At 65.9% G+C, this 57,064-nt stretch carries 57 protein-coding genes, 1 other RNA gene and 1 pseudogene (1 of these 59 cut by a window edge); 38 read left to right on the top strand and 21 right to left on the bottom strand.

Features of this window, described 5'->3' with window-relative positions; translation table 11 throughout:
- Positions 1–429 carry the beginning of a CaiB/BaiF CoA transferase family protein gene (locus AC5Y4T_RS00295; protein ID WP_499919902.1) on the bottom strand. Its footprint begins 807 nt before the window's first position, so only the first 429 of its 1,236 coding nucleotides appear in the window; its start codon is at positions 427–429; the stop codon falls past the left edge of the window.
- A 107-nt stretch (positions 430–536) separates the two neighbouring features.
- Between AC5Y4T_RS00295 and AC5Y4T_RS00290 the strand changes: the two genes are divergently transcribed.
- Positions 537–1,742 carry a cytochrome P450 gene (locus AC5Y4T_RS00290; protein ID WP_499951502.1) on the top strand — a complete coding sequence of 402 codons (1,206 nt, stop codon included), beginning with the start codon at positions 537–539 and terminating at the stop codon, positions 1,740–1,742.
- On the top strand, positions 1,739–2,959 hold the full coding sequence (locus AC5Y4T_RS00285) for a CaiB/BaiF CoA transferase family protein (RefSeq protein WP_499951500.1): 1,221 nt from the start codon (positions 1,739–1,741) through the stop codon (positions 2,957–2,959). The genes AC5Y4T_RS00290 and AC5Y4T_RS00285 overlap by 4 nt, the downstream gene beginning before the upstream one ends.
- A gap of 18 nt (positions 2,960–2,977) precedes the next feature.
- Here AC5Y4T_RS00285 and AC5Y4T_RS00280 read toward each other — a convergent pair whose 3' ends face one another.
- The 8 genes from AC5Y4T_RS00280 to AC5Y4T_RS00245 are packed head-to-tail and all read right to left on the bottom strand — an operon-like array spanning position 2,978 to position 11,722.
- Entirely contained in the window at positions 2,978–4,192 is a 1,215-nt protein-coding gene (locus tag AC5Y4T_RS00280; RefSeq protein ID WP_499951497.1) for a cytochrome P450, read from the bottom strand.
- Between the two features lie 4 nt (positions 4,193–4,196).
- Positions 4,197–5,315 (bottom strand): thiolase family protein, encoded by a 1,119-nt coding sequence (locus AC5Y4T_RS00275; RefSeq protein WP_499951495.1) that lies wholly within the window; start codon positions 5,313–5,315, stop codon positions 4,197–4,199.
- Positions 5,312–5,542 (bottom strand): hypothetical protein, encoded by a 231-nt coding sequence (locus tag AC5Y4T_RS00270; RefSeq protein ID WP_499951493.1) that lies wholly within the window; start codon positions 5,540–5,542, stop codon positions 5,312–5,314. Before AC5Y4T_RS00270 ends, AC5Y4T_RS00275 begins: the two co-directional genes overlap by 4 nt.
- Positions 5,532–7,673: a CoA transferase gene (locus AC5Y4T_RS00265; protein WP_499951492.1), complete on the bottom strand. Its 2,142-nt coding sequence runs from the start codon at positions 7,671–7,673 to the stop codon at positions 5,532–5,534. The genes AC5Y4T_RS00270 and AC5Y4T_RS00265 overlap by 11 nt, the downstream gene beginning before the upstream one ends.
- Positions 7,670–8,758, bottom strand: a complete 1,089-nt coding sequence (locus AC5Y4T_RS00260; RefSeq protein WP_499951491.1) for an acyl-CoA dehydrogenase family protein — start codon at positions 8,756–8,758, stop codon at positions 7,670–7,672. Before AC5Y4T_RS00260 ends, AC5Y4T_RS00265 begins: the two co-directional genes overlap by 4 nt.
- Positions 8,748–9,941, bottom strand: a complete 1,194-nt coding sequence (locus AC5Y4T_RS00255) for an acyl-CoA dehydrogenase family protein (protein WP_499951490.1) — start codon at positions 9,939–9,941, stop codon at positions 8,748–8,750. The genes AC5Y4T_RS00260 and AC5Y4T_RS00255 overlap by 11 nt, the downstream gene beginning before the upstream one ends.
- Positions 9,938–11,257 (bottom strand): amidohydrolase family protein, encoded by a 1,320-nt coding sequence (locus AC5Y4T_RS00250; RefSeq protein ID WP_499951489.1) that lies wholly within the window; start codon positions 11,255–11,257, stop codon positions 9,938–9,940. The genes AC5Y4T_RS00255 and AC5Y4T_RS00250 overlap by 4 nt, the downstream gene beginning before the upstream one ends.
- A gap of 33 nt (positions 11,258–11,290) precedes the next feature.
- Positions 11,291–11,722: an SRPBCC family protein gene (locus AC5Y4T_RS00245; RefSeq protein ID WP_499951487.1), complete on the bottom strand. Its 432-nt coding sequence runs from the start codon at positions 11,720–11,722 to the stop codon at positions 11,291–11,293.
- Between the two features lie 74 nt (positions 11,723–11,796).
- Between AC5Y4T_RS00245 and AC5Y4T_RS00240 the strand changes: the two genes are divergently transcribed.
- The 3 genes from AC5Y4T_RS00240 (at position 11,797) to AC5Y4T_RS00230 (ending at position 15,084) form a co-directional block, all read left to right on the top strand.
- On the top strand, positions 11,797–12,693 hold the full coding sequence (locus tag AC5Y4T_RS00240) for an enoyl-CoA hydratase/isomerase family protein (RefSeq protein WP_499951485.1): 897 nt from the start codon (positions 11,797–11,799) through the stop codon (positions 12,691–12,693).
- A 74-nt stretch (positions 12,694–12,767) separates the two neighbouring features.
- A complete protein-coding gene (locus AC5Y4T_RS00235) occupies positions 12,768–13,679 on the top strand; it encodes an SDR family NAD(P)-dependent oxidoreductase (RefSeq protein ID WP_499951483.1) in 912 nt (303 codons plus the stop codon).
- Between the two features lie 16 nt (positions 13,680–13,695).
- On the top strand, positions 13,696–15,084 hold the full coding sequence (locus AC5Y4T_RS00230) for an aromatic ring-hydroxylating oxygenase subunit alpha (protein WP_499951481.1): 1,389 nt from the start codon (positions 13,696–13,698) through the stop codon (positions 15,082–15,084).
- Between the two features lie 108 nt (positions 15,085–15,192).
- Here AC5Y4T_RS00230 and ssrA read toward each other — a convergent pair.
- The 9 genes from ssrA to prfB form a co-directional block, all read right to left on the bottom strand.
- Positions 15,193–15,560, bottom strand: a transfer-messenger RNA (tmRNA) gene (gene ssrA, locus AC5Y4T_RS00225).
- Positions 15,561–15,648: 88 nt separating this feature from the next.
- Entirely contained in the window at positions 15,649–16,494 is an 846-nt protein-coding gene (locus tag AC5Y4T_RS00220; protein ID WP_499951478.1) for a maleylpyruvate isomerase family mycothiol-dependent enzyme, read from the bottom strand.
- Between the two features lie 39 nt (positions 16,495–16,533).
- Positions 16,534–17,376: an EamA family transporter gene (locus AC5Y4T_RS00215; protein WP_499948838.1), complete on the bottom strand. Its 843-nt coding sequence runs from the start codon at positions 17,374–17,376 to the stop codon at positions 16,534–16,536.
- Positions 17,373–17,882 (bottom strand): SsrA-binding protein SmpB, encoded by a 510-nt coding sequence (smpB, locus tag AC5Y4T_RS00210; RefSeq protein WP_499951475.1) that lies wholly within the window; start codon positions 17,880–17,882, stop codon positions 17,373–17,375. Before smpB ends, AC5Y4T_RS00215 begins: the two co-directional genes overlap by 4 nt.
- A 2-nt stretch (positions 17,883–17,884) precedes the next feature.
- A complete protein-coding gene (gene ftsX, locus AC5Y4T_RS00205) occupies positions 17,885–18,778 on the bottom strand; it encodes a permease-like cell division protein FtsX (RefSeq protein WP_499948705.1) in 894 nt (297 codons plus the stop codon).
- Positions 18,779–19,468, bottom strand: a complete 690-nt coding sequence (gene ftsE / locus AC5Y4T_RS00200; protein WP_067938740.1) for a cell division ATP-binding protein FtsE — start codon at positions 19,466–19,468, stop codon at positions 18,779–18,781. It abuts the gene before it with no gap.
- Between the two features lie 43 nt (positions 19,469–19,511).
- Positions 19,512–20,003, bottom strand: a complete 492-nt coding sequence (locus AC5Y4T_RS00195; protein WP_499951472.1) for an Rv3103c family proline-rich protein — start codon at positions 20,001–20,003, stop codon at positions 19,512–19,514.
- Positions 20,000–20,992, bottom strand: coding sequence for a mechanosensitive ion channel family protein (locus AC5Y4T_RS00190; protein WP_499951469.1), 993 nt, complete (start codon positions 20,990–20,992; stop codon positions 20,000–20,002). Before AC5Y4T_RS00190 ends, AC5Y4T_RS00195 begins: the two co-directional genes overlap by 4 nt.
- Positions 20,982–22,094: a peptide chain release factor 2 gene (gene prfB / locus AC5Y4T_RS00185; RefSeq protein ID WP_499948707.1), complete on the bottom strand. Its 1,113-nt coding sequence runs from the start codon at positions 22,092–22,094 to the stop codon at positions 20,982–20,984. The genes AC5Y4T_RS00190 and prfB overlap by 11 nt, the downstream gene beginning before the upstream one ends.
- 161 nt (positions 22,095–22,255) lie before the next feature.
- Here prfB and AC5Y4T_RS00180 point away from each other — a divergent pair, with 161 nt between their 5' ends.
- Together AC5Y4T_RS00180 and AC5Y4T_RS00175 are read left to right on the top strand one after the other, a co-directional pair.
- Positions 22,256–23,617, top strand: coding sequence for an FAD-dependent oxidoreductase (locus tag AC5Y4T_RS00180; RefSeq protein ID WP_499951466.1), 1,362 nt, complete (start codon positions 22,256–22,258; stop codon positions 23,615–23,617).
- Between the two features lie 62 nt (positions 23,618–23,679).
- Positions 23,680–24,111 carry a pyridoxamine 5'-phosphate oxidase family protein gene (locus AC5Y4T_RS00175; protein WP_499951462.1) on the top strand — a complete coding sequence of 144 codons (432 nt, stop codon included), beginning with the start codon at positions 23,680–23,682 and terminating at the stop codon, positions 24,109–24,111.
- Here the strand turns inward: AC5Y4T_RS00175 and AC5Y4T_RS00170 are convergent.
- Both AC5Y4T_RS00170 and AC5Y4T_RS00165 read right to left on the bottom strand, forming a co-directional pair.
- Entirely contained in the window at positions 24,053–24,526 is a 474-nt protein-coding gene (locus tag AC5Y4T_RS00170; RefSeq protein WP_499951460.1) for a group III truncated hemoglobin, read from the bottom strand. The two genes, AC5Y4T_RS00175 and AC5Y4T_RS00170, sit on opposite strands and share 59 nt — an antisense overlap.
- A 97-nt stretch (positions 24,527–24,623) precedes the next feature.
- Positions 24,624–25,421 carry a universal stress protein gene (locus tag AC5Y4T_RS00165; protein ID WP_499951459.1) on the bottom strand — a complete coding sequence of 266 codons (798 nt, stop codon included), beginning with the start codon at positions 25,419–25,421 and terminating at the stop codon, positions 24,624–24,626.
- A gap of 733 nt (positions 25,422–26,154) precedes the next feature.
- On the opposite strand from AC5Y4T_RS00165, the gene AC5Y4T_RS00160 reads away from it, so the two are divergent.
- On the top strand, positions 26,155–27,309 hold the full coding sequence (locus AC5Y4T_RS00160) for a PPE family protein (protein ID WP_499951458.1): 1,155 nt from the start codon (positions 26,155–26,157) through the stop codon (positions 27,307–27,309).
- 92 nt (positions 27,310–27,401) lie between these two features.
- The gene (locus AC5Y4T_RS00155) at positions 27,402–28,493 is read left to right on the top strand and encodes a PPE family protein (protein WP_499951457.1); all 1,092 of its coding nucleotides are present in this window, start codon (positions 27,402–27,404) and stop codon (positions 28,491–28,493) included.
- 3 nt (positions 28,494–28,496) lie between these two features.
- Here AC5Y4T_RS00155 and AC5Y4T_RS00150 read toward each other — a convergent pair whose 3' ends face one another.
- Positions 28,497–28,841: a hypothetical protein gene (locus tag AC5Y4T_RS00150; RefSeq protein WP_499920202.1), complete on the bottom strand. Its 345-nt coding sequence runs from the start codon at positions 28,839–28,841 to the stop codon at positions 28,497–28,499.
- A gap of 116 nt (positions 28,842–28,957) precedes the next feature.
- Between AC5Y4T_RS00150 and hisN the strand changes: the two genes are divergently transcribed.
- The 29 genes and pseudogenes from hisN to AC5Y4T_RS00005 form a co-directional block, all read left to right on the top strand.
- Positions 28,958–29,740: a histidinol-phosphatase gene (hisN, locus tag AC5Y4T_RS00145; RefSeq protein ID WP_499948839.1), complete on the top strand. Its 783-nt coding sequence runs from the start codon at positions 28,958–28,960 to the stop codon at positions 29,738–29,740.
- A gap of 80 nt (positions 29,741–29,820) precedes the next feature.
- A complete protein-coding gene (locus AC5Y4T_RS00140) occupies positions 29,821–31,218 on the top strand; it encodes an acyl-CoA dehydrogenase family protein (protein WP_499951456.1) in 1,398 nt (465 codons plus the stop codon).
- Between the two features lie 32 nt (positions 31,219–31,250).
- Positions 31,251–32,456, top strand: a complete 1,206-nt coding sequence (locus AC5Y4T_RS00135) for an acyl-CoA dehydrogenase family protein (protein ID WP_499919870.1) — start codon at positions 31,251–31,253, stop codon at positions 32,454–32,456.
- 130 nt (positions 32,457–32,586) lie between these two features.
- Complete coding sequence (locus tag AC5Y4T_RS00130; protein ID WP_499951455.1) at positions 32,587–33,585, top strand: acrylyl-CoA reductase family protein; 999 nt, start codon at positions 32,587–32,589, stop codon at positions 33,583–33,585.
- 22 nt (positions 33,586–33,607) lie between these two features.
- Positions 33,608–34,579: an NADPH:quinone oxidoreductase family protein gene (locus tag AC5Y4T_RS00125; protein ID WP_499951454.1), complete on the top strand. Its 972-nt coding sequence runs from the start codon at positions 33,608–33,610 to the stop codon at positions 34,577–34,579.
- A 300-nt stretch (positions 34,580–34,879) separates the two neighbouring features.
- On the top strand, positions 34,880–35,968 hold the full coding sequence (locus AC5Y4T_RS00120; RefSeq protein ID WP_499951453.1) for a homogentisate 1,2-dioxygenase: 1,089 nt from the start codon (positions 34,880–34,882) through the stop codon (positions 35,966–35,968).
- Positions 35,968–37,143: an alpha/beta hydrolase family protein gene (locus AC5Y4T_RS00115; RefSeq protein WP_499951452.1), complete on the top strand. Its 1,176-nt coding sequence runs from the start codon at positions 35,968–35,970 to the stop codon at positions 37,141–37,143. Before AC5Y4T_RS00120 ends, AC5Y4T_RS00115 begins: the two co-directional genes overlap by 1 nt.
- A 71-nt stretch (positions 37,144–37,214) precedes the next feature.
- Positions 37,215–38,420: a CaiB/BaiF CoA transferase family protein gene (locus tag AC5Y4T_RS00110; protein WP_499920199.1), complete on the top strand. Its 1,206-nt coding sequence runs from the start codon at positions 37,215–37,217 to the stop codon at positions 38,418–38,420.
- A gap of 5 nt (positions 38,421–38,425) precedes the next feature.
- Complete coding sequence (locus AC5Y4T_RS00105) at positions 38,426–39,310, top strand: hydroxymethylglutaryl-CoA lyase (RefSeq protein WP_499951950.1); 885 nt, start codon at positions 38,426–38,428, stop codon at positions 39,308–39,310.
- Positions 39,310–39,933 carry a TetR/AcrR family transcriptional regulator gene (locus tag AC5Y4T_RS00100; RefSeq protein WP_499951451.1) on the top strand — a complete coding sequence of 208 codons (624 nt, stop codon included), beginning with the start codon at positions 39,310–39,312 and terminating at the stop codon, positions 39,931–39,933. The genes AC5Y4T_RS00105 and AC5Y4T_RS00100 overlap by 1 nt, the downstream gene beginning before the upstream one ends.
- A 24-nt stretch (positions 39,934–39,957) precedes the next feature.
- A complete protein-coding gene (locus AC5Y4T_RS00095; RefSeq protein ID WP_499951450.1) occupies positions 39,958–41,196 on the top strand; it encodes an acyl-CoA dehydrogenase family protein in 1,239 nt (412 codons plus the stop codon).
- The gene (locus AC5Y4T_RS00090) at positions 41,196–42,185 is read left to right on the top strand and encodes a phosphotransferase family protein (RefSeq protein WP_499951948.1); all 990 of its coding nucleotides are present in this window, start codon (positions 41,196–41,198) and stop codon (positions 42,183–42,185) included. Before AC5Y4T_RS00095 ends, AC5Y4T_RS00090 begins: the two co-directional genes overlap by 1 nt.
- Entirely contained in the window at positions 42,182–42,520 is a 339-nt protein-coding gene (locus AC5Y4T_RS00085) for a DUF6285 domain-containing protein (RefSeq protein ID WP_499951449.1), read from the top strand. Before AC5Y4T_RS00090 ends, AC5Y4T_RS00085 begins: the two co-directional genes overlap by 4 nt.
- Positions 42,521–42,545: 25 nt before the next feature.
- A complete protein-coding gene (locus AC5Y4T_RS00080; protein ID WP_499948733.1) occupies positions 42,546–42,947 on the top strand; it encodes a nuclear transport factor 2 family protein in 402 nt (133 codons plus the stop codon).
- A 33-nt stretch (positions 42,948–42,980) separates the two neighbouring features.
- Positions 42,981–43,517: a YceI family protein gene (locus AC5Y4T_RS00075; protein WP_499951448.1), complete on the top strand. Its 537-nt coding sequence runs from the start codon at positions 42,981–42,983 to the stop codon at positions 43,515–43,517.
- 54 nt (positions 43,518–43,571) lie between these two features.
- On the top strand, positions 43,572–43,973 hold the full coding sequence (locus tag AC5Y4T_RS00070; protein ID WP_499919862.1) for an Rv3143 family two-component system response regulator: 402 nt from the start codon (positions 43,572–43,574) through the stop codon (positions 43,971–43,973).
- A 437-nt stretch (positions 43,974–44,410) separates the two neighbouring features.
- A complete protein-coding gene (locus tag AC5Y4T_RS00065; RefSeq protein WP_499951946.1) occupies positions 44,411–44,788 on the top strand; it encodes an NADH-quinone oxidoreductase subunit A in 378 nt (125 codons plus the stop codon).
- 8 nt (positions 44,789–44,796) lie between these two features.
- Complete coding sequence (locus AC5Y4T_RS00060) at positions 44,797–45,351, top strand: NuoB/complex I 20 kDa subunit family protein (RefSeq protein ID WP_067126301.1); 555 nt, start codon at positions 44,797–44,799, stop codon at positions 45,349–45,351.
- Entirely contained in the window at positions 45,348–46,055 is a 708-nt protein-coding gene (locus tag AC5Y4T_RS00055) for an NADH-quinone oxidoreductase subunit C (protein WP_499919861.1), read from the top strand. The genes AC5Y4T_RS00060 and AC5Y4T_RS00055 overlap by 4 nt, the downstream gene beginning before the upstream one ends.
- Positions 46,055–47,380: an NADH dehydrogenase (quinone) subunit D gene (gene nuoD / locus AC5Y4T_RS00050; protein WP_499919860.1), complete on the top strand. Its 1,326-nt coding sequence runs from the start codon at positions 46,055–46,057 to the stop codon at positions 47,378–47,380. The genes AC5Y4T_RS00055 and nuoD overlap by 1 nt, the downstream gene beginning before the upstream one ends.
- On the top strand, positions 47,377–48,132 hold the full coding sequence (nuoE, locus tag AC5Y4T_RS00045; protein WP_499948738.1) for an NADH-quinone oxidoreductase subunit NuoE: 756 nt from the start codon (positions 47,377–47,379) through the stop codon (positions 48,130–48,132). Before nuoD ends, nuoE begins: the two co-directional genes overlap by 4 nt.
- Complete coding sequence (nuoF, locus tag AC5Y4T_RS00040; RefSeq protein WP_499948740.1) at positions 48,132–49,478, top strand: NADH-quinone oxidoreductase subunit NuoF; 1,347 nt, start codon at positions 48,132–48,134, stop codon at positions 49,476–49,478. Before nuoE ends, nuoF begins: the two co-directional genes overlap by 1 nt.
- A gap of 6 nt (positions 49,479–49,484) precedes the next feature.
- A complete protein-coding gene (locus AC5Y4T_RS00035; protein WP_499951447.1) occupies positions 49,485–51,899 on the top strand; it encodes an NADH-quinone oxidoreductase subunit G in 2,415 nt (804 codons plus the stop codon).
- A 5-nt stretch (positions 51,900–51,904) separates the two neighbouring features.
- The gene (gene nuoH / locus AC5Y4T_RS00030) at positions 51,905–53,167 is read left to right on the top strand and encodes an NADH-quinone oxidoreductase subunit NuoH (RefSeq protein ID WP_499920196.1); all 1,263 of its coding nucleotides are present in this window, start codon (positions 51,905–51,907) and stop codon (positions 53,165–53,167) included.
- On the top strand, positions 53,160–53,705 hold the full coding sequence (gene nuoI, locus AC5Y4T_RS00025) for an NADH-quinone oxidoreductase subunit NuoI (RefSeq protein ID WP_499948745.1): 546 nt from the start codon (positions 53,160–53,162) through the stop codon (positions 53,703–53,705). The genes nuoH and nuoI overlap by 8 nt, the downstream gene beginning before the upstream one ends.
- A gap of 35 nt (positions 53,706–53,740) precedes the next feature.
- On the top strand, positions 53,741–54,529 hold the full coding sequence (locus tag AC5Y4T_RS00020; RefSeq protein WP_499951944.1) for an NADH-quinone oxidoreductase subunit J: 789 nt from the start codon (positions 53,741–53,743) through the stop codon (positions 54,527–54,529).
- Positions 54,526–54,825, top strand: a complete 300-nt coding sequence (nuoK, locus tag AC5Y4T_RS00015) for an NADH-quinone oxidoreductase subunit NuoK (RefSeq protein ID WP_007772892.1) — start codon at positions 54,526–54,528, stop codon at positions 54,823–54,825. Before AC5Y4T_RS00020 ends, nuoK begins: the two co-directional genes overlap by 4 nt.
- 10 nt (positions 54,826–54,835) lie before the next feature.
- A complete protein-coding gene (gene nuoL / locus AC5Y4T_RS00010; RefSeq protein ID WP_499951446.1) occupies positions 54,836–56,722 on the top strand; it encodes an NADH-quinone oxidoreductase subunit L in 1,887 nt (628 codons plus the stop codon).
- Between the two features lie 49 nt (positions 56,723–56,771).
- Positions 56,772–57,064: pseudogene (locus tag AC5Y4T_RS00005) on the top strand (NADH-quinone oxidoreductase subunit M); the annotation flags it as partial.

The raw sequence follows: 57,064 nt of genomic DNA, 5'->3' as shown, positions 1-57,064 counted from the left end.
GAAATCTCGATACGGACCGGTGTGGCCGAAGCCGCAATTCGACACGTAGACGATGTCCGGTTTGATTCGTCGCAGCTCGTCGTAGCCGAAGCCCATTCTGGTCAGCACGCCGGCCGCGAAATTCTCACACACGATGTCGGACACCGCGATCAGCTCGCGGAGCAGGTCCTTACCGGCGTCGACGCGCAGGTTGATGGTTACGCCGAGCTTGCCCACGTTGTGGTTGTTGAAACCTCCGCCCAGGTTGACCCCCCTGCGATCGTCGACAAACGGGCCCACGCCGCGCAGTGCGTCCCACATCCCGCGAGTAACCGGATCCTCGACCCGAATCACCTCGGCGCCGAAGGCCGCCAGAATTTTCGTCGCACCGGCCCCGGCCAGCTGGCCGCCCAGGTCGCACACGCGAAGATGGGATAAGGCGCTGGTCACTGTGTAACAATAAAACAGATTTTGTTCTTCTGCCAACAGGCGGGGTGCATGCGTGGTTAGGTGGCCGGTGCTCGCAGATTGACACTCAATGTTCTATTGTTCACTCTATGGTGACGATCGCAGCCGCCCGGTTCGACGAGCCGGCGTTCTACCTCGGCGACCCGAACGCGACATTTGCGCAGTTGCGCGAAGCCGACCCCGTGCACTGGTACGAGGAGGGCAAGTTTTGGGTTATTACCAAATACGAAGACATCAAGGGCATCTCGGCGCGTCCGGAGAAGTTCAAGTCCGAGCGTATCGGCATCATGATGGATCTGATCGCGCACCGGGAGGGCCGCGACCCACAGGGATACCAGGGCCGCGGCATCATGTTCATGGATCCTCCGGAACACCGCGAGCATCGCAAGGCCATCGGCGTCCGTTTCACGCCGGCGGCGGTCGCCAAGATGGAAGCGCGGGTACGCCAAGTCGTCAACGACGTCCTCGAGGGCCTGCCGGATGGTGAGTTCGATTGGATCCAGCGGATCGCCGAGCCCATTCCTGTCTATGTTTTCGCCTACCTGCTCGGAGTACCTGAGGAGGATTGGCCCAGGGTCGCGGGTTGGGCGACCACAATCGCGAACGTCGGCAGCGGAATGGCCAGTGACGATGACCTCGCGTTCATTTTCGAACACATCGGCCCGTACCTGCTAGGTCTGGTCGCCGAACGTAAGGACAATCCACAAGACGATCTGCTCACCCTGTTGTCGGAGGTGACGGTCAACGGAGAACCTTTCAACGAGACGCAGGTGATGATCTACGCGCTGACGCTGCTGGCGGCGGGCAGCGAAACTACGCAGAGCCTGATCGCGGGAATCGCAGACTGCCTCGACGGGCATCCCGACCAAGCGGAGAAGTTGTTCGCAGACCCAAGTCTGAGCGCCAACGCGGTCGAGGAGGTCCTACGGTACTGGACGCCGGTGATGAGCATGGCCCGCCAGGCCGCCAACGATGTGAACCTGCGCGGCGCGACCGTCAGGAAAGGCGACGGCGTGTTGCTGGCGTATGCATCGGCCAATCGCGACCAGGACCATTGGGGACCGACCGCCGAGCAGTTCGACATCACCCGCGACGACGCTGCAAGTCACCTTGGATTCGGCGTGGGTGAACATTTCTGCATGGGGGCCGCGCTCGCTCGGCGCGAGGCGCGCTTGCTGCTGGACGAAATCGCCAAGCGCGCCAAAGGCATTCACGTTGTCGGCGAACGCGTGCCGCGGGCCTCTGCGCTGGTCCACACCCACGACCACTTGCCGGTGGTGCTGAACTACCGATGAGCGGACCCATGGACGGCGTGCGCGTCCTGGAGGTCGCGCAGTGGACGTTCGTTCCTGCGGCGGGTGCTGTGCTGGCCGACTGGGGTGCCGATGTGTTGAAGGTTGAGCACCCTCGCACCGGCGACTCGCAGCGCGGCCTGCGTCAGCTGGGCAACATCACCGTGGAAGGCCGGCGCAATCCCGTGATGGAGCACGCCAACCGGGGCAAACGGTCGATAGCGCTCGATGTTTCGACGCCTGACGGGCACGAGCTGCTGATGGATATTGCACGGACCAGCGATGTATTTCTCACCAATTTTCTGCCCGACGCCCGCAAGAAGCTCAAGATCGACGTCGACGACGTCCGGGCGGTCAACCCGAAGATCATCTACGCCCGTGGCAGCGCCTACGGTCCGCTCGGTGATGATGGCGCCAAGGGCGGCTACGACATGACGGGGTTCTGGAGTCGCGCCGCCGGCGCCGCCAGCACGACGCCCAGTGACCTCAATGGAGTAATCGCGCAACCGGGCCCCGCGTACGGCGATTCACTTGGCGGCATGACGATCGCTGGTGGCATCGCCGCGGCGCTATTCGAGCGCGAACGGACGGGCGTGGCACGCACAGTGGACATCTCGCTGCTCGGTGTCGGTGTGTGGGCGATGGGCGTGGCCGTCAACGCCGCCCTGGTCAGCGGCGAGCCGTGGGTGGCCAATCCGGCCGGTGCCAATGTGGCGCCGCACAATCCACTCACCGGTTTCTACCGGACCAGCGACAACCGGTTCCTGGGATTGTCTATGCTGCAGGCGTTTCGGTACTTCGCCGACTTTTGCGAACGGGTCGGAGTTCCCGAGCTTGCCGCCGACGAGCGATTCGCCAGCCATGAGCTGCTGACCGAGAACGCCCACGAGGCAACCGACGTGCTGCGTGTCGCCATCGCGGCGCACCCCCTTGAACACTGGCGTAAAGTGCTCGCGGACTTCGAGGGCCAGTGGGCCCCGGTCCTCAACACGGCCGAGGTGGCGACTGACCCGCAGGTGCGCGCCAATGGCGGCATCGTCACAATCGAGGGCGACGGCGAGCCGTTCGACTTGGTGGCCAGCCCGGTGCTGTTCGACGAGACGCCTTTGCATCTCGGTCCGTCGCCGGAGTTCGCCGAACACACCGAGGAGTTGATCCTCGAACTCGGTGACGATTGGGACCGAATCATCGCGCTCAAGGACAGCGGCGCCATCGGCTGACTGCGACGCCCACGCGGCCTACCGAGCGGCCAACTCGAGACGGTTCAGACGCCGGACCAAGATGCTGGGCAACCACTCCCCGACGTCGGTCGCCTCGATCCAGTTGGTGCGCGCCAGCAACATCCGGAACACGGCCTGGGCCTCCAATCGCGCCAGCGCGGCCCCCACACAGAAGTGGACCCCCTTGCCGAAGGTCGCGTGCCCTTTGGGGTTACCGCGGTCGAGGCGAAACTCGTTCGGCGCGTCGAAGTGGGCCGGATCGCGATTAGCCGCTCCCCACATCAGCAGCAGATGAGAGCCGGCGGCCACCTCGACTCCGCCAAGCGTGGTGTCGCGCATGACGTGTCGGTAGTGGCCACGAAACGGCGCCTCGCAGCGCAGTGCCTCTTCGATGAAGGCGCCCAGGGATTCTGGGTTGTCGCGAACCTGCTTTTGGATTTCGGGTCGGTCGGTGAGAATCCATGCCGCGCTTCCCAGAAGTGATGCCGTCGATTCGCCGGCGGCGCTGAATAGGGTCAGCATTATCCGGAGAGCTGGAGCTTGCTCAAGCTCTCCGGACGAACAGCGTGCGGCCAGGTCACTGATGAGACCGTGGTCGGAATTCCCGGCTGCCTTATCGAAATGCTCCATCACGTACGTGGACAGTTCGGCCGCTCCAGCCCAGGCGGCCTCGATCTGTGCCGGTGTGACAATCCCGTCGAGCAACGTCGTGGTGGCGTAGCCGAGGCGAATGAGGTCGTCGACGTCGTCGTCGGGCAGGCCCAGCAACCTGGCCACCACCATCATCGGAAGCCGGTTGGCCACAGCGCTCATCCATTCAATCTGACCGCCGCGCAGATGCTCGTCCCACAACCGATCAGCGGTATCGGCGGCGAACTCCTCGATGATGCGGACCCGCTTGGCGGACAAGTGCGGTAGCAAGATTTTGCGGTGCATCGCGTGCACCGGATCATCCGCGGTGGCCAACACGTGAGATTGATCCCCCGGCGAACCCAGCTCAAATGGGGTGACTGTCCCGTCGTCGTGATAGACCATGGTGGCCGTGAGGTTCGAAGAAAAATCGTCGACCCGTTCGACGGCCTCCATCACGGCATCCCAACCGCACACGGCGTAGAACGCCGAATTTCCGATGCGATGCACCGGCGCCACGGCACGCATCTGGTCATACAACGGATAGGGGTCTTGTACCGCGTCCGCGCCGAAGAACTGGATCGGATTATCAAGAACCGTCATGGGTTCACCGGCCCAGCACGGCGACGACGCAGGACCCGCCGCCGCCCATCGCCTGCGCCAGCCCGATCCGAGGATCGGGGACTTGCCGCGAATCCGCTTCGCCCCGAAGCTGACTGACAATCTCAGCTGCCTGTGCCAATCCGGTCGCGCCGAAGGCGTGGCCACGGGCGAGGCAACCGCCGTCGGTGTTCGTTGGTAAGCGGCCGCCCGACGCCAGGCCACCTGATTGGGCAAGGTCAGCCACTTCCTTGACGTCGGCGAGGCCCATCGCGATGAGCGCGGTGATCTCCTCGCTGGCGCACATGTCGTGCAGGGAGACAACCCCGATATCGGTTGGGACGACCTGCGCGGCATCGAAGGCCCGCTGAGCGGTCAGCGTGATCTGTGACGGAGGGCCGACACAGGGGCCCCTGACGGGCCACGTCGGATCCTGTGGCCAGCTTGTCTGCTCGATCGAGTTGACCGCCACCGATCGCGGTCGGTCTTCGCCCGTCACCACGATCGCGGCTCCGCCGTCCACCGAGGCGTGACACATCATCTTCGTCAGCGGCTCGGCGACCATGCGGGCAGACATCACCTGCTCGACCGTCACCTCGTCGTCGGTTCGGCGCGCCGCCAACGGATTCAGCCTCGCCTGGTTGTACGACTTGGCTGCGACGGCGCCGATTGCGTCCGGACCGCACTGGGCCTCGTAGAGCCACCGATTGGCCTCGATAGCATAGTGAATCTGCGGCGGGAAGCGGTCCCAGAAATCGACCGCGGCCGGTACCACCCCGCCGGGTTCGAGAGCCGTCGTCTTCTCGTAGCCGATCGCCAGCGCCGTGCGGCAACGGCCCGACGCGACCGCCCAGACGGCGTGCCGTAACGCGACCATGCCTCCCGCTGAGGCGCTTTCGATTGCGGTCACGGGAATTCCGGTGCGGCCCAAGCGATGCGCCACCTTCAACCCTGTCTGGGGCGGTGCCATCGAACTGGAAGTGAAGACCTCGCCGACGGCGTCATAGTCGAGACCGGCATCTGCAAGCGCTTTCTCGGCGGCCGTAACACCGAGATCGGCCAGCGCGGTATTACCATACTTGCCGAACGGGGTGACGCCGACTCCGGCAATGCGTACACCGGTCATGTCGGATCCCCTTCGAACAACACAGTTGCGGTGTCACCCAAGGTCTTTTCGACTACACGACCGACTGTGCCCGGTTCCGGCCTCGGACCCGATACCAGCACCTGAAGCCGCCCGTCGGGAGTGTCCACCCATGCCACGCTGTAGCCGTCCTGGCCATAACCGGGGATCGGCGATTTCGTCGGGACGAAGGTCGAGGCCCACACTGTCGCGGTCGGGTCACCGGGCATTGGTCATCCTTTCCTGACGAGCGTTTGCATTGCCCAACGCCGGCGGCGGCGCCAGCGGAATGGCGCCCAGGCCCGCGAATCGCCATGGCAGCCCGACCAATCGGGCGGTACCGATCTCGGGGTCGGGATGAGTGATTTCGGGGAAGAATCCGCGGGCCACGAGATGCTCGTCGGCCACCAGTTCCTCGGCGCGTTGCACCGGTTGGGCGCGCACCCCCGCGGCGGTCAAGCGCGCGGCCACGTCGTCAGCCGACGCAGCGGCGATCAGCGCTGCCAGTTGCTCGGTTACCACGCCGTGCGGCGAATCCATCTGCGCTTTGAGGAAGCCCGCTAAACACTCCCAGTCACTGGGCTCAACGAGTTCAACAGCTACAAAGCGGCCGTCGCGGCTTCGGTACACCCCGCGGTGCGAGGCAGACGCGTTGTCGTCCACCGGCTCTTCGGCGACAGAGGCCGCACCGACGAACTCGGCCACCGTCGACGCGACCACCTCGGCCATGGACAGATCGATCACCGCTCCGGTATCGCGGGCGGGCCCGATGGCCCACGCGGCTATCACCGTGGCGGCCACCACCGAGGACAGCGGGTCGGCGAGGACCGTACCGAGCCGCGCGGGTGACCCGTCGGAGCCGATGGTCAGGCCGGCCAGACCTCCGTAGGACTGAACGTTGTTGGCGTACACGCGGTATCCCGCCATGGGCCCAGTCGCCCCGAAGCCCGACACCCGAACCGCGAGCCGGCCCGAGCCGGCAACCGCCGTAGGATCCACATCCAGCCGGGTCAGTCGGGACGCGCCGACGTTCTCGATAAGCACGTCGGAGTCGGCCAGCGCCGCGGCGACATCCTGCACCGCTCGGCCAGGCTCGATCAGAACGCTCCGCTTGGAATGGTTGGCCACCGCGAAATAGGCGCCGCGCTCGACACCTGGTTGACCCCCGGCGAAGGGGCCGATGCGTCGATAAATGTCGAGTCGCTCAGGGTCTTCCAGCCTCAACACCCGGGCTCCCATGGCGCCGAGCAGCGCCCCGGTGATCGGTCCGGCCAACACGTGGGTCAGCTCGGTGACCATCAGGTCGGTCAAGCGACCGGTGCGTCGGTGATCGGATCGCCCACCCGTGTGCACCAGCCATGGCGGGTCCAATACGGACACTGCCATACCGCGAAGTTCCGTCGTCGAAATCGCGCCGCGAGAAGCGAACTGGGGCGAGGTCAGGATTTCCGCGGGAGCATTGACCGGTGTCGACGGCACACCGTTGGCCTGCAGCAGCGCTGCGCACGCTTCTTTGTCATGCCTTGCCGCCCACGCACGGACATGTTCATTGATCAGGTCGGCATGGTCGATCCGGGCGTCTCGTTCGTCGAGCCCCTCGGCCCACGCCGGATGGCCCAGTGCGGCGAGCAGGCCCCGCCACTGGTGGTTTTCCACCGCGGTGATGCGAACCATCCCGTCGCGGCACCCGAACAAACCCGACGGCGCGACATAGCGGCCGCTGCCCGCCTTGCCCGGGCACGAGTAGAGCACATGAGCGCACTCTGGCAGAGCCGCGGTGAACGCCACTGCCTCCTGAACCGATACGTCGACGAATACCGATGCTTGTGTAGAGTTGCGCTGATCGAGGCCGTGCAACGCGGCCAACGCCGCGGCCGCGCCCGCCGCCTTGAGCGCGACATAGCCCGGGGCGGGCACCGGCGCTCCGTCGGCTCCCTCGATCGTGGCGAGCAGCCCGCCGGCAGCCTGAGCGATGAGTTCACCGCCCCGCTGAGACGACCGCGGTCCATCGAGTCCGAAGGGGCTGACAGTCACCACAACGGCGTTGTCGGCCATGGGTGGGTCCACGGCGGCGTTGTGGTCCACGATCACGATGTCGTGTTCATTGATCAGTGCCGACAGGTCCGGTGGCGATCCGACGATTCGCTTGCCGCGATCGAGGGTCAAGTCGACGGCCGCGACGGGCCCCGCTGGGGTGCTGAGCACGGGTCCAACCCGGCCGGTCGTTTTTACCTCGGACACCTTGGTGACGGCAGCACCGAGGCTAGCCAGCAGGGCCGTCGCCGCCGAACCGGCTATTCCGTCGCCGATTTCGAGGATGTTGATTCCTGATAAGAACGGAATTCGATCGGTAGCGTTCACTTTCCACGCTCCTCGTTGGCGGCGGAGCGATGCCGGCCGTTGAGCCAGCGCGTGACCGCGTCGCGGTGATGTGCGCGGCCTCCGAGCCCCGCCGCAGCACTCGCCGCGCGGCGAAGGTGAACGTGGGCGTGGTGCTCCCAGGTGTAGGCGATGCCGCCGAACACCTGGGTCGCGCCCTCAGGGACGGCGCGTAGCGAGTCGATACCCCAATATGCAGCTAGCGATGCCAGCGCCGCAGCGTCGGGATGCCCGTGCTGGCACGCGTCGGCGGCGCGGTTGACCAGGGCCCGTCCGACTTCGATCGCGCACCGCTGATCGACGAGGCGGTGCTTGACCGCCTGGAATGCACCAATCGGATGGCCAAACGCGGTGCGCTGCTTGGCGTATTCGACCGCGGCTTCGTTGGCGGCCGAGGCGATGCCGACCAGTTCGGCTACCTGAGCGACCAGTGCACGCATTGTCGCGCCGTGATAGCGGACCTCGGCTGGCTCACCCGACTCGATGACATCAATCGGCGCTTCCTGCAGGGAGATTCGGGCAGCAGGGTTGTGATCCAGTGGGGTGACCGGTTCGCATGACACGCCTGCGCCGGTCGGGTCGACCACACCCAGAACAGCCTGGTCGTTCGTGCCGGCACAGACCAGGAGCCTGGTCGCAACCGCAGCGAAGGGCACAAGCGGCCATACTCCGGAGATGTTGCCTGCATCGGTGAGTTCACCGCACTCGGGTAGCACCAGGCTGATGCCGTCCGCGCGCCGATCCTCGCACCAGCCTGCGGCAGCCGCTGCGCCCAGCGGGACCGGGGCCGCTGCCGCGCCTGCCGCCTCGGCCAGCACACACAACTCACGAAGACCCTCGCCTCCCCCGCCGCCCGCATCGCTCACCAAAACATCGGGCCATCCCAACTCGGCGATGGTCTGCCACAACGCCGGGTCGAAGGCCGGGCCGGGCCCGTCGAGCAGGCTCCGGAATGCCTGCGGCGACCATGCCCGCCGCAGGATATCGTCGGCCGACTCGCGCAGCCGGGCCAGTTCTGCTGCGGTGTCGGCGATCTCGGTCAACGACGACAGGGCGTCAGCAGTCACGGGGCAGCCCCAGCAACTTCTCGCCGATCACATTGCGCTGGATTTCCGATGTGCCCGCGCCGAAGGTCGCGGCCCGCATCAACAAGTAGCTCTGCGCGACATTGCCATTCTTGACCGCCCCCACCGAGCCGCGCTCCAACGTGCCGGCGGGGCCGGCGAGTTCCAACCCGAAATTCGCCATCGCCTGGTCGACCTCCGAGGTCAGCAACTTGGCCACCGACGCCTCCGGGCCGGGGCTGACACCACGGACGCCCGCGGCGGTCGCCTGTGCCGAAATCTGCCGAAGCGCCTCCACCTGCGCGGCGAATCCAACGATCCGATCGGCGACATAGCTGTCGTTAAATCCGTTGCGGGCCAGCGCATTCTTCTCCTGCGCCATTTTGACCAGGATCGCAAGCCGCCGCTCGATGCGATGAGTGCGACTCTGGCCCACACGCTCGAAGCCCAGTGTGGACTTGGCCACCTTCCAACCGCCGTTCAACGGCCCGAGAACATTGACGAGCGGCACACGCACCGAATCGAAGAACACCTCATTGAACTCCGACTGACCGGTGATCTGCCGTATCGGGCGCACCGCTATTCCGGGGGTTCCCAACGGCACCAGGACGTAACTGATTCCATGGTGCTTATCCGCTGTCGGATCGGTACGCGCCAGAATGTAGATCCAGTCCGCGTATTGGGCCTTCGAAGTCCAGATCTTCTGACCGGTGATCACCAATTCGTCGCCGTCGATATCGGCCTTTGTCTTCAGCGCAGCCAAATCGCTGCCGGCCTCGGGCTCACTGAAGCCCTGACACCACACCTCTTCCCCGGACAGAATCTTGGGCAGATATCGTGCGCGCTGCTGGTCGTTACCCCACTGAATGATGGTGGGCCCCAACTGATTGACGGCGCTCCGATTAATGGGCTCGGGCGCGCGGGCGGCAGCCATCTCCGCGTTGAAGATCAGCTGCTGCACGGGTGTGGCGGCGCGGCCGCCGAACTGCACGGGCCAAGAGATCGCGGCCAGACCGGCGTCGTAAAGCCGTCTCTGCCACAACCGCATTCGGTCCAGGCGGTCGGTCTCGTTACCTCCGGGACCCAGGACCTCAGACGTCAGCGCTGATGCGAGAAAGGCGCGGACCTCATCGCGGAACTCGCGATCAGAGTCGGCGAGGATGACGCCATAGTCTGGCTCGGTCACGCTCCACCGCGAAGGATCGAGGCCATCCGCACCTTCATGTCCCCGTACGTGATCGCCGTGGCACCTGCCTTCGGCGCGCGGCCGGCGTCTACCTTCGGGGCGGACAGATCCAGGCCGGCGATCTTCCCACGCAATGCCGCAACGGTGCAGTTCGCTCTTCCGAGTCGCTCAACGCCCGTGTAGCCGAAAGCACGTGCGGCGTTACGCCACGTGATCGCTTCGACCTCCTCAGCGCTGCAGCCCTGCAGCTGGGTAGCGAGCTGCTCGGGCGCGTCGGGCCAACTACTGTCCGAGTGCGGGTAGTCCATCTCCCAACAGATGGTCTCCACCCCGATACGCTCGCGCATCTCGATGCCCACGCGGTCACGGATGAAACACGACATGAAGTTGCGCCGGAATACGTCGGTGGGGCTCAGGCCATCACCGAGATCGTCTCCGGTCCACGCCCGCTGGCGGGAATAGATGTCCTCGAATCGCTCTAACAGGAACGGAATCCAGCCGATGCCGCCCTCAGATAGGGAGAACTTGATAGTTGGAAACTTCGTGAGGACCGGGGAGAACAGCAGATCGGCCGTGAACCGCTGGGTGTCAAGGGGGATCATCGCGTTGTACGCCAGGTAGGTGGTCAGGTCGGACGGCACGGGCATGCCGCCGCCCGTGCCGATGTGGATGTTCACCACGCTGTTCTCTTCGCACAGCGCCTCCCACAGCGGGTCCCAGTGCGGGTCCTGCCACGGCGGCTGGCCGTAGTTGCCGATGTGCTGCGGTGCCGTCACCGCCCGGCAGCCCAGCCCCGCCAGCCGATGCACCTCGGCCGCGGCCAGCGCCGGATCCCACAGCGGCAGAATGCCCATCGGGATGAACCGGTCGGGATGACGGCCGCACCAGTCCTCGATGTGCCAGTCGTTGTAGGCGCGGACCATCACCTCGGAGACCGCACGGTCACCCCGGTACGTGAACAGCGCGCCGGAGATGGTGGGAAACGACGGAAAACATAGCGAAGCCAACACGCCGGACGCGTTCATGTCGTTCACCCGCGCGTCGACGTCGTAACAGCCTGCCCGCATGTCGCTGAATCGCGAGGGCTCAAATCCCCACTCATCGTTGGGCCGGCCCGCGACCGCGTTGAGTCCGATGTTGGGCAGTTGCAGACCGTCATACTCCCAAAAACACACGCCATCGGCGTCCTCGACGATGCGCGGAGCGTCGTCGGCGAAACGGCGTGGCACCCGCTCAGCGAACATGTCGGGCGGTTCGACGGTGTGGTCGTCCACGCTGATCAGCACCAGATCGAGAGGATCAATCACCTGATGCATTTTAGACTAATTAACAGATTATGTCTAAGTGTTCTATCCGTGCGCGCGCTCGTTGGCGAACTCCTGCACCCAGCCCGCCATCAAGCCATAGACGGCCTCCATGGCATCGCGCGCGGCGGCATCATCACCAATCGGCTCATAGTCGATGTCCCAGACGACGATCGATTCCCCAACGGCATCCGTGCTTTCGGAGACGGTGTTGACCGCCACAAATCGGCTGACCGGCATCGGATTGTTGGCGATCTCGTAGGATAACGCGCGCTCATCCGGTTTGATCCAGATGAGTGTCTCGATTACCGGCTTCTCACTGCTTGCGGCGATGAACCGTCGCATGCCTGGTCCTTCGCCCTCGACCCGGACATCGCTGGGCCCGGGGATCCAATCGACGTTGCCGAAGTCAGCCAGGACTGCCCAAACTGCGTCCGGCGATGCTGCGAGCTGCTTGGTGACCGTGAACGATGGCATTCGCTGAAGGTACCACCACGATGTAACAGTTGATCGACTACTGTTTCTATGTACTGCGCGCGAAGGAGGGTGATATGAGCGCCGACGCCCCCGCCGAAGGCGAATACGAGGTCGATGACGACTGGGTCCGTTATGAAGTCGTCGAACCGCACATCGCCCAGATCACCATCAACCGGCCGGACCGTCGCAACGCAATCCTGTCGCCCGACATGCACAACCTGTTCAAGGAGCGGCTGACCCGCGCCGAAGACGATGATGAGGTCAAAGTCGTCGTCCTCCTGGCCGAGGGCAAGGACTTCTGCAGCGGCGACGATGTCCGCCGGCTCCCAGTGGAGCAAGCAGGGCTGACCAAGGGGAAGCGGTTGCCACAGACCGCACGCCTGGGCAACGCGCGACGTCTACACCGGCACCTCACGAACTGGCTGGAGTTTCCCAAGACCGTGATCGCGGCCTGCCAGGGCGCCACCCTGGGCGCCGGAATGAACCTCGCTCTCGCCGCTGACATTCTGGTTGTCTCCGACGACATGTATCTCGCCCGCCCGCAGGCGCGCATCGGGTTCGCAGGATTCTCCACAGCTATGCCGTTGGCGCTACTCAAGTTAGGACCTAATCGCGGCTACGAGGCGATGATCACCGGCCGCAAGGTGACGGCGGCCGAGCTGCGCGAATGGGGCGTGGCCGCGTCAGTGGTGCCCGCCGAGTCGTTGCGCAACGAAGCCATGCGATACGCCCACGCGATAGCCCATCACTCAGCCGACGGGTTGATGGTGGGAAAGCACGCGCTGATCGCGTTCTGGCACGCAGTCGGAATGGCACAGTTCGGCGACTGGGTTCCGATGGGCCACACCGTGTTCAGCAACCTGTCCTGGCGTGATGACGAGTTCAACTTCATGAAGGAACGTAGTTCTCGCGGCGGCCGGGAGGCCATGGCCGAGCTCGAGCGCCGCTATTGCGAGTGGGGATTCGAATAGATTCGCAAATGCAACACATACACAGATTTTGTATTGGTGTTCTGTATGCTGAGGCAAACGGCACGGGGAGCTGAATGACGATGGGTGTGCTTGACGGTCGTACTGCACTGGTAACCGGCGCGGGACGTGGAATTGGGGCTGCGGTCGCCGAGGGCCTGGCAGCCGAGGGTGCGACGGTCCTGGTGTCGGATGCCGGAGTCACCGTCGATGGGACCGGCCATGACGCGGGGCCGGCCGAAAGTGTGGCCGCGGCGATCGCGAGCCGCGGCGGCAAGGCGTTCGCCGATACCACCGACATCACCGACTTCGCCGCGTGCGCGGATCTCATCGACCGCGCCGCCGAAACGCTCGGAGGCTTGGACGTCGTCGTGAACGCCGCGGGAATCCTGCGCGACGGCATGGTATTCAAGATGAGCGAACAGGACTGGGACGCAGTGGTCTCGGTACACCTCAAAGGCACTTTCAATGTCACCCGCCACGCGGCGGCATGGTGGCGCGAAAACCGAGGCGGGCAGTACCGACTGATCACGTTCACGTCGATGTCGGGACTGCAGGGCGCCCCCAGCCAGCCCAACTACGCTGCCGCGAAGATGGGCATAGTTGGCTTGACGTTCTCGTGCGCCAACGCGTTACGCAACTATGGGGTGCGTTGCAACGCAATCGCGCCGATCGCCGGCACCCGCATGACCCAGGGCATCAAGGGTGGTGGGAGCATGGACTACTCGGATTCCAACGTCCGCCTGTCGCCCAAGAACTGCGTGCCGCCCGTGGTGTATCTGGCCAGCGCGCAATCTGATTGGCTTAACCGGCGCGTCATCTTCGCCGGGAACGGCCGCATCAGCCTGATGTCCAACCCGGTCGTCGAACGCGAAATCGTGTCGACATCGGGAACCTGGGATATCCCGACTGCTTTCGCCGAGATCGAGACGTCGTTCAAGGAAGCCGTCCTGTATCCCAACATCTTCGACAAGCCACCCGCCAGCTGAGACGGAGAGGGTGATCATGACCGAGCTTGCCACCGAGCGGGTGCCCAAAAAGTATGTCTGCGGTGAGACGTTCGTGCCGAAGAGTAGGTATGTTGATCCGGAGTTCCTGCAACTCGAGTTGGATCGATTATTCACCCAAGTTTGGCAGCCTGCGTGTCGCGAAGAGGAAATCCCCTCCCCCGGTTGTTATTACGAGTACACGATCGGGCGGCAATCCATCGCCGTGGTGCGCCAGAAGGATGGCGGGATCAAGGCGTTTCACAACGCTTGTGCGCACCGTGGGATGAAAATCGTCCGCGGCAGCGGATGTGCGCAGGACAAGGAGTTGCGCTGTGGGTTCCACGGTTGGCGTTACAGCTTAGACGGACGGTCATCGTTCGTCCCTTGCCGTGACGAATTCGCCTCCCGCCCACGCGAACAATGGAACCTGCGGCCCGTCGCCGCCGGCACGTGGGGCGGGTGGGTGTTCGTGAGCATGGCGGAGAACCCGCCGGATCTGCTCGAATGGCTGGACCCGCTGCCGACGGCGCTGGCGCCATTTCGGTTGCAGGACATGCGCTACCGCTGGCGCAAGCGCACCTTCCTGCCTGCCAACTGGAAAACGGTTGTCGACGCATTCATCGAGGGCTACCACACTCCTGGCACCCACCCGCAAACGATGCGATCCGCGGAGGGCCCGCGGCCATCGGCAGCGCCCGCCGCCCCGCAGGAGTACGTCTACGCGCCTTACACGCCAACGATCACCTACAACAACCACTCTCGGTTCGTCTACACCCAGCGTCCCGAACACGCCAGTCGCGACAGCGCGCGCCAGGAACTGGCGGCACGACCGGAGGTATTCGCAAATTCGATGCAATACCAATACCTAGAGGTCGGCTCGCTGGTCACCGAACGCGACTACCGTGCCGCGCAAAAACTGGCGACGCAGGAGCCCAGCGAAGTCCCGCCGTTCGTGCTCTATCACCAGTTGTGCGAGGAACTCGCACGCGCGGAAGGCGTCGACTTTCCGCAGATGTCGATGGAGCAGTACTTCGCGGGCAACGGCGACTGGCATGTGTTTCCCACCATGGTCATCCTCGTCGAGAAGTCCTGCCTGCTCGGATACCGCATGCTGCCGAATGCCGAAGATCCGAATCGGTGCACGTTCGAAATGTTCTCGTTGGAGCATTTCGCACCCGGAGAGGTTCCCCAGACACATTGGCAAGTGTTCGAGCGATGGCAGGATCACGACGCCTGGGGCGAGTTGCCCTCGCAGGACTTGAAGAACATCGGAGCCATTCACGCGGGCATGCATTCGGCGGGCTTCGACGGACTCTGGCTGAACACCGCCCAGGAGATGTCGATCCGGAACGAGCACGCGATCGCCGACAGATACCTGTTCGGTTCGGGCAACTCAGACGAGTAGATGATTCCTGCCGCGCCGAACCGAGGGCGGCCCAGTAAAGATCCAGGTATAACACTCGGCCGTTTCGTGCAACCGAGCAAATGGGCCGCTCAAGAGCGCCCTTACCCATGGTGGAGCTGCCGGGAATCGAACCCGGGTCCTACGGCATTCCCTCAAGGCTTCTCCGTGCGCAGTTCGCTATGCCTCTGCTCGGATCTCCTGGTCACGCGAACAAGCCAGGATGACGATCCCAGTCGCTGTTGGTGTCCCGATGAGTCCCGCGACCGAACTCATCGGTGGATCCCTCTAGCTGACGCCAGGGTCCGGGTCGAGGGCTTTCCCGGTCTGACGGACTAGCTGTCGCTTAGGCAGCGAGAGCGTAGTCGCGCTGATGTGAATCGGCGCTTATCTGTTTGCAACGACGCTTACGGTGGTCAGTTGCCTGCACCGGCACGCTTCCCTTGATTCGATGCGCGAAGTCGAAACCTTTCAGCCCCTCGCACCCCGCCGACTTTCGGCAGGAATATCAATGGTACCTGGCTATCAACCAGCGGCAACGGGATTATCTTCCCCGCCACGCTGCGATCAGATCACGAAGTTGAGGTGCTCGACGACCTGCTTGGCCACGCCTTTGTCCCCGTCGAGCTCGATGTCCTTGGCACGCGTGGGACACATCGGGCGGCCACCGGTGAGCCTGGTGAACTGCAACCCGTCCAGACGGATGGTCGCGGTCGGTTCTTGGCCACCGAAGTCGTCGACCACCGCGGCCCGGCCGTCGACGCTGACCCGGATGGTGCGGGCAAGCGGGCCGGTGAGGTCGAACTGGATGCGTGAACCCTCGGGCGCCTTGGCCAGCTTGCCCACGACGTAGCCCATCGTGGCGGCGATCTCATCCACGGCGAGCGACGCCGCGGGGCGGGTCAGTTCGTCGTCGGACGGCGGCCGGTCCAGCGCCACCCGAATGTCTTGTTCATGCATCCAGCAGTCGAATACGCGGATCCGCATGAATCGGCCGTAGGAGTCCGGGCCCGTGGGAGTCATCGTCACCGCGTCCCACTCCTCGCCGGACAGGCCCGTCAGCGCTTCGCGCCGATCGTTGGTGATCGCCCTGAAGCTCTCCAAAACGTCGGCGTCGGCGTGCGCGCTCAGATGGCGAACCCAGCACTCGTTCATCACCCCGACGTCGTTGCGCACGTGTTCCAGCGTCGAGACATCGATATCGGGCTGGGGTGCGGCGATGCCGGCGAGAAACGACTCGGTGCCGACCATGTGCGCCACCAGGGCCTTGACGTCCCAGCCCGGCAGCGGACTGGCCGCTCGCCACTGCGCTTCGGACAGCCCGGCCAGCAGCGCGTCGATGTCGTCCCACACCGCGAAGAGGCCGGAGAGCACGGCGGACTTGTCGAGTCTGGTGACGGGGCGATCGGCCATGGTCGTCGATCGTAGGCCGATCAATCAAGCATGGGGCCGTCAGGCCGAGGCGATCATCGCCACGGAGCCCATGGCCAGCACCATGCCGATCCCCTGCAAGCGGGTCACCCGCTCGCGCAGCACCACCATCGCCAGCACCACCGTCGCGGCCGGATACAGCGAGATCAGGATGCTGGCCAACGACAGCAGCCAGGTGTGCAACGCCGCCAGCATGGTGATGTTGGCGAAGATGTCCAGCAACGCGACGGCCACGGCCAGTTTGAGCGGCCGTCCGCGCGGCATCGCCAAGTTCTGGCTGGTTTTGGCCATGGCGAAGACCACCAGGCTGGCCGCCACCCGAGCGAAGACCAGCGGCCAGAGTTTGCACACGTGCGGCGCCTGGTGCAAGAACACCAGATTCAAGCCCATCGCCGAGCCCGCAACTACTGTGAGCCAGGCCACTTTTGGCGTGAACCGATACGGCGTCCCCTCCACGGGGGCCTCCCGGCTGACAAGCATCACGGCAGCCAGCGCCAGGACGACCCCCACCAGGGCCGCCTGACCGGGCCGCTCCCCGAGGGCCATGCCGACCGCCACCGGCACCGCGGCGTTGAGCACGGCCGCCAACGGCGAGACGACCGAAATCGGCCCGGAACCAAGTGCGGCGAAGAACGCCCACATGCCGAAGGCCATGCCGATGCCGTACAGGCACCCCCACAGAACGGCACCCACATGGATAGGACCGCCGACGAAGACGGCCATCACGCCCAATATCAGCGTTTCAATCGGATAAGCGACCAGCATTACACGCAGCGCGGCCACTCGCCGCGCTGCCACGCCGCCCACGAAATCGCTGACGCCGTACGTAACGGCAGACAGCTGGGCGTAAGCCGCCCCGATCAGGTCATGCCCTTTGCTCGTCGCCCCATTTCACGGACCACCTCACGCTGTGCATCACGCTGCGCCATATCCTGGCGCTTGTCATAAGCTCTTTTGCCGCGAGCAAGGGCGAGCTCGACTTTGACCTTGCCCTCCGAGAAGTACAGAGACAGCGGCATCAAGGCGAGGTTACCATCTCGTATCTTGCCCACCAGCCTGTCGATTTGTTGCCTATGTAACAACAACTTTCGGTTGCGACGTGGCTCATGATTGGTCCAGCTACCGTGCTGATACTCCGGAATGTACAAATTGCGCAACCAAACTTCGCCGTCGTCGATCGTTGCGAACGCGTCAGCCAACGATGGTTGGCCCAGGCGAAGGCTTTTGACCTCGGTGCCCTGCAAAGACACTCCGGCCTCGAACAACTCGATGATCGAATAGTTATGCCGCGCTTTGCGATTGGTGGCGATGATTTGTTTGCTGCCACCTTTGCCGCCCGCCGCCTTTGCGCGGCCGGAACCCTTGGCCACAGCTAACGCCGGATGTAGAGGCGCAAGGTCGCGTACCCCGTCACCGCAGCCATCGACACGCCGAGCAGGAACAGCCACGGCGAGATGTAGAGGATGTCGGCATAGTCGACCTTGGCGATCAGATGTGCTTGATAGAACTGACTCAGCGCATTGTCCAGGAACAGAGCCCGGACCAACATGAGGCCGACGACGGCGATGGCCACACCGACGGACGCGGCGAGCATCGCCTCCACCAGGAACGGCAGCTGGGTGTACCACCGGCTGGCGCCCACCAGCCGCATGATTCCGATCTCGGTGCGACGGGTGTACGCGGCGACCTGCACCATGTTGGCAATCAACAGGATTGCTCCGACGGCCTGCACCAGGGCGACGGCGAACGCGGCATCGCGCAGCCCGTCCAGCACGGCGAACAGCCGGTCGATGAGGTCCTTCTCGTTGAGGATGCTGCGCACCCCGGGCTGGCCCTGCATCGCGGCATCGAACTCCGCGTGCTGTTCGGGATTGTTCAATTTGACGATGAACGAGGCAGGAAACGAGTCCTTACCCGCCACGTCCTTGAACTCCGGGAACTTCTTGATGGCGTCGTTGTAGGCGTCCTGCCGATTGACGAAGCGCACCGACTTGACGTCTTGCCGCGCATCGATCTTGTCGCGCAACCCTTTACACGGCGCGGACGCACACGTGGTGTCGTTGGCCGAGATGTCGTCGGTCAAAAACACCTGCGTCTCGACGCGGTCGAGGTAGATCTCGCGCGAGTTGTCGGCCAGCCGGACCACCAGCAGGCCCCCGCCGAACAGGCCGATGGAAATCGCGGTCGTCAGGATCATCGCGGCCGTCATCGTGACGTTGCGACGAAAGCCGGTCAGGACCTCGTTGAGTAGGAAACCGAAGCGCACTTAGCGGTCCATCCCGTAGATGCCGCGCTGCTCGTCGCGAACCAGCCTGCCCAGCGACAGCTCGACGACGCGCTGACGCATCGAGTCGACGATGTGGTGATCGTGCGTCGCCATCAACACCGTCGTCCCCGTGCGGTTGATCCGCTCCAACAAATCCATGATGTCCTTACTGGTATCTGGGTCGAGGTTGCCCGTCGGCTCGTCGGCCAGCAGGACGAGCGGCCGGTTGACGAACGCGCGGGCGATCGCCACCCGCTGCTGCTCGCCGCCGGACAACTCGTGGGGCAACCGGTTGGCTTTGCCGGACAGTCCGACGGTATCGAGCACCTCCGGCACCACCCGGTTGATCGCGTCGCTTCGTTTGCCGATCACTTCCAGCGCGAACGCGACGTTCTCGTAGACCGTCTTTTGCTGGAGCAGGCGGAAGTCCTGGAAAACGCAGCCGATCACCTGGCGCAGCTTCGGGACGTGACGACCGCGCAGCTTGTTGACGTGGAACTTCGAGACCCGGACGTCACCGCTGGTCGGGTTCTCCGCACCGAGCAGCAGCCGCATGAACGTGGACTTACCCGACCCCGACGGGCCGATCAGGAAGACGAATTCACCCTTGTCGATCTTGACGTTGACGTCCTCCAGCGCCGGGCGCGCCGACGCTTTGTACTTCTTACTGACATGGTCCAGGGTGATCATCACGGCACGCCAGTGTAGCGGTGAATTTCGCTGGCAGGCGAAGTCAACTGGCCGGCGGCCGCGAAGTCGGCACCGGACCGGGCCCCGGCTGCGGTTGCGGCGGCGGCGACGGGGTGGGGCTCGAGCTGGGCGGGCAGAACGGGGCCGGCAAGACGCACGGGAGCTGTGGCAGCTGGAACGGCGGCGTGGTCGTTGTCGTCGTCGTCACCGGTGGGGGCGGCGGGGGCGGAGGCGGCGGCGTGCTCGTCGGGGTCGGTGTATAGGTGACGGTCGTCGGCGGTGTCTGCACGCGGCTGCGCGGCACCCAGGTGTAGTTGGGGTCGGGCACGAAGCCCGGCGGCACCACTTGCTGGGCCGGAGGCTTGGGGGCCGGTTCCGGGCGGTAGGTGTCGTAGACCCACCACACCACGAAGAAAGCGACGATCAACACGAAGGTCGACGTGCGCATCCGCCCGCCGAAGATGTGCTTCGGCCAGCGATGCTCCGCATCCGTGTCGTCGCCGCGCTTCTCAAGGATGTTCAGGGTGAACTTCAACGCTTCTGCCCCGCACCTTGGACTTCATCGGCTTGCTGTCCGGCTGCCTCGGCGGCCTCGGCGGCCGGAACCGACGGGTCTTCCACCAGGCCCACCGTCGCGTCGGCCGCGGTCACGATCCCGACTCGGGCCAGCGCCCGGATGACCAGCACCCGTAGCTGCCGGCCGACCTCGAACTGCTTGCCGGGAAGGGTGCGTGCCACCATGCGCAGGGTGACGGTGTCGACCTCGATGCTCTCCACCCCCATCACGGTGGGGGCGTCCAGCAGCAACTGGCCCAGCACCGGGTTGTTCATCGCGCGGTCGCATTCCTGATGCAGGACCTCGTTGACCCGGTTGAGGTCGGCGCTGGTCGACACCGGGATGTCCACCACCGCGCGCGCCCAATCCTTGGACAGGTTGACCACCTTGACGATCTGCCCATTGGGAATCGTCAGCACCTCGCCGTCCGGCGAGCGCAGCCGGGTCACCCGCAACGTCACGTTCTCGACCGTGCCGGTCGCTTCGGTTGCGGAAACGACGGTAAGAGTGACCAGGTCGCCGAACCCGTATTGCCGCTCCACCAGGATGAAGAAGCCGGACAGCAGGTCGCGGACCAACTGTTGCGCGCCAAAACCCAGCGCGGCGCCCACCACGGTGGCCGGCGCTACCAGACCCCCGACCGAAAACTGCAGCACGTTGGCGATCTGCATGATGACCCAGATGCCGATGATGACGACCGAAACCCAGGAGATCACCGACGCCAGGGCCTGCCGGTGCTTGGACGCCTCCGAGCGCACCAGCGCGTCGCTCTCGGCGAAGCCCAGGTTGAGCTGATGGGTCACCTGCTGCGCGACCCAGTTGACGAACCGGGCGGCCAGCATCGCGGCGATCAGGACCATGACGATCCGCAGACCCCGGGTGATGATCCACTCACCGAGCTCGCCCCGCCAGAAGTCGTGCCAGCGGTGCGTCATCGATGCGGCGAGAATGTGTGTGTTATTCGTCATCTTTTCGGTTGCGCCAACGGATTCCCGCTTCCAGGAATCCGTCGATGTCTCCATCCAGGACGGCCGCAGGATTGCCAACCTCGTACTCGGTCCGCAGGTCCTTGACCATCTGATAGGGCTGCAGAACGTAGGAGCGCATCTGGTTGCCCCATGAACTGCCACCTTCGCCTTTTAACGCGTCTAACTCAGCGCGTTCTTCGGAACGCTTGCGCTCCAATAGCTTTGCCTGAAGCACTCGCATCGCCGAGATCTTGTTCTGCAACTGCGATTTTTCGTTCTGGCAAGTCACGACGATACCCGTTGGGATGTGGGTTAAACGTACCGCAGAGTCGGTGGTGTTGACCGACTGGCCTCCCGGCCCACTCGAACGGTAAACGTCAACGCGCACATCGCCTTCCGGTATATCGATGTGGTCGGTGGTCTCGACCACCGGAAGCACCTCGACTTCAGCGAAAGAAGTCTGGCGCCGACTTTGATTGTCAAACGGGCTGATTCGCACCAGCCGGTGCGTGCCCTGCTCCACGGAGAGCGTGCCGTAGGCGAACGGGGCGTGCACGGCGAACGTCGCGCTCTTGATGCCGGCCTCTTCGGCGTAGGACGTATCGAATATCTCCACCGGATACTTGTGCTGTTCAGCCCACCGGATGTACATCCGCATAAGCATCTCGGCCCAGTCGGCGGCGTCCACTCCACCGGCGCCGGAGCGAATGGTGACCAGGGCCTCGCGTTCGTCGTAATCGCCCGACAGCAAAGTGCGCACCTCGGTGGCTTCGATGTCCGCGCGCAGCGCCTTCAGCTCGGCATCGGCCTCGGTGAGCGCCTCGTCGGCGCCTTCGCCCTCCTCGGCCGCCAGCTCGTAGAGCACCGGCAGGTCATCCAGCCGCCCACGCAGCTCCTCGACCCGGCGCAGCTCACCCTGGGCGTGCGACAACTCACTGGTCACCCGTTGGGCACGGGCTTGGTCGTCCCACAACTGGGGATCGGATGCCTCGTGTTCAAGCTTCTCGATGCGGGTGCGCAGACCGTCCACATCGAGCACCCGCTCCACCGTGGTCAGGGTGGCGTCGAGTGCGGCGATATCGGCTTGACGGTCGGGTTCCACAGCCGACAACGTTACCCGGGGGTCCCCAAGCGGCTCAGGTCGCAGCGAGTGTCCAGGTCACGACCAGCGGTCATGCGTTTAGCATCGAGTCACGATCATGTGCGCCCCGCTTTGCGCGCGACAGCCCCTGCGCGCATTCGGGCCCGAATAGAAGGTCGAGAATGCGCCCTTACCACGTTGCAATCGTTGGCTCCGGACCGTCGGGCTTCTTCGCCGCATCCTCCTTGTTGAAGGCGGCCGACGGGTCCGCGGACATCGACGTCGCCGTAGACATGCTGGAGATGTTGCCCACCCCGTGGGGGCTGGTGCGCTCCGGCGTCGCGCCCGATCACCCGAAGATCAAGTCGATCAGCAAGCAATTCGAGAAGACGTCCCAGGATCCGCGCTTCCGCTTCTTCGGCAACATCTCGGTCGGCGAGCACGTCCAGGCGAGCGAACTCGCCGAGCGCTACGACGCCGTCGTCTATGCGGTCGGGGCGCAATCCGACCGTGCGCTGAACATCCCGGGAGAGGACCTGCGGGGCAGCATCGCCGCCGTCGATTTCGTGGGTTGGTACAACGCGCACCCGAATTTCGAGGCGGCCACGCCCGATCTCTCCGGGGCGCGGGCTGTGGTCGTCGGCAACGGCAACGTCGCGCTCGACGTCGCACGCATCCTGGTCACCGACCCCGACGTGCTGGGGCTGACCGACATCGCCGACCACGCGCTGGAGTCGCTGCGCCCGTGCGGCGTCGATGAGGTGGTTGTCATCGGTCGGCGCGGCCCGCTGCAAACCGCGTTCACCACCCTCGAGCTCCGCGAGTTGGGCGACCTGGAAAACGTCGACGTGATCGTCGATCCCGCCCAGCTGGAGGGCATCAGCGACGAGGATGCGGCCGCGGCCGGCAAGACGGCGAAGCAGAACATCAACGTGCTGCGCGATTACGCGAAGCGCGACCCGCGACCCGGCCACCGTCGCATCGTGCTGCGCTTCATGACCTCCCCGATCGAGATCAAAGGCGACGAGAGGGTCGAGGCAATCGTGCTCGGCCGCAACGAGTTGGTCACCGACGACAGTGGGCGGGTGTCGGCCAATGACACCGGCGAGCGTGAGGAATTACCGGTTCAGCTGGTGGTGCGTTCGGTCGGCTACCGCGGTTTGCCCACCCCGGGACTGCCGTTCGACGAGAAGACCGCGACCATCCCCAACAGCGGCGGGCGGGTCGAAGGCAGCCGCAACGAATACGTGGTCGGGTGGATCAAGCGCGGGCCCACCGGCGTGATCGGCACAAATAAGAAGGACTCGCAGGACACGGTGGACACGCTGCTCGCCGATCTCTGCGCTGCCGACGGTATCGCCGATTTCCCGGACGACCACGCCGCCCAGTTGGCTGACTGGCTGGCGTCACGCCAGCCCAAGCTGGTGACCTCGGCGCACTGGGATCTCATCGATGCCCATGAGCGGGCGGCCGGTGAACCGCACGGACGTCCCCGCGTCAAGCTGCCGAGTTTGGCCAAGTTGCTGCAGGTCAGTCACGGCTGAGCCGGCGCCAATATTACGAAGGGCCCTACTCAACGAGGCCAATCCTCCGTAGCGTTGAGGATGTGGGTAGCGACCAACCGGTGACCGTGCTTTCCGAGGACGAAAACTGGAACCTGTTGGGCAGCGTCTCGCTGGGCCGGCTGGTCACCAACTTCGCCGGTGAACCCGAGATCTTTCCCGTCAACTTCGTCGCGCAAGAGCGCGCCGTGTTGTTCCGCACCGCCGAGGGCACCAAACTGTTTTCGGCCGTTGCCAATCATGAGGTGGTCTTCGAGGTCGACGACCACAACCTCATCGAAGGATGGAGCGTCATCGTGCGCGGACGCGCGCGACTGTTGAAGACCGACGCGGACATTCAACGAGCCGAACGCGCGCAGCTGTTGCCATGGACGGCAACGCTCAAACCGCACTATGTGCGCATAACGCCGACCGAACTCACCGGCCGTCGTTTCCGGTTCGGTCCGGAACCTGACCGTCATGAGCCGGTTGCGTGACGAGGAGCTCGGGTGCGTCGGCGCCGGTCAGTCGCCGGTGCATGGCCCACGCGATCCGGCCGGCCTGAACCTTCGCCCGATCGGCCGCCGGCCCGCGGTACATCTCGTCAATGGTGTTGTGCCACAGGCTGAGCCAGCGCCGGAAGTGACGATCTGACAGGGGGGCACGCCGGTGGATCTCCCGGTGCGCCTGCAACGCACTGCCGCGATAGAGCCCCGCGCCGAACAGTACGGTCTCCCAGAAGTCACACATCGTGGGAACATGCGTCTCCAACCCGGTGGCCCGCAACTCGGCAAACGGCTCGGCCAGCATCTCGTCCTGCAACGCCCGCCGGTAAAAACGGCGCAGCAACGCCTCCACGTCGGCGCGGTCGGCCAGGTCTGCACCTGCCTCGGCCGTCGTCAGCTGACCCATGGCTGGCACCCTCCGATATATCTGCAACTCAAAGTAACACCATGTTGGCCCCGAGATTTGGCCGAAGCACTGTGTTTTAGGTCGCTGCCGATCCGAGCTAGAGGTTGCCGCAACGGATCGCAAGCACGGAGTGACCCGTCCGGCACAGGGCCTCGGCCCGATAGGAGTCGGTGACCACCAGCTGTCCCGTGTCGCGGTGGACGCCCAGGTACCGGTCCACGCCCTCGGTGAGAACCACCGGCTCGGCCCGCACGTCGGGGTACAACCGCGTCCATCGGGCAAGCCGACGAACCAATTGCCCTTGTGCTGGGCGATTGCCAGCGGTGGCATCCCGAACGTCGGGACCCCTCGCTACCGACACGGCCCGCAATGCGGCTCGGCGCAACCGCGCTTCGTCGAACGCGTGCCGCAGCACGGTGCCGTTGTCGGCTTCGGCGACCACGCTGCCGACCTGGGGAGGCGTCGGACGGCTCGCCGGCTGTTGGATCACGGCGACCGGGCACGACGCCGAGCGGATCAGGCGGGCCGCAACGGCGGGTCCGCCGTGGCAGGCATGGTTGAGCCCGATCCGCCCGACGCAGACCATGACCGCCGACCTGGATGCTTCGAGCAGCTTGGAAACCGTTCTTCCCCAGAGGATTTCGGTTTCGACCTTGACCGGCTGGCCGACGGCGTCGACGGCCCGGTGGGCGTCGGTCAACGCGGCACGGGCGACGGCAAGCCGAGTGGCGTCGTCGCGCGCGGCCCAGCCGTCATGCGGATCGATGACATACAACAATCGCAGGGGGATGTCGCGGCTCACCGCCTCATCGATCGCCCAGACGGCCGCATGAATCGCCGCCCTGGATCCGTCGACGCCTACCAGAATTGCGGGAGCTGGATACACGTTGCTCATCGCGAGGTCCTTCGTCGATCTTCTTCATGCCGTTCAACTACGACGTTATGACCGTAAACCTCACTCCCCCAGAGGCATTGGTCCCGAATTCAGTGCCTTTAGACCCTATTGGTGGCCGAAACAACCGAATTGACTGTGGCCAGGAGTTACGCGAAGCCGCGGAGACCCTCTCGAAAAGTCCGGCGTCGCTGTAGTTGCGCTACCTACGGACGCTGTTGGAGTAGGGGGCCGATCAGAACTCGACCGTCGTCTTTCGTCGCCGGTCGACATCATCACCTCGCGGCACCCCGAGATGCTGCGGGCCGTGGCCGACGGCGCCGGAACGCCAAGCATGGCAACCGCTTTCGCTGTACGACCGGTGCGAGACGGGTTATGGACTGAGATTAACAAAAGGTTAACAAAAGATGAATTTTACCTAGCCCGCTTCGTGAAATAAGCAAAACCCCGCCGGCATCGGCCGCATTTGCGACTTTTGAAGGGCCCAAAAAACGAAAGTCTTCGCAATGCCCTGCGCGCACGCTCCCCCGACCCGATAAGTGCCACGCTGCCCGCCCAGCGGGCGTGGTGCGATCGCGCTGGGCTGCCGTCTCACCTGACGCGGGGTGAGCCGTGCGCCGCGGGCGCACATGCGAATCAGCGGGCGGCCCAAATATCTTCCAGACACGCCGATGCGGCTGGCGCCGGCGTCGGTGGCGTTTGCCCGAAATCCACACTTCGAGGGGATGTATCACACATGGAGTGGACTTTTCTTCCACCCGAAATCAATTCGGCCCGAATGTATACCGGCCCCGGATTGGCCTCGCTACTGGCCGCGGCCGGAAGCTGGGATGCGCTGTCGGCCGAACTGGCCTCCACCGCCGAGGCATACCAATCCGTGCTCGCGGGCCTAGACCTACAGTGGCGCGGCCCCGCCTCCGAGTCGATGGCGTACTCGGCCACCCGGTACGTGGGCTGGCTGCAAGCGACCGCCGAGCAGACGAAACAGACAGCCATGCAGGCGCGGACGGCCGCGGCGGCCTACGAGCAGGCGTATGCGATGACGGTGCCCCCGCCGCTGATCGCCGCCAACCGCACGCTGTTGGCAGCGCTGGTGGCGACGAACATCGTCGGCCAGAACACCGCCGCCATCGCGGACACCGAGGCGCAGTACGCCGACTTCTGGGCTCGGGACGCGGCTGCCATGGCCGGCTACTCCGTGGCGTCGACGTCGGCGACGACCCAGTTGCCCCGGTTCGCGACCGCGCACAAGTCCATCAACGAGTCCGGGGTGGGCGCGCAGAACGCCGCCGTGGCCACGGCCAACGCCAACTCTGGCGCGACTAAGGCTGCCACACAAGCGTTTTCACCGGTTTCGCCCCAGCAGCCGCAGGTGCAAGCGGCGCCGAATCTGGGAGCGGCCGGGGGCGGGCGGCCCGCCTTTGCGGTCCTTGACGCCATTCAGGGAACGGGCCTGGGTTTCAGCGCTCCGTACAACATGGAGCAATTCGTGTCCGGCATCATCGGGGCTGAGAACAATTTGGGCATTCTCGCCAAGCCCGGCGCGGCCGCGGCCAATCTCGCTCCCGCGCTCGCAGCGCCCGCGCTCCGCGGCGCCACGTCGGGACTCGGCGGTGGCCTGGGCAATGTCACCGCGGCTCTCTCGCACGCCGGCAGAATCGGGCCGATGTCGGTGCCCGCGAGTTGGTCCGCACCCACGAGCACCCATATCTCGCCGCTGGAACCCGCCGGCTTCACCACGTTGCCGGGGACCGAAGAGCCGATGGCTTCCGGGTATCCCGGTTACCCCGGCATGCCAGGCGGCGGCGCCGCCCGATCGGCCGGGGCGGGTGCCCCACCCCGCTACGGCGTGCGGCTCACGGTGATGCCACGCCCGCCAGCCGCCGGGTGACGTGCCACCAGCCCACCAACTGCCGTCGACCACAGGACTGACCCTTCGTCGCCGGCAGCTTCGCTACACGCAGCCCATGAAGCTGTAGGACAATGGATTTCGGCTTTCTTCCGCCAGAGGTGAACTCGGGCCGGATGTACGCAGGCCCAGGGTCGGGCCCGCTGCTGGCCGCCGCGACAAGTTGGGACTCGCTCTCGGCCGAATTGGGCACCACCGCCGCGGTATACGAATCGGTGCTGTCCGGCCTGACCGGCTTGTCCTGGCAGGGACCCGCAGCCCACGCGATGGCGGCCGGCGCCGCCCCCTATGTGGCGTGGCTGCATGCGACCGCCGAACGTGCACAACAGACGGCCATGCAGGCACGGATGGCGGCGGCGGCCTACGAGCTCGCTTTCGCCATAACCGTGCCCCCGTCCGCGGTCGCGGCCAACCGCACCCAACTGGCGACGCTGGTCGCAACGAACTTCTTCGGCCAGAACACCGCGGCCATCGCGGCCACCGAAGCCCAGTACGCCGAATACTGGGCTCAGGACGCCGCTGCGATGTACGGCTATTCCGCCAGTTCAGCCGCGGCGGCCCAAGTTTCGCCGTTCGTCGCCCCGCGCCAAACGACCACTCCGGATGGGGAAAGGGCTCAGCGAGACGCCGTCGCTCGAGCCACCGCCAACGCCTCGATCTCGAGCGCGAAATCGGGATCGCCTGGGGGAATTGTTCTCTCGAGGCAAGACCAACTGTTCCGGATCTTTGACACCATCCAGGGGACCTCAACTGCGTTCAGATCCCTTTTCACTTCGGAGGGGACCGCTGCCGGAATCATCCAGGCCGACAAGAACTTGGGCATCTTGCCGAACGTCGCGGCGGTCCCGTCCGCGCTTCCCATGGCGCCTGCGCTCAGCGGCGCCCCGTCGGGGGTTGGCAACGTCAGCGCGGTGCTCGCCCGTGCCGGACGGATCGGCTCGATGTCGGTGCCCGCCGGCTGGGCCGCCGCGACCGGCAACCCCGTCGCGGCATCGCCGGGCAGCGGCATGTCCGGCCTGGCGACGACCGAAGCGGCGGCCCAATCCGGGTCCGGGACGCCCGGCATACCCGGGGTACCGGGAGGGACCGTCAGGCGGGCCACGCTTGTGGTTCCCCGCTACGGCAGGCGGATCATGGTGACGACTCGCCCGCCCGCGGCCGGCTGACCGCTAGCGGGCGGGCGGCTGCGGCGATTCGGGTGGCGCGGGCGGCCCGGGCGCGGCAGGCGGTTCCGCGGGAGCGAATCGCCAGTTGTCCGGATTCTTCGGCGAATACACCACCGGGAACAGCTGGCCGATGGTCGGCCATTGATTCACATCGACGGCCAGGCGCTGATACACGGCGTGCTCGTTGACGGTGGGCCCATTGATCACGCCGGCGATGGTGACGAACTGCTCGCCGGTGGCGTCGGGGCGGGGGCTTATGCCGGTCACCAGCAACGTGCCGCTCAGCACCTCGCCCCGCGGGCCGCGTGGGACGAACCGTTGAACGAGAAACACGGCCAGCACGGCCATCAGCAAGAGCAACAGTCCGAATTCCCACACGGGGCCATGGTAGGGCCGTGATAAGACTGCGTCATGAGCCGCACCGACGACGATGCAGAACGAAGCGATGAGGAGGAGCGGTGCAGATAAGCCAGGACGATCTGGCGCTGGCACTGACGCTGGCCGACCGCGCAGATACGTTGACTTCGGCGCGATTCGGCGCGCTGGACCTGCGCGTCGACACCAAACCCGACCTGACGCCGGTGACGGACGCCGACCGCGCAGTGGAGACCGAGCTGCGTGAGGAGCTCGGGCGCGAACGGCCGGACGACAGCATCGTCGGCGAGGAGTTCGGCGGGGACACCACCTTCACCGGCCGTCAGTGGATCATCGACCCGATCGATGGCACCAAGAATTTTGTCCGCGGGGTTCCGGTGTGGGCCACTTTGATCGCGTTGCTCCAAGACGGTGTTCCCGTCGTCGGCGCCGTGAGCGCCCCGGCATTGCAGCGGCGGTGGTGGGCCGCGCACGCCCGGGGCGCTTTCGCCGCGGTCAACGATGCTCCTCCGCGCCGGCTCTCGGTTTCCTCAGTGGCACAACTGAATTCGGCGAGTCTCTCGTTCTCCAGCCTGTCCGGGTGGGCCCAGCTGGGCGTTCGGGATCGATTCATCGCGCTGACCGACACCGTCTGGAGGGTGCGCGCCTTCGGTGACTTTCTGTCCTATTGCCTGCTCGCGGAAGGCGCGGTCGACATCGCCGCAGAACCGGAGGTGTCGGTGTGGGATCTCGCTGCGCTCGACATCCTGGTGCGCGAGGCGGGCGGGACGCTGACGGCCCTGGACGGCACCGCGGGACCGCATCACGGCAGCGCCGTGGCCACCAACGGCCTGCTGCAGCAGCAGGTGCTCGACAGCCTCGCTGTGAATTAGTTAACAAGTGTTCTCTCCGATCTTACTCCGGAGTAAGATCGGCGGTATCCGCAACGCCCAACGACCTGAGGCTGCTGAAAATGACCGGTTCCGGTTCCAAACAGACACCCACCCGCTCCCGCGCCAAACGGCGCGACCATAAGTCCGCTGTCGGCCTGCAAACGCACAAACGCACTGGCGTCGACATCGCGATCGCGCTGATCACCCCGCTCGTCGGTCAGGAGTTCCTGGACAAATATCAGCTGCGTGACCCGCTGAACCGCGCGCTGCGCTACGGCACGAAGACTGTCTTCTCCACCGCCGCCACCTCGTCTCGGGAGTTCAAGCGCATCCAGAACCTGCGCGGCGGACCAACCCGGCTCAAGTCCAGCGGCAAGGACTACTTCGACCTGACGCCTGACGACGACCAGAAGATGATCGTCGAAACTGTCGACGAGTTCGCCGAGGAAGTGCTGCGGCCCGCCGCGCACGATGCAGACGAAGCGATCACCTACCCGCACGAGCTGATCGCCAAGGCCGCCGAGCTGGGCATCACGGCGATCAACATCCCCGAGGATTTCGACGGCATCGCCGCACACCGGTCCAGCGTGACCAATGTGCTGGTCGCCGAGGCGCTGGCCTACGGCGACATGGGTCTGGCGTTACCGCTGCTGGCCCCGGGCGGCGTGGCCTCGGCGCTGACCCATTGGGGCAGCGCCGACCAGCAGGCCACCTACCTTCCCGAGTTCGCCGGTGAGAACGTGCCCCAGGCGTGCGTGGCCATCGCCGAGCCGCAACCGCTCTTCGACCCCACCCGGCTGAAGACCACCGCGGTGCGCACACCGAGCGGCTACCGCCTGGACGGGGTGAAGTCGTTGGTCCCGGCCGCTGCCGATGCCGAGCTCTTCATCGTCGGCGCGCAGCTGGACGGTAAGCCGGCCTTGTTCATCGTCGAGTCCTCGACGAAAGGCCTTACCGTGAAGGCGGATCCCAGCATGGGGATCCGTGCGGCTGCCCTGGGCCACGTCGAACTCTCCGGGGTGACGGTGCCGCTGAGCGCGCGGCTCGGTGAGGACGAGGCGACCGACGAGGATTACTCCGAGGCGATCGCGCTGGCCCGACTGGGCTGGGCCGCGCTCACCGTCGGCACCTCGCACGCGGTGCTCGACTACGTCGTCCCGTACGTGAAGGAACGCGAGGCCTTCGGTGAGCCGATCGCCCACCGCCAGGCGGTCGCCTTCATGTGCGCCAACATCGCCATCGAATTGGACGGGCTGCGGCTGATCACCTGGCGCGGCGCCGCGCGTGCCGAGCAAGGTCTGCCGTTCGTCCGCGAGGCGGCGCTGGCCAAGCGGCTCGGCGCCGACAAGGGCATGCAGATCGGCCTCGACGGCGTTCAGCTGCTCGGCGGCCACGGCTACACCAAAGAGCACCCGGTCGAACGCTGGTACCGCGACCTGCGGGCCATCGGCGTTGCCGAGGGTGTCGTCGTCATCTGAGTCGTTATTCAAATCGAGCTGAAAGTTCAATCATGGCAATCAATTTGGAACTTCCGCGCAAGATGCAGGCGGTGACGACGAAGACGCACCAGGGCGCCGCGGAGTTGATGCGCCCGATCGCCCGCAAGTACGACCTCAAGGAGCACGCCTACCCGGTCGAGCTGGACACGCTATTCAGCCTCTTCGAAGGCGCCTCGGAGTCAATCGAATTCGCCGGAGCGAACGCGCTGGGCGGCGAGGACGAAGAGCGGGACAAAAACCACAACGGCGCCAACATGGCCGCGCTGCTGCAAACGCTGGAGGCGAGCTGGGGCGACCTGGCGATGATGTTGTCGGTCCCCTATCAGGGACTGGGCAACGCGGCCATCTCCGCCGTCGCCAACGAGGAACAACTGCAACGCCTGGGCAAGGTGTGGGCGGCGATGGCCATCACCGAACCGGGCTTCGGATCGGACTCGGCGGCGGTGTCCACGACCGCCACCCTGGACGGCGACGAGTACGTGATCAACGGCGAGAAGATCTTCGTCACCGCCGGATCGCGCGCCACCCACATCGTGGTGTGGGCGACGCTGGACAAGGCGGCGGGCCGCGCGGCGATCAAGTCGTTCGTCGTGCCGCGCGAGCACCCGGGTGTCACGGTCGAACGGCTCGAGCACAAGCTCGGCATCAAGGGTTCCGACACCGCGGTCATCCGGTTCGACAATGCCCGCATTCCCAAGGAAAACCTGCTCGGCAACCCCGAAATCGAGGTGGGCAAGGGCTTTTCCGGAGTGATGGAGACCTTCGACAACACCCGGCCCATCGTTGCCGCCATGGCCGTCGGTGTCGGCCGCGCCGCCCTGGAGGAGATCCGCAAGATCCTCACCGAGGCCGGCGTGGAGATCTCCTACGACAAGCCTTCACACACCCAGAGCGCCGCCGCGGCGGAGTTCATCCGCATGGAAGCCGATTGGGAGGCCGCCTACCTGCTGTCCCTGCGGGCGGCGTGGCAGGCCGACAACAAGATCCCGAACTCCAAAGAGGCTTCGATGAGCAAGGCCAAGGCCGGCCGGATGGTCACCGACGTCACGCTCAAGTCCGTCGAATTGGCAGGCACCGCAGGCTATTCCGAGCAGTTGCTGCTGGAGAAGTGGGCGCGCGACTCGAAGATCCTGGACATTTTCGAAGGCACTCAACAGATTCAGCAGCTGGTGGTCGCCCGCCGCCTGCTGGGGCTGTCTTCATCCGAGCTCAAGTGACTCGCGAGCTTCCGCGTTCCGCGCCGAACGTGTAACCAGGGCGAGATTTCTGCTGATTTCTCGCCGTGATTACACGTTCGGCGAGGGCGGGTGGTGCCGCATTGGTCGGCGGTCGGGTTAGCGTCGAAAGATGGACACTTTTCAGGCGCTCGTCGCGCGACAAGATGGTGACCGGATAACCGCGTCGGTCGAGACGCTTCGTCCTGACGACCTGCCCCCCGGCGAGGTGACCATCCGGGTCCTGTATTCGAGCGTCAACTACAAGGACGCGCTGGCATTGACGCCCGGTGGCGGCGTGGTGCGCGACTACCCGGTGGTGCCGGGCATCGACCTGACCGGTGAGGTCGTGGACTCGACGTCTCCCGACTTCGCCGTGGGCGATGGGGTTCTGGCGCACGGGTATGCGATCGGCACCGGTCACCACGGCGGCTACGCCGAATACGTGCGACTGCCGGCCGACCAGGTGGTCTCGCTCGGCGCGCTGAGTCCGCATGAGGGCGCCGCCATCGGGACCGCCGGCTTCACCGCCGCGATGAGCGTTCAGGCGTTGATCGACTGGGGCATCGCGGCCGACGCCGGTCCCGTTGTCGTCACCGGAGCCGCCGGCGGCGTCGGCTCGGTCAGCGTGGACCTGCTAGCGGCCGCCGGCTATCAGGTGGTCGCGTCGAGCGGCAAGGCCGAGGCGGCCGACCGGCTCAAAGCCCTTGGCGCCGCTGAGGTTATCGGCCGGTTGCCCGCCGATCCCGACGCCAAGCCACGACCGCTCGGAAAGGCGCGGTGGGCCGGCGCAGTGGACTGCGTGGGCGGTGCGACGCTGGCCGACGTGCTCAGCACCGTCGATTACGGCGGGGCCGTGGCGGCCAGCGGCCTCACCGGCGGTCCTGCCCTGCACACCACGGTGCTGCCGTTCATCCTGCGCGGGGTCGCGCTGCTGGGCATGGACTCGGTGCTGATGCCGATCGGACCGCGCCGCGAATTGTGGGCCCGGCTCGGCGATTCCTTGCGGCCACCTCACCTGGACTCACTGGTCAGCGAGGTCGACGTGAAGGACGTCGTCGAAGTCATCGATCAAGTGCGCGCCGGCAAATTCTCCGGCCGGGCCGTGGTGCGGGTCGCCGGCGGATTTTGAGCGGCCAGTAGGCTCTGGTGGCATGCGCGCGGTACAGGTGACTCGGCTCGATGGCCCAGACGCGGTCGAGCTGACCGAGATCGACGAACCGTCGGGCGACGGGGTGGTCGTCGACGTGCACGCCGCCGGGGTGGCCTTCCCCGACGCCCTTCTCACCCGCGGCCTCTACCAATACCGCCCGGAATTGCCGTTCGTGCTCGGCGCCGAGATCGCCGGCGTGGTCCGGTCGGCACCCGATGGCGCGAACGTGCGCGAGGGAGACCGGGTCGTCGGCCTCACGATGCTGTCGGGCGGCATGGCCGAGGTCGCGGTATTGGCCCCCGACCGGGTATTCAAGCTGCCCGACAATGTCAGCTTCGAGGCCGGCGCCGGCCTGCTGTTCAACGACCTGACGGTGTACTTCGCGCTGACCGTCCGGGGTCGGCTGCAGCGCGGCGAGACGGTTCTGGTGCACGGCGCGGCCGGCGGCATCGGGACCTCGGCGCTGCGGCTGGCGCCGGCGCTGGGCGCGGCCCGCACGATCGCCGTGGTCAGCACGCAGGACAAGGCCGACATCGCCACGGCGGCCGGCGCGACCGATGTGGTACTGGCCGACGGTTTCAAGGACGCGGTGAAGGAGTTGACCCATGGCCGTGGCGTCGACATCGTCGTCGACCCGGTCGGCGGCGACCGGTTCACCGATTCCCTGCGCTCGCTTACCCCCGGCGGGCGCCTGCTGGTCGTGGGCTTCACCGGCGGCGAGATACCTACTGTCAAGGTAAATCGATTGCTGCTCAACAATGTTGACGTGGTTGGCGTGGGTTGGGGCGCCTGGGCGGGGACGCATCCCAGCGCGCTGGACGAGCAGTGGGCCGGACTCGAGCGATTGCTCACCTCCGGGGAGCTGGCCCCGCCCGAGCCGATCACCTACCCGCTGGAGCAAGCCGCGACCGCGGTCGCCTCGCTGGAGAACCGCAGCGCCAAGGGGAAGGTCGTGCTGCGCGTCCGGGGTTAGCCGCCGCGCTTCGTCCCAGCCGCCACAGCGGTTTCGCCGCGAGGCACTCGACCGTTTGCCCGCCTCGTAGCGACTGTCTTTTCTCGGATACGTGCGCCTGGGTTGTTGTCGCTGCGAGGTCAACGCAACGCATGTCCCGTCCGGCGGAGGCGCGTATGGCGCTTGTGACGAATTCGGGACGGGAGAGAGGGTAGGCGCTCGCCGGTCGGGCCTTGTGCCCGCCAAAAAGAGAAAGTAATGTCACTTTCAGTTTTGCCGACCAAGATCGCCACCCAGTGATCCCCTCCGGAGGAACCGTCCATGGAATCCTTTGTGCACCTGCGAAAAGGCCGAACGCCGCGCCGCCTGCACGCCGACCTCGACGGCCTCAAGGACGACGAGTTGGGCCGGGGCGGATTCACCGGCCGCACCGCCAACCTCTACCGGCGCTACGACCCCACCGCCTATCGATCGGTCGGGCCGCTGCGTCCCATCGACGTGCTGTCCAGCGAGCTCAAGCCCAGCGATGCCACCGAAGCCGACGGCGGGCCGCTGCTGATGTTCAGCAACGACGACTGCCGAATCCTGTTGAGCCGTCGCCACGAGCCGATGCCGTTCTTCGTCCGTCACATCGACGGCGACCTGCTGTGCTTCGTGCATCAGGGCAGCGGCCTGGCCGAGACCGAATTCGGGCCGCTGCGCTATCGGGAGGGCGACTGGCTGTACGTTCCGAAGGCATGCACCTGGCGCCAGTTCCCCGACAGTGCGACGATGATGCTGATGATCGAGGCCACCGACGAATTCCGGGTGCCGCCGCCGGGCGCGCTGGGTCGCCACTTCCCCTTCGACCCGTCGCAGGTCGTCATCCCCGAGCCGGCGCCGGCCGACGACGCCGACGGTGACTTCGAGGTCCGGCTCATCCACCAGGGCGGCCCGACAACGCTCTTCTACCAACACAATCCGCTCGATGTCGAGGGCTGGCGCGGCGACAACTTCGCGTTCACTTTCAACATCGCCGACTACAACGTGGTCACCTCCGACAGTGTTCACCTGCCGCCGACGGTCCACCTTTTCATGCAGGCCACCGGTGTCTACGTGATGAACTTCCTGCCCAAGCCGGCCGAGGGGATCCCCGGCACCGAACGCACGCCTTGGTATCACCGCAACGTCGACTACGACGAGATCGCCTTCTTCCATGGCGGCTCGCTCTACGGCATCCCGATGCCGCCCGGTTTGATTTCGCATGCGCCGCAAGGAGTTCATCACGGCGCGCCGGAGAAGGCGCGAGAACGGGCGCGTCGCAAATTCGATGATTACTCTCGCGTCGACTGGCAGGTGATCGCCATCGACACTCGCCGGCGACTGACCCCGTCGGCCGAAGTGCTCGCCCACGACCTAGGACAACACTGATGAAGCACGAATACGAGCGAATCCCCTATCTCGTTGCTTTCCAGAACAATTCCGAGGTCCGAGACGTCTACGGCGGCCTGGCCGAGATCACCGTGCTGGAGAGCTACCTGCTCAAGCCCAAGGACAAGCCGTCGGACACCGTGCTGGTCTTCATGCATCCCATCGGCGGCGGCGCCTACCTACCGATGATCAACGCGCTGGCGCGGGCCGGCCATCACGTCATCTACTGCAACAGCCGCTTCCGCGGCACCGACTCGGCACTGCTGATGGAGAAGGTCGTCGAGGATCTCGGCGAGTGCATCAAGGACGCCAAGAAGCGGCTCGGCTACCAGAAGGTGGTGCTGGCGGGATGGAGTGGAGGCGGTTCGCTGTCGGTGTTCTACCAGCAGCAGGCGCAGAACCCGACCATCACATCCAGCCCGACCGGCGACGAACCCGACCTGACCAAGCTCGACCTGCCCGCGGCCGACGGCATCATGCTGCTGGCCGCGCACATCAGCCGCCACGGCACGTTGACCGAATGGCTGGACGCGTCGATCCTCGACGAAACCGACCCCACCAAGCGCGATCCCGAGCTGGACCTGTACAACCCCGACAACCCCAATCAGCCGCCCTACAGCCAAGAATTCCTGGACCGTTACCGGCAGGCGCAGATCGACCGCAACCGCCGCATCACCGCATGGGTCAAGGGCAAGCTGGGCGAGTTGAAAGCCGCCGGCCGCCCCGACGACGAGTTCGGTTTCGTCGTGCACGGCACCATGGCCGACCCACGCTGGCTGGATCCGGCCGTCGATCCCAACGAACGCAAACCCGGCACTTGCTACCTGGGGGATCCTCAGGTGGTGAACATGAGTCCGGTCGGGCTGGCCCGGTTCTCCACGCTGCGCGGCTGGCTGTCGCAGTGGAGCTACGACGACGCCCGCGGCGACGCGGTGGCCTGCGGGCCCGATATCGCGATCCCCGCGCTGGTGATCGGTAACCTCGCGGATGACGCCTGCACGCCCAGCCACACTCGGCGGCTGTTCGAGGCGATCGGACACGACGATAAGGAGATGCACGAAATCCCCGGCGCCACACACTATTACGCGGGCCCGGACCAGCGCGAAGCGCTGCGGGCCGCGGTCACTATTGTCACCGACTGGCTGATCCGGCACGATTTCGCGGACCAAGAATGACTTCCGCCGGCGACGATGCAGAGCGCAGCGATGTGGGGGTACCTCCCGCTTGCGGGGGAGAGGAGCGGCGCATCGATGTAGCCGGTCCGCTGGACGGCGTTCGGGTGCTCGAATTGGGCACCCTGATCGCCGGGCCCTTCGCGGGCCGGCTCCTCGGCGACATGGGCGCCGACGTCATCAAGGTGGAATTGCCCAAGGCGCCGGACCCGTTGCGCACCTGGGGTCAAGCCGAAATCGACGGGCAGCACGTCTTCTGGACGGTGCACGCGCGGAACAAGAAGGCGATCACGCTGGATCTGCGCCATCCCCGCGGCCGCGAACTGTTCTGCGATCTCGTCGAGAAATCCGACATCGTGGTGGAGAACTTCCGTCCGGGCACCCTGGAGAAGTGGAACCTGGGCTACGACGTATTGTCCGAACGCAATCCGGGCATCATCCTGGTCCGGGTGTCCGGCTACGGGCAGACCGGTCCCGACGCCACCAAGGCCGGCTACGCCTCGGTCGCCGAAGCGGCCAGCGGGTTGCGGCACCTCAACGGGTTTCCCGGCGGACCGCCGCCCCGGCTGGCCCTGTCGCTCGGTGACAGCCTGGCCGGCATGTTCGGCGCGCAGGGCGCGCTGGCCGCGCTGTACCGACGCAGCGTCACCGGGCGCGGCCAGGTGGTCGACGTCGCGTTGACCGAATCGTGTTTGGCCGTACAGGAATCCACCATTCCCGACTACGACGCCGGCGGGGTGGTGCGCGGACCCTCGGGCACCCGGCTGGAGGGCATCGCCCCGTCCAACATCTACCGCAGCGGCGATGGCTCTTGGGTGGTGATCGCCGCAAACCAGGACACGGTCTTCGCCCGGCTGTGCAAGGCGATGGGCCGCCCGGAGCTGGCCACCGATGACAGGTTCGCCACACACGTCGCCCGGGGTCGCAATCAAGACGAACTCGACAACATCATCGGGGCGTGGGCCGCGGAACGCCAGCCCGGCGAGATCATCGAAATCCTCTCCGCCGCAGGGGTGATCGCGGGCCCCATCAACACGGTCGCCGAAGTGGTCAACGACCCGCAGCTGCGGGCGCGCGGCATGCTGGTGGAGCACTACGACGAGCGCGTGCAGCGCAACGTGTTGGGACCGGGCATCGTGCCGGTGCTTTCGGAATCGCCGGGCCGAGTCCGCAATGCCGGTCCCGCGCGGCCGGGCCAGCACAACGACGACGTCTACATCGGGCTGCTGGGCAAGACCGCCGAGGAGCTCGAGGAGCTGCGCGCCGAGGAGGTGCTGTGACACACATCGAGATTCGAGAAGTGGCCCTGCGCGACGGTCTGCAGATCGAGGCGCCAATCCCGTTGTCTGGCAAGCTCGAACTGCTGGCCGCGGTGGCGGCAACCGGCGTTCGCGAGGTGGAGGTCACCGCGTTCGTCTCCCCCACCAAGGTGCCGTCGATGGCCGACGCCGCCGAGCTGGCCGCTCATCTGCATGACTACCCCGACATCGAATTCTCGGCGCTGGTGGCCAGTCCGAATGGCGCCAAGCGGGCCGTCGCCGCGGGATTGCGCTCCATCGAATACGTGGTGGCCGCCGACGACGCCTTCAGCAAGGCCAACGTCGGGCGCACCAGCACCGAGGCCACCCACCAGATCGACCAGATCGTCGCGATCGCGCACGACAGCGGCGTCACCGTCGAGGTCGTCATCGCCACCGCCTGGGACTCACCCTTCGAAGGGCCCACCCCGCCGCAGCGGGTGCTCGAGATCGCCGCGGCCGCCCGCGACCGCGGCGCCGACCGCCTGTCGATCGCCGACACCATCGGCACCACCACCCCGGGTCGAGTGAGTTCGCTTGTCGCACAACTCCGTCCGGTGCTCGGCGACCTTCCGCTGGGCGGGCATTTCCACAACACCCGAGGCTCGGGTCTGGCCAGTGCCTACGCCGCGGTCAACTCCGGGGTGACGCGGCTGGACGCCTCGGTCGGCGGCCTGGGCGGGTGCCCCTTCGCCCCCGGCGCCACCGGCAACATCGCCACCGAAGACCTCGTATACCTGCTGCGCGACAGCGGCTTCGACGTGGACATCGACCTGCAGGCCGCCATCGGCGCGGCCGAGGTGGCGAAGTCGCTGGTGGGACACGACCTGCCGAGCGCCCTGCTGCGTGCCGGTGACCGGATGCGGAACTGATGTCCGCCCCGGAGGCGAATCGCGAGCTGACCGCCAAAGGCCGCCAGACCAGGCAGGCCATCGAGCAGGCCGCCCGGAAGCTGTTCGCCGAACGGGGCTTTCACGGCACCACCCTGGCCGACATCACCTCGGCCGCGGGAAAGTCGCCGGCGGTCTTCTACCGATACTTCACCGACAAGGAAGACCTGCTGGTCGCCCTGGCCGAATCGTTCCTGCACGAGGTGGTGACGCCGTCCGGATTGAGCGTGCACCTGCCGGACTCGCCCGACGACGACGCGTTCTTCACCTCGGTGGTCACCGGCTATTGGAACATGTTCAAGCAGAACATCGGCATCATGATCGCGGTGGCCCAGCTGGCCGCCACCCAACAGCGGTTCGCCGCCGTGCAGAACGAGTTTCGCCGCTTCGGCGTGGACATCGTGGCCGCATCGGTTCGCCGCGCGCAGGAACAGGGTTATGGCGCCGAGCTCAACCCGCAACACACGGCCGCGGCCATCGCGCTGCTGTTCGAGAACTTCACCACCGTCTTCGTCGGGCAGTCGGGTCTCGGCATGGAGATCAGCGACGAAGACGCCATCGCCACGCTATCGACGGTGTGGAAGAAGACTGTCTATGGTGCGTAACGCGAGAATCGCGAGGAGATAACCGTGGATTTCACTTTGCCAGAGCACCTTCCCGGACTGCTTGCCGAGATGGATGAGTTCATCGAGGCCGAGATCAAGCCGCTGGAACGCGAGAATATGCAGTACTTCGATCAGCGTCGCGAGCACGCGCGCACCGACTGGGAGAACGACGGCATCCCGACGCGCGAGTGGGAGGATCTGCTCGCCGAGATGCGCAGGCGAGCCGACAAGGCCGGCTGGCTGCGCTACGGATTGCCGGCGTCACTCGGTGGCCGCGACGGCACCAACGTCGACATGGCCGTCATCCGGGAGCACCTGGCGCACAAGGGCCTTGGCCTGCACAACGACCTGCAGAACGAATCGTCGATCGTCGGGAACTTCCCGCAGGTGATCATGATGGAGCGGTTCGGCACCGAGGAGCAGCGCGAGCAGTGGTCGGAAGCGTTGATCACCGGGGAACGGTCCATGGCGTTCGGCCTGACCGAGCCGCAGCACGGATCGGATGCGACCTGGCTGGAGACGCACGCCGAACGCGACGGCGACAGCTGGGTGATCAACGGCTCCAAGCGGTTCAACACCGGAGTGCACCGCGCGACCCACGACCTGGTCTTCGCACGCACCTCCGGCGAACCTGGAGCCGCGCGGGGCATCACCGCGTTCCTGGTGCCGACCGATTCGCCCGGATTCAACGTCCCCTACTACTGGTGGACCTTCAACATGCCCACCGACCACGGCGAAGTCGAGCTGACCGACGTTCGCATTCCCGCCGACGCGGTGCTCGGCGAGGTGGATCAGGGCCTGGAGGTCGCGCAAACCTTCCTGCACGAGAACCGGATTCGGCAGGCGGCGAGCAGCCTGGGCGCGGCACAGTACTGCATCGACCGCGCCGCGGAATACGCCGCAGGCCGAAAGGTGTTCGGCAAGCCGCTGTCGGTCAATCAGGCCGTGCAGTGGCCGCTGGCCGAGTTGGCGACGGAAGCACAGATGGTGCGGCTGCTGGTGCAGTACGCCGCCTGGCATCTGGACCGCGACCACCACATGGAGGTCTCCGACAAAGTTTCGATGGCGAACTACCGCGCCAACCGGCTGGTCTGCGACGCCGCCGACCGGGCGATGCAGGTCTACGGCGGCCTCGGCTACAGCCGCCACAAGCAGTTCGAACACATTTACCGCCATCACCGTCGCTACCGGATCACCGAGGGAGCGGAGGAGATTCAGATCCGCCGGGTGGCGCAACGCCTGTTCAAATTCGGCAACAAGTGATGGACACCGACTCGGCGGAACTGGGCGCCAAACTGGCCACCGTGCTCACCGGGGCCCTCGGCGCCGACACCGCCGTCGAGAACCTACGCGCGTTGACCGGTGGCGCCAGCCGGACCACCTGGGCCTTCGAGGCCGTCACCGACGCGCAGCGTCGCGCACTGATCCTGCGCACCGGCCCACCCGACGATGTACACGCCGGCATGGAGCTGGAAGCCAGGACGCAGGCCGCCGCGGCTGCCGCCGGGGCGCCGGTCCCCCACGTGCTGATCGCCGACAATTCCCCTGCCGCACTGGGTAACCCGTACTTGATCTGTGACGAGATCAAGGGCGAGACCATCGTGCGGCGCATCCAGCGTCAGCTCGACGCCGCCGGCGGACACCCGGCCCGCGCGCGCCTGCTGCAGCAGTGCGCGCAGGCGGTGGCCGCCATTCACCGCGCCGACACAGGCATTCCGGACCTGACCCACGAAGACCAACTCGACGAATGGCGTCAACGCCTCGACGACATGGGCGACACCACCGCAACATTCGAATGGGGGTTCCGCTGGCTGGCCGCCCACCGTCCAAAACCATTGCCGACGGTGTTGGTACACGGGGACTTTCGGATGGGCAACCTCATCGTCGACGGATCCAACCTGGCCGCGGTGCTGGACTGGGAGCTGGTGCACGTCGGACAGGCGTACGAAGACCTGGCGTGGTTCTGCATCCGCGCCTGGCGATTCGGCGCACCGGCCGGCCTCGGCGCCGGCGGCCTGGGCAGCATCGAAAGCTTCCTGCGAGCCTACGAGCAGGCCAGCGCGACTACGGTCGACCGAGTGGCGTTTCACTGGTGGCTGGTGCTGTCCACCTTGCGCTGGGGTGTCATCTGCCGCTTCCAGGCCGAACGGCACCTGAGCGGGCATAACCGCTCGGTCGAGCTGGCTACCATCGGACGTCGCGTCTGCGAAACGGAGTGGGACCTGCTCAACCTAGTCGAGGCGCGGCCATGATCGGCGCATACGGCCGCCCGCTGGCCGCCGAACTCGTTGCCGCGGTCGCCGAATTCCTCGAAAACGACGTGCGCGGTGCGACCGAAGGGCAGGTCAACTTCCACGCCCGGGTCGCGGCGAACGCGCTGCGCATCGTCGAGCGTGAGCTCCTCGACGACAGCGAGGCGGAGTCCCGCGCGGCGCTGGCCGCCATGGGTTTCGCCGACGAGGAACAGCTGGCCGCCGCGATCCGGGCCGGCGACATGGACGGGCGAGCGGAGCAGGTCACCGCCTGCCTGCGCATCCTGGTGCGACGCCGGCTGGCCGTCGCCCACCCCGGATACGACAACGAATAGCTCGGCGATCAGATAGGAGCCAGACATGCCCGCTTCCAGCACCGAGACGGTCCTCGATGCGGCCAACCGGCTGTTCACGGCGATCGAGCGAAGCGATGTCGCCGCGGTTGACGCGATGTGGAGCGACGACATCGCGGTGTGGCGGGTCGGCTCGCGGCGCGACGACGACAAGACCCGCGCGATGCGGGTCATCGACTGGTTCATCGGCGTGACCACGCAACGTCGCTACGAGATCCTGGACCGGCAGCTCTTCGATGACGGATCCGCCCGCGGCTTCGTCCAGCAGCACATCCTGCACGCCACCGGACATGCCGGGCAGTCGATCTCGCTGCGGGTCTGCATCGTGATCCGGGTGGGCGCGGACGGCCTGATCGAGCGGATCGATGAATACTTCGATCCCGCCGGGATCGCGCCGCTGATGAACTAGCGCTACATTCGCCACGACACATTGGGGGTGACGATGACGACGTTGGAGACACTGCTTCACGATCCCGACATGGCCGCCGTGTGGAAGTTGGCCCCGGATCGCTCGGCCATCACGTTTAAGATCAGGAACATGTGGGGCCTGGTGACCGTCAAAGGCGGCTTCACCGACTTCACCGGCGAGGGCGAACTGAGCGGCCAGGGAGCGGTTTTCGGCCGCGTGGACATCCGGGCGGCTTCGCTCAACACCGGCATCGGCCGTCGCGACAAGCACCTGCGCTCGGCCGACTTCTTCGACGTCGAACGCTTCAAGGAGATCAGCGTCGTCGTCACCGCCGTGCACCCGACGAAAGGCAAGTCCGCCGACCTTCACACCACCTTCACGATCAAGGGCGTCACCGCGGAGATCCCCCTGCCCGTCACGATCTCCGAACTCGACGACGGCTCGATCCGAATCACCGGCGAAACAAAGCTCGATCGGGACCGGTTCGGCCTGGGTTGGAACCGGGCCGGCATGATGAGCTCGACGGCGACTGTCGCGGCGGATGCCATCTTCGTGCGGGTATCGCAATGAACATTTCTGCGGGCACCCCGCTGAACCCGGTATGGCACCAGTAGCATCTGCACCGTGTCCGACTCCACCGTCGCCCTGCGGATCCTCGTCTACAGCAGCAATGTGCAAACCCGCGAACGGGTGATGCGGGCGCTGGGCAAGCAACTACACCCCGATCTGCCCGAGCTGAGCTATGTCGAGGTGGCTACCGGGCCCATGGTGATTGCGACGATGGACAAGGGCGGCATCGACCTGGCCATCCTGGACGGCGAGGCCACCCCGACCGGCGGCATGGGAATCGCGAAGCAGCTCAAAGACGAACTCGAGACCTGCCCACCCGTGGTGGTGCTGACCGGGCGGCCCGACGACGCGTGGCTGGCCTCCTGGTCGCGCGCCGAGGGCGCGGTGCCGCATCCCATCGACCCCATCTTGCTGGGCCGCACGGTATTGAACCTGCTGCGGGCCCCGGTTCGCTGATTTAGTCGACGCCGCGTCTTTGCCGCGGGCGTTCACTTCCGCCCGTTCAAGGCGGCAGTGCTGACATACCGGCCCCAATCGACCAGCCGACCGTCGCCGGTGCGACGTTGCTGACGACGGGCCATCCGCGCTGGCGACGCCGTTGATCTTGACCGCCGCAGCGATCGGCGCAGCGGCGCCTTTGCTGGTGTTGACCCAGCAGCCGGTGCGGCAGCTCGAGTGCGGCGGCGAGGGTTGGTTGCAAGGGCTATCGAGTTTGCGCGGCACAGCGCGACACTGCGCCGCCGATGCTGGAAACGCGTACCCCGGGCAAGCGCGCCGCGGCCCGCGCCGCTATGTTGTAAATCACTGTGACGGGCCTGCGGCCCGGTTCGTCACAGCAGCCCGGTTACCGCCTGGCCGCTGCAGGCGGCTCGTACGACGGATCATGGAGCGAGTTGAACGTCTACATACCCATCCTGGTGCTAGGCGCCGTTGCCACTGCCTTTGCCGTGGGCTCGGTGGCGATCGCGAGCCTGGCCGGCCCGTCACGTTTCAACAAGTCGAAGATGTCGGCGTACGAGTGTGGAATCGAACCCACCGAGACGTCGGTGAGCGGCCCGCATGCGACGGCCGGGCAGCGCTTTCCGGTGAAGTACTACCTCACCGCGATGCTCTTCATCGTCTTCGACATCGAAATCGTGTTCCTGTATCCGTGGGCCGTCAGCTATGACGCGCTGGGCACCTTCGCTCTGGTCGAAATGGTGATTTTCATGCTGACGGTTTTCGTGGCCTACGCCTACGTGTGGCGCCGCGGCGGCCTGACGTGGGATTGAGGTAGGACGTGGGTCTTGAGGAACAGCTGCCCGGCGGGATTCTGCTGTCCACTGTCGAGAAGGTCGCGGGCTACGTCCGCAAGAACTCACTGTGGCCGGCGACATTCGGGTTGGCCTGCTGCGCCATCGAGATGATGGCAACGGCCGGGCCAAGATTCGACCTCGCCCGGTTCGGCATGGAGCGATTCTCGGCAACGCCCCGGCAGGCCGACCTGATGATCGTCGCCGGGCGGGTCAGCCAGAAGATGGCTCCGGTGCTACGTCAGATCTACGACCAGATGGCCGAGCCGAAATGGGTGCTGGCCATGGGCGTGTGCGCATCATCCGGCGGGATGTTCAACAACTACGCGGTGGTGCAGGGCGTCGATCACGTGGTTCCCGTGGACATCTACCTGCCCGGCTGCCCGCCGCGACCCGAAATGCTGCTGTACGCAATCCTGAAGCTGCACGAGAAGATTCAGGAGATGCCGCTGGGCGTCAACCGCGAAACCGCCATCGCCGAAGCCGAGCAGGCGGCGCTGTCGGCCCGGCCCACGATCGAGATGCGCGGACTGCTGCGATGAGCTCACCTGACCAAGACCCCAAAGAAGCACTCAGCCGCACCGACGAAGAAGTCATCGACGTGCGCCGCGGCATGTTCGGCGTCAAGGGCTCCGGTGACACGTCCGGATACGGGCGGCTGGTGCGCGAAGTCCTGCTCCCGGGCAGCAGCCCACGACCGTACGGCGGCTACTTCGACGAGGTGGTCGACACACTGGCCGCCGCGCTGAGCAAGGACAACGTCGAATTCACCGACGCCATCGAAAAAGTGGTGGTGTACCGCGACGAACTGACCCTGCACGTCCGGCGCGAAGCGCTGGAGCAGGTCGCCCACCGGCTGCGCGACGACCCGCGACTGCGCTTCGAGATGTGCCTGGGCGTCAGCGGGGTGCACTACCCGCACGAGACGGGACGCGAACTTCACGCGGTATATCCGTTGCAGTCGATCACGCACAATCGCCGCGTCCGCCTGGAAGTGTCTGCGCCCGACGGTGATCCGCACATTCCCTCGCTGTTCGGGATTTATCCGACCACCGACTGGCACGAGCGGGAGACCTACGACTTCTTCGGCATCATCTTCGACGGGCACCCGTCGCTGACCCGCATCGAGATGCCGGACGACTGGCACGGGCATCCCCAGCGCAAGGACTACCCCCTCGGTGGGATTCCCGTCGAATACAAAGGCGCGCAGATACCCCCGCCCGACGAGCGGAGAGCGTACAACTGATGAGCACTACCACCGAAGCGACGCACGACGGCGCCGGCGAGACCTTCGTGGTCGCCGGCGGCCAGGACTGGGACAAGGTCGTCGAAGCCGCCCGCGCTGTCGATCCCGGCGAACGCATCATCGTCAACATGGGGCCCCAGCATCCCTCCACGCACGGGGTGTTGCGGCTGATCCTGGAGATCGAGGGCGAGACGGTCACCGACGCCCGGTGCGGCATCGGCTATTTGCACACCGGCATCGAAAAGAACCTCGAATACCGCTACTGGACCCAGGGTGTCACGTTCGTGACCCGAATGGATTATCTCGCACCGTTTTTCAACGAGACGGCCTACTGCCTGGGTGTGGAGAAGCTGCTCGGTATCACCGATCAGATTCCGGAGCGGGTCAACGTCATCCGGGTGATGATGATGGAGCTCAACCGGATCTCGTCGCATCTGGTGGCATTGGCCACCGGCGGCATGGAACTGGGCGCCATGACGCCGATGTTCGTCGGATTCCGGGGGCGCGAGATCGTCCTGACCCTGTTCGAATCGATCACCGGCCTGCGAATGAACAGCGCCTACGTCCGCCCCGGGGGTGTGGCGCAGGACTTGCCGCCCAACGCGGAAGCCGAGATCGTCGAAGGTCTCAAGGAACTCAGGCAGGTGCTGCGCGACATGGGCGGTCTGCTCAACGAGAACGCCATCTGGAAGGCCCGCACCCAGGACGTCGGATATCTGGATCTGACCGGTTGCATGGCGTTGGGCATCACCGGCCCCATCCTGCGCGCCACCGGACTGCCCCACGATCTGCGCAAGAGCGAACCGTACTGCGGATACGAAAACTACGAATTCGACGTAATCACCGAAGACACGTGTGATGCTTACGGGCGCTACATGATTCGCGTCAACGAGATGTGGGAGTCGATCAAGATCGTCGAGCAGTGTCTGGACAAGCTGAAGCCCGGCCCGACCATGGTCGAGGACCGCAAGATCGCCTGGCCGGCCGACCTGAAGGTGGGGCCCGACGGCTTGGGCAACTCGCCGGAACACATCGCCAAGATCATGGGCGGCTCCATGGAGGCGTTGATTCACCATTTCAAACTGGTCACCGAGGGCATCAGGGTCCCGGCAGGCCAGGTCTACACGGCGGTCGAATCGCCGCGCGGGGAGCTGGGCGTGCACATGGTCAGCGACGGCGGCACGCGGCCCTACCGAGTGCACTACCGAGACCCCTCGTTCACCAATCTGCAGGCGGTCGCGGCGATGTGCGAAGGCGGAATGGTCGCCGACCTGATCACCGCGGTCGCCAGCATCGACCCGGTGATGGGCGGGGTGGACCGATGACCGGGCCCCAGGGGCAGCCGGTCTTCATCCGGCTCGGCCCACCGCCCGAGGAGCCCAACGCGTTCGTCGTCGAGGGCGCGCCCAAGACGTATCCGCCCGAGGTGCGGGCCCGGCTGGAGGTCGACGCCAAAGAGATCATGGGCCGCTACCCCGACAAGCGTTCGGCGCTGTTGCCGTTGCTGCACCTGGTGCAAGCCCAGGATTCCTATCTCACACCCGCGGGCCTGGATTTCTGCGGTGAGCAGCTGGGGCTCACCGGGGCCGAGGTGTCCGCGGTTGCGAGCTTTTACACCATGTATCGGCGCGGCCCCACCGGCGAATACCTGGTGGGTGTCTGCACAAACACGTTGTGCGCCATCATGGGTGGCGATGCCATCTTCGATGCCCTGAAGGAACATCTGGGCGTCGGCAACGACGAGACCACCGCCGACGGCTCGGTCACGCTGCAGCACATCGAGTGCAACGCCGCCTGCGACTACGCGCCCGTGGTGATGGTGAACTGGGAGTTCTACGACAACCAAACGCCGGAGTCGGCGCGCGAACTCGTCGACTCGCTGCGTTCCGGTGAGCCGAAGTCGCCCACTCGGGGCGCCCCGCTGTGCGTCTTCCGCGAGACATCGCGCATCCTGGCCGGCCTGCCCGACGAACGCCCCGACCAGGGCCAGGGCGGCGCCGGCGCGGCCACCCTGGCCGGCCTGAAGGTCGCCCAGGAACTCGGCATGGAGGCGCCCAGCGCGCCGGAAGGCCAGTAATGACAACGACTTCTGACAATCAGGCGACGCCGCTGACTCCGGTCATCAGCCGGTTCTGGGACGATCCCGAATCCTGGACCCTCGAGACCTACCACCGCCACGGCGGCTACGAGGCGATGAAGAAGGCGCTGGCGATGGAGCCCGACGCGGTGATCGGGATGGTAAAGGACTCCGGGCTGCGCGGGCGCGGCGGCGCGGGATTCTCGACGGGGACGAAGTGGTCGTTCATCCCGCAGGGCGACACCGGCGCGGCCGCCAAACCCCATTACCTGGTGGTCAACGCCGACGAGTCAGAACCCGGTACGTGCAAAGACATTCCGCTGATGCTGGCGACGCCCCACGTCCTCGTCGAGGGCGTCATCATCGCCTCGTACGCGATCCGGGCCAGTCATGCGTTCATCTATGTGCGCGGGGAGGTGCTGCCGGTCCTGCGCCGCCTGCAGAACGCGGTGGCCGAGGCCTACGCCGCCGGCTACCTGGGCCGTGACATCAACGGCTCGGGCTTCGATTTGGAGCTGGTGGTGCACGCGGGTGCCGGCGCCTATATCTGCGGCGAGGAAACCGCGCTGCTGGATTCGCTGGAAGGCCGCCGCGGTCAGCCGCGGCTGCGCCCGCCGTTCCCGGCCGTGGCCGGACTCTACGGCTGCCCGACGGTGATCAACAATGTCGAGACCATTGCGAGCGTGCCGTCGATCATCGGCAACGGCGTGGACTGGTTCCGCTCGATGGGCAGCGAGAAATCCCCGGGCTTCACGCTGTATTCGCTGTCCGGCCATGTCGCCCGGCCCGGTCAGTACGAGGCCCCGCTGGGAATCACGTTGCGGGAGTTACTCGCCTACGCCGGCGGCGTGCGGGCCGGGCATCGGCTCAAGTTCTGGACACCCGGCGGGTCGTCCACCCCGCTGCTGACCGACGAGCACCTCGATGTGCCGCTGGACTACGAGGGTGTCGGCGGCGTCGGCTCGATGCTGGGCACGAAGGCGCTGGAGATCTTCGACGAGACCACCTGCGTGGTGCGTGCCGTGCGGCGCTGGACCTACTTCTACAAGCACGAATCGTGCGGCAAATGCACGCCGTGCCGCGAGGGCACCTTCTGGCTGGACCAGATCTACGAGCGGCTGGAAACCGGCAAGGGTACCGACGAAGACATCCAAAAGCTGTTGGACATCTCCGACACCATCCTGGGGAAGTCGTTCTGCGCCTTGGGCGATGGGGCCGCCAGCCCGGTGATGTCGTCGATCAAGTTCTTCCGCGACGAATACGTCGCGCACGTCGAGGGCGGCGGGTGCCCCTTCGATCCACGAGACTCCATGCTGACGGCGGAGCGCGACGGCGCGAAAGGTTAGGACTCGATGACTAGCGCGGCCAAAACCGAAACCGGCGACGAGGTGCGTCCGCCGGAAATGGTGACGCTGACCATCGACGGCAACGAGATCAGCGTTCCCAAGGGAACTCTGGTGATCCGGGCCGCCGAACTGATGGGCATTCAGATCCCTCGGTTCTGCGACCACCCGCTGCTGGAACCGGTCGGCGCGTGCCGGCAGTGCCTGGTCGAGGTCGAAGGTCAGCGCAAGCCGATGGCGTCGTGCACCACCGTCGCCACCGACGACATGGTGGTACGCACCCAGCTCACCTCCGAGGCCGCGGACAAGGCGCAGCACGGTGTGATGGAGTTGCTGCTCATCAACCACCCGCTGGACTGCCCGATGTGCGACAAGGGCGGCGAGTGCCCCCTGCAGAACCAGGCAATGTCCAACGGCCGCGCCGATTCTCGCTTCACCGACGTCAAGCGCACGTTCGCCAAGCCGATCAACATCTCGTCGCAGGTCCTGCTGGACCGGGAGCGCTGCATCCTGTGCGCGCGCTGCACCCGGTTCTCTGAGCAGATCGCCGGCGACATCTTCATCGACATGCAGGAACGAGGCGCCCTGCAGCAGGTCGGCATCTACGCGAACGAACCCTTCGACTCCTACTTCTCGGGCAACACCGTGCAAATCTGCCCCGTGGGCGCGCTGACCGGATCGTCGTACCGGTTCCGGGCCCGTCCGTTCGACTTGGTCTCCAGCCCAAGCGTCTGCGAGCACTGCGCTTCCGGATGCGCGCAGCGCACCGACCACCGCCGCGGCAAGGTGCTGCGCCGGTTGGCCGGCGACGACCCCGAAGTCAACGAGGAGTGGAACTGCGACAAGGGCCGGTGGGCGTTCACCTACGCGACCCAGGCCGACGTGCTCACCACTCCGCTGATCCGCGACGCCGACGGCTCGCTGCAACCGGCGTCGTGGTCGCACGCGATCGCCGTCGCGACGAAGGGCCTCGAAGCGGCGCGTGGGCGCACGGGCGTCCTGGTCGGCGGCCGGGCGACCTTGGAGGACGCCTACGCCTACTCCAAGTTCACGCGAATCGTGTTGGACAGCAACGACATCGACTTTCGCGCGCGTCCGAGCTCGGCCGAGGAGGCCGACTTCCTGGCCGCCCGGATCGCCGGCCAACCGATTTCCGTCAGCTACGCCGATCTGGAGCGGGCGCCGGTCGTCGTGCTGGCCGGATTCGAGCCCGAAGACGAGTCGCCCATCGTCTTCCTGCGGTTGCGCAAGGCGGCCCGCAAGCACGGGCTGCCGGTCTACGCCATCGCGCCTTTCGCCACCCGCGCGCTGACCAAGATGTCCGGGCGGCTGATCAAAACCGTTCCCGGCGCCGAAGCTTCGGCACTGGACGGGTTGGCCAGCGGCGAGGTGGGCGAGCTGCTCTCCACCGCGGGGGCGGTCATCATGGTCGGCGAACGGCTGGCCACGGCGCCGGGCGCACTGTCGGCCGCGGCCCGGCTCGCCGACACCACCGGCGCCCGCCTGGCCTGGGTGCCGCGTCGCGCAGGCGAGCGGGGCGCCCTGGAAGCCGGTGCGCTGCCGGGGCTGCTGCCCGGTGGCCGGCCGGTCGACGACGACACCGCCCGGGCGCAAATCGCCCAGGCATGGCACGTCTCCGAATTGCCCTCCGGCAGTGGACGTGACGCCGACGCAATCGTCGCCGCCGCCGCCGACGGCACGCTGGGGGCCCTGCTCGTAGGCGGTGTCGAGCCCAACGACTTCGCCGACCCCCAAGCGGTGCTGGCGGCGCTGGACGGCGTCGGCTTCGTGGTCAGCTTGGAGTTGCGGCACAGCGCGGTCACCGAACGCGCGGACGTCGTGTTCCCGGTCGCGTCGACGACGCAGAAGGCCGGCGCATTCGTCAACTGGGAGGGCCGCTTCCGGCCGTTCGAGGCCGCGCTGCGCACCACTCAGGACGCCAGCCAATCCGACCACCAGGTGCTCGACACGCTTGCCGACGAAATGGGCGTGTACCTGGGCATGTCCACCGCCGCCAGCGCCCGCGAAGAACTGGCCGCGCTGCGGGGGTGGGACGGCAAGCGCGCCGCGAGCCCGGACGTCGCGGCCGCCGAGGCGGCCCAGCCCGCGGCGGGCGAGGCGGTGTTGGCGGGGTGGCGAATGCTGTTGGACAACGGCCGTTTACAAGATGGCGAGCCGCATCTGGCGGGAACCGCGCGCGCATCCGTCGCCCGGCTGTCCGCCGATACGGCGGCCGAGATCGGCGCTGCCGAGGGCGACGCCGTCACCGTCAGCACCTCGCACGGATCCATCAGCCTGCCGCTGGTGATCACCGACATGCCCGACCGGGTGGTGTGGCTTCCGGTGAACTCACCCGGTTCGGCGGTGCACCGCCGACTCGGCGTATCGGTCGGTAGCACAGTCAAGATCGGAGTCGGCTCATGACAGCGTTGACCGCGTTCGGGCACGACACCTGGTGGTTGGTGCTCGGTAAGGCGCTGGCGATCTTCGCGTTCCTCATGTTGAACGTGCTGGTGGCGATTCTGCTCGAACGCAAGATCCTCGGCTGGATGCAGCTGCGGCCCGGGCCCAACCGGGTCGGACCGTGGGGTGCGCTGCAGAGCCTGGCCGACGGAATCAAGTTAGCGCTCAAGGAAACCATCACCCCGGGCGGCGTCGACAAGTTCGTCTACTTCGCGGCGCCGGTCATCTCCACGATCCCGGCCTTCACCGCGTTCGCGTTCATCCCGTTCGGTCCGGTCGTGTCGGTGTTCGGGCACCGCACACCGCTGCAGCTGACCGACCTGCCGGTGGCGGTGCTGTTCATCCTGGGGCTGTCGGCGATCGGTGTGTACGGAATCGTGCTGGGCGGCTGGGCTTCCGGGTCCACCTACCCACTGCTGGGCGGGGTGCGCTCCACGGCCCAGGTGATTTCCTACGAAGTGGCGATGGGGCTTTCGTTCGCGGCGGTCTTCCTCTACGCCGGCTCGATGTCGACGTCGCAGATCGTCGCAGCCCAGGACCGGGTCTGGTACGTGTTCCTGCTCTTGCCCTCGTTCGTGATCTACCTGATCTCGATGGTCGGCGAAACCAACCGTGCGCCTTTCGATTTGCCCGAGGCCGAGGGTGAGCTGGTCGCGGGATTCCACACCGAGTACTCGTCGCTGAAGTTCGCGATGTTCATGCTGGCCGAGTACGTCAACATGATGACGGTGTCGTCGCTGGCCACCGTGTTGTTCTTCGGTGGGTGGCACGCGCCGTGGCCGCTGAACATGTGGGCGGGCGCCAACACCGGCTGGTGGCCGGTGCTGTGGTTCACCGCGAAGATGTGGACCTTCCTGTTCATCTACTTCTGGCTGCGGGCCTCGCTGCCCCGGCTGCGCTACGACCAGTTCATGGGGCTGGGCTGGAAGCTGCTGATCCCGGCCTCGCTGGTCTGGGTGCTGATCGCCGCCGTCATTCGCACGCTGCGCAACCAGGGCTTCCAGCACTGGACCCCGGTCCTGGTGGCGAGCAGCGTCGTGTTCGCCACCGCGCTGGTGCTGTTGCTGCGAAAGCCGTTCAGCGCACCGGGCATTCGCGCGCTCGAGAAACAGATGCGCCGCGAGGCGAAGAAGCTGCCGGCCGCGGAACGCCCCACCCCGGTATTCCCGACACCGCCGCTGCCGATGAAGTCCCTGGCGGCGGCGAGCAAGGAGGAAGCACGTGGCTAAATTCTTGGACGCCGTGGCCGGATTCGGCGTGACGTTCGGATCGATGTTCAAAAAGAACGTCACCGAGGAGTATCCGGAGAAGCCCGGCCCCGTCATGCCGCGCTACCACGGCCGTCACCAGCTCAACCGCTACCCGGACGGCCTCGAGAAATGCATCGGGTGCGAATTGTGCGCCTGGGCATGCCCGGCCGACGCCATCTATGTCGAGGGAGCCGATAACACCGAGGAACTCCGGTATTCGCCCGGGGAACGTTACGGCCGGGTCTACCAGATCAACTATCTGCGGTGCATCGGCTGCGGACTGTGCGTCGAGGCGTGCCCCACCCGGGCGCTGACCATGACCAATGACTACGAGATGGCCGACGACAACCGTGCGGACCTCATCTACGAGAAGGACCGGCTCCTGGCGCCACTGCTGCAAGACATGCTCGCGCCGCCGCACCCCAGGACCGCCGGCGCCACCGACAAGGATTACTACCAGGGCAATGTGACCGCGCACGGGTTGCGGGAAACCCAGCAGGCCGGAGAATCCCGGTGACCGGATTGACCGGATTGGCCGACCACGCCGTCGTCGTGGCATCGAATTTCGCGCCGGACACCATCGTCCGCACGTCCACCGGCGAGGCGGTCGCCTTCTGGGTGCTCGGCGTCCTGGCGGTGCTGGGCGCGATCGGGGTGGTCACCGCCGTCAACGCCGTGTACTCGGCGATGTTCCTGGCGATGACCATGATCATCCTGGCGGTCTTCTACATGATTCAGGACGCGCTGTTCTTGGGCGTGGTTCAAGTGGTGGTCTACACCGGCGCCGTGATGATGCTGTTCTTGTTCGTGCTGATGCTCATCGGGGTGGACTCGGCGGAATCGCTCAAGGAGACGCTGCGCGGTCAGCGGATCGCCGCGGTGGCGGCGGGCATGGGGTTCGGCATTCTGCTGATCGCCGCCATCGGCAACCTGAGCACCGGCGGTTTCGCCGGGCTCACCACCGCCAACGCCAACGGCAACGTGGAAGGGCTGGCGGCACTGATCTTTTCGCGCTACCTGTGGGCGTTCGAGCTGACCAGCGCGCTGCTGATCACCGCGGCCGTCGGTGCGATGGTGCTGGCACATCGCGAGCGCTTCGAGCGCCGCAAGACACAGCGCGAGCTCTCCCAGGAACGATTCCGGGCGGGCGGGCACCCCACCCCGATGCCCAACCCAGGTGTGTACGCACGCCACAACGCCGTCGACGTGGCCGCATTGCTGCCGGACGGCTCGTACTCGAAGCTTTCGGTGTCGCCGCTGCTGCGGAGTCGCGGCGCCGACGGCAAGCGGACCCCGTCCACCGAGCCGAGCCCGACTCTCTCCCAAGGCGGTACGTCATGAATCCGGCTAATTACCTGTACCTTTCGGCACTGCTGTTCACCATCGGGGCCTCCGGTGTGTTGTTGCGCCGCAACGCCATCGTCATGTTCATGTGCGTCGAGCTGATGCTCAACGCGGTCAACCTCGCCTTCGTGACGTTCGCGCGGATGCACGGGCATCTGGACGGGCAGATGATCGCGTTCTTCACGATGGTGGTCGCCGCCTGCGAGGTGGTCATCGGCCTGGCGATCATCATGACCATCTTCCGTACCCGCAAATCGGCATCCGTCGACGACGCGAACCTACTCAAAGGCTGACGACGCCAACATGACTCAATACACCTGGTTGCTGGTGGCGCTGCCATTGGCCGGCGCCGCGATCCTGCTGTTCGGCGGGCGACGCACCGACCGGTGGGGGCATTGGCTGGGCTGCGCCACCGCCCTCGCGGCGTTCGGGGTGGGCCTGAGCCTGCTCAGCGAGCTGCTCAGCCGCGCCGCCGACGACCGCCTCATCCACCAGAAGGTGTTCAGCTGGATCCCCGTCGGCCAGCTCCAAGTGGACCTCGGGCTGCAGATCGACCAGCTGTCGGTGTGTTTCGTGCTGCTGATCTCCGGGGTCGGGTCACTGATCCACATCTATTCGGTCGCCTATATGGCTGAAGACGTAGACCGTCGAAGGTTTTTCGGTTACCTCAACCTGTTCCTGGCATCGATGCTGCTGCTGGTCGTCGCCGACAACTACGTGATGCTCTACGTCGGCTGGGAGGGCGTGGGCCTGGCCTCCTACCTGCTGATCGGATTCTGGTACCACAAGCCGACGGCGGCCACCGCGGCCAAGAAGGCGTTCGTGATGAACCGGGTCGGCGACGCCGGGCTGGCCCTCGGAATGTTCTTGATGTTCAGCACTTTCGGCACGCTGTCGTATTCCGGCGTGTTCGCCGGCGCGCCGGCAGCCGATCATGGCGCGCTGACCGCCATGGGTTTGCTGTTGCTGCTGGGCGCGTGCGCCAAATCCGCCCAAGTCCCGCTGCAGGCCTGGCTGGGTGACGCCATGGAGGGTCCCACCCCGGTGTCGGCGCTGATCCACGCCGCCACCATGGTGACCGCCGGTGTGTATCTGATCGTGCGGTCCAACCCGCTGTACAACCTGTCCCCGGACGCGCGACTGGCCGTGGTCATCGTGGGTGCGGTCACGCTGCTGCTCGGAGCTTTCATCGGCTGCGCCAAGGACGACATCAAGCGGGCGCTGGCCGCGTCGACGATGAGCCAGATCGGCTACATGGTGCTGGCGGCCGGCCTGGGCCCGGCCGGCTACGCCTTCGCGATCATGCACCTGCTCACCCACGGTTTCTTCAAGGCCGGTTTGTTCCTCGGCTCCGGCGCGGTGATTCACGCGATGCACGAGGAACAGGACATGCGCCGCTACGGCGGTTTGCGTGCGGCGCTGCCCATTACGTTCGTCACGTTCGGCCTGGGCTATCTCGCGATCATCGGCGTGCCGCCCTTCGCGGGCTACTTCTCCAAAGACGCCATCATCGAGGCGGCGCTGGCCGCCGGTGGCACCCAGGGTTATCTGCTGGGTGGCGCCGCGCTATTGGGCGCCGGCGTCACCGCGTTCTACATGACCCGGGTGATGCTGATGACCTTCTTCGGCAAAAAGCGCTGGGGCCCAGGCGCCCATCCACATGAGGCGCCGGCCCTGATGACGTGGCCGATGATCCTGCTCGCCGTCGGCTCGGTGTTCTCCGGTGGCCTGCTGGCGGTAGGGGGCACCCTGCAGAGCTGGCTCGAACCGGTCGTCGGAAAGCACGAGGAAGTCACCCACGCGTTCCCAGCCTGGGTCAGCTCCGCCCTTGCGCTGGGTGTCGTGGTCATCGGCATCGCGGTGGCCTACCGGCTGTACGCGAAGATACCGATCCCGCGGGTCGCTCCGCTCTCCGTGTCGGCGTTGACGACGGCGGTACGCAGCGACTTCTACGGCGATGCCTTCAACGAGGAGGTCTTCATGCGCCCCGGTGCGCAACTGACTCACGCGCTCGTCGACATCGATAACGCGGGTGTCGACGGCTCGGTCAACGCGCTGGCCGCGCTGGTCAGCTCGACGTCAAATCGGCTGCGGGGGTTGCAAACCGGCTTCGCACGCAACTACGCATTGTCGATGCTGACGGGCGTGGTGCTGGTGGTCGCGCTCATCCTGGCGGTGCGGCTGTGGTGATTCGTGCCGGCGACGATGCGGTGGCAGGCGATGAAAGGGAGCGGCGCTGGTGAATAGCGTTCCATGGCTGAGCGTGCTGTGGCTGGTGCCGCTGGCCGGCTCCGTGCTGATCATCCTGATGCCGCCCGGACTTCGACAGCTCGCCAAGTGGACCGGTCTGGTCTTCGGCATCCTGACCCTGGCGGCGGCCATCGTCGTCACGGTCGGGTTCAAGACCGGTGGCGCGCCTTACCAATTCGTCGAAAAGCATCAGTGGATCCCTGCGTTCGGCGCCGGCTACACCCTGGGTGTCGACGGCATCGCGGTGGTGCTGGTGCTGCTGACTGCGGTGCTGATTCCGGT

Source organism: Mycobacterium sp. NGS11, assembly GCF_059813315.1.
This window is presented reverse-complemented; position numbering and strand designations above follow the sequence as displayed.

Excerpts from the sequence above, each read along its gene's own strand:
- AC5Y4T_RS00290 (WP_499951502.1), top strand. The coding sequence starts at position 537 with ATGGTGACGATCGCAGCCGCCCGGTTCGACGAGCCGGCGTTCTACCTC.
- AC5Y4T_RS00285 (WP_499951500.1), top strand. The coding sequence starts at position 1,739 with ATGAGCGGACCCATGGACGGCGTGCGCGTCCTGGAGGTCGCGCAGTGG.
- AC5Y4T_RS00280 (WP_499951497.1), bottom strand. The coding sequence starts at position 4,192 with ATGACGGTTCTTGATAATCCGATCCAGTTCTTCGGCGCGGACGCGGTA.
- AC5Y4T_RS00275 (WP_499951495.1), bottom strand. The coding sequence starts at position 5,315 with ATGACCGGTGTACGCATTGCCGGAGTCGGCGTCACCCCGTTCGGCAAG.
- AC5Y4T_RS00270 (WP_499951493.1), bottom strand. The coding sequence starts at position 5,542 with ATGCCCGGTGACCCGACCGCGACAGTGTGGGCCTCGACCTTCGTCCCG.
- AC5Y4T_RS00250 (WP_499951489.1), bottom strand. The coding sequence starts at position 11,257 with ATGCATCAGGTGATTGATCCTCTCGATCTGGTGCTGATCAGCGTGGAC.
- AC5Y4T_RS00245 (WP_499951487.1), bottom strand. The coding sequence starts at position 11,722 with ATGCCATCGTTCACGGTCACCAAGCAGCTCGCAGCATCGCCGGACGCA.
- AC5Y4T_RS00240 (WP_499951485.1), top strand. The coding sequence starts at position 11,797 with ATGAGCGCCGACGCCCCCGCCGAAGGCGAATACGAGGTCGATGACGAC.
- AC5Y4T_RS00235 (WP_499951483.1), top strand. The coding sequence starts at position 12,768 with ATGACGATGGGTGTGCTTGACGGTCGTACTGCACTGGTAACCGGCGCG.
- AC5Y4T_RS00230 (WP_499951481.1), top strand. The coding sequence starts at position 13,696 with ATGACCGAGCTTGCCACCGAGCGGGTGCCCAAAAAGTATGTCTGCGGT.
- AC5Y4T_RS00220 (WP_499951478.1), bottom strand. The coding sequence starts at position 16,494 with ATGGCCGATCGCCCCGTCACCAGACTCGACAAGTCCGCCGTGCTCTCC.
- ftsE (WP_067938740.1), bottom strand. The coding sequence starts at position 19,468 with ATGATCACCCTGGACCATGTCAGTAAGAAGTACAAAGCGTCGGCGCGC.
- AC5Y4T_RS00190 (WP_499951469.1), bottom strand. The coding sequence starts at position 20,992 with ATGACGAATAACACACACATTCTCGCCGCATCGATGACGCACCGCTGG.
- AC5Y4T_RS00180 (WP_499951466.1), top strand. The coding sequence starts at position 22,256 with ATGCGCCCTTACCACGTTGCAATCGTTGGCTCCGGACCGTCGGGCTTC.
- AC5Y4T_RS00170 (WP_499951460.1), bottom strand. The coding sequence starts at position 24,526 with ATGGGTCAGCTGACGACGGCCGAGGCAGGTGCAGACCTGGCCGACCGC.
- AC5Y4T_RS00165 (WP_499951459.1), bottom strand. The coding sequence starts at position 25,421 with ATGAGCAACGTGTATCCAGCTCCCGCAATTCTGGTAGGCGTCGACGGA.
- AC5Y4T_RS00160 (WP_499951458.1), top strand. The coding sequence starts at position 26,155 with ATGGAGTGGACTTTTCTTCCACCCGAAATCAATTCGGCCCGAATGTAT.
- AC5Y4T_RS00155 (WP_499951457.1), top strand. The coding sequence starts at position 27,402 with ATGGATTTCGGCTTTCTTCCGCCAGAGGTGAACTCGGGCCGGATGTAC.
- AC5Y4T_RS00150 (WP_499920202.1), bottom strand. The coding sequence starts at position 28,841 with ATGGCCGTGCTGGCCGTGTTTCTCGTTCAACGGTTCGTCCCACGCGGC.
- AC5Y4T_RS00140 (WP_499951456.1), top strand. The coding sequence starts at position 29,821 with ATGACCGGTTCCGGTTCCAAACAGACACCCACCCGCTCCCGCGCCAAA.
- AC5Y4T_RS00135 (WP_499919870.1), top strand. The coding sequence starts at position 31,251 with ATGGCAATCAATTTGGAACTTCCGCGCAAGATGCAGGCGGTGACGACG.
- AC5Y4T_RS00130 (WP_499951455.1), top strand. The coding sequence starts at position 32,587 with ATGGACACTTTTCAGGCGCTCGTCGCGCGACAAGATGGTGACCGGATA.
- AC5Y4T_RS00125 (WP_499951454.1), top strand. The coding sequence starts at position 33,608 with ATGCGCGCGGTACAGGTGACTCGGCTCGATGGCCCAGACGCGGTCGAG.
- AC5Y4T_RS00120 (WP_499951453.1), top strand. The coding sequence starts at position 34,880 with ATGGAATCCTTTGTGCACCTGCGAAAAGGCCGAACGCCGCGCCGCCTG.
- AC5Y4T_RS00115 (WP_499951452.1), top strand. The coding sequence starts at position 35,968 with ATGAAGCACGAATACGAGCGAATCCCCTATCTCGTTGCTTTCCAGAAC.
- AC5Y4T_RS00100 (WP_499951451.1), top strand. The coding sequence starts at position 39,310 with ATGTCCGCCCCGGAGGCGAATCGCGAGCTGACCGCCAAAGGCCGCCAG.
- AC5Y4T_RS00090 (WP_499951948.1), top strand. The coding sequence starts at position 41,196 with ATGGACACCGACTCGGCGGAACTGGGCGCCAAACTGGCCACCGTGCTC.
- AC5Y4T_RS00085 (WP_499951449.1), top strand. The coding sequence starts at position 42,182 with ATGATCGGCGCATACGGCCGCCCGCTGGCCGCCGAACTCGTTGCCGCG.
- AC5Y4T_RS00080 (WP_499948733.1), top strand. The coding sequence starts at position 42,546 with ATGCCCGCTTCCAGCACCGAGACGGTCCTCGATGCGGCCAACCGGCTG.
- AC5Y4T_RS00075 (WP_499951448.1), top strand. The coding sequence starts at position 42,981 with ATGACGACGTTGGAGACACTGCTTCACGATCCCGACATGGCCGCCGTG.
- AC5Y4T_RS00055 (WP_499919861.1), top strand. The coding sequence starts at position 45,348 with ATGAGCTCACCTGACCAAGACCCCAAAGAAGCACTCAGCCGCACCGAC.
- nuoD (WP_499919860.1), top strand. The coding sequence starts at position 46,055 with ATGAGCACTACCACCGAAGCGACGCACGACGGCGCCGGCGAGACCTTC.
- nuoE (WP_499948738.1), top strand. The coding sequence starts at position 47,377 with ATGACCGGGCCCCAGGGGCAGCCGGTCTTCATCCGGCTCGGCCCACCG.
- nuoF (WP_499948740.1), top strand. The coding sequence starts at position 48,132 with ATGACAACGACTTCTGACAATCAGGCGACGCCGCTGACTCCGGTCATC.
- AC5Y4T_RS00035 (WP_499951447.1), top strand. The coding sequence starts at position 49,485 with ATGACTAGCGCGGCCAAAACCGAAACCGGCGACGAGGTGCGTCCGCCG.
- nuoK (WP_007772892.1), top strand. The coding sequence starts at position 54,526 with ATGAATCCGGCTAATTACCTGTACCTTTCGGCACTGCTGTTCACCATC.
- nuoL (WP_499951446.1), top strand. The coding sequence starts at position 54,836 with ATGACTCAATACACCTGGTTGCTGGTGGCGCTGCCATTGGCCGGCGCC.